50 protein-coding genes and 1 pseudogene (1 of these 51 cut by a window edge) are annotated in these 57,400 nt (G+C 71.4%); 21 read left to right on the forward strand and 30 right to left on the reverse strand.

Going from position 1 to position 57,400, the window contains the following annotated elements:
• The 7 genes from ABZZ74_RS25450 to ABZZ74_RS25480 all read right to left on the reverse strand — a co-directional run.
• Positions 1-1,106: adenosylhomocysteinase (locus tag ABZZ74_RS25450; protein ID WP_356768623.1), on the reverse strand; the 1,106-nt coding region annotated here is incomplete at its 3' end.
• 281 nt (positions 1,107-1,387) lie between these two features.
• Positions 1,388-2,368, reverse strand: a complete 981-nt coding sequence (locus tag ABZZ74_RS25455) for a cation diffusion facilitator family transporter (protein WP_356768625.1) — start codon at positions 2,366-2,368, stop codon at positions 1,388-1,390.
• 122 nt (positions 2,369-2,490) lie between these two features.
• Positions 2,491-3,642, reverse strand: coding sequence for a mannose-6-phosphate isomerase, class I (gene manA, locus ABZZ74_RS25460; RefSeq protein WP_356768627.1), 1,152 nt, complete (start codon positions 3,640-3,642; stop codon positions 2,491-2,493).
• A gap of 69 nt (positions 3,643-3,711) precedes the next feature.
• Positions 3,712-4,839 carry an SIS domain-containing protein gene (locus tag ABZZ74_RS25465; protein WP_356768629.1) on the reverse strand — a complete coding sequence of 376 codons (1,128 nt, stop codon included), beginning with the start codon at positions 4,837-4,839 and terminating at the stop codon, positions 3,712-3,714.
• Between the two features lie 453 nt (positions 4,840-5,292).
• Complete coding sequence (locus ABZZ74_RS25470; RefSeq protein WP_133046004.1) at positions 5,293-5,463, reverse strand: Trm112 family protein; 171 nt, start codon at positions 5,461-5,463, stop codon at positions 5,293-5,295.
• A 400-nt stretch (positions 5,464-5,863) separates the two neighbouring features.
• On the reverse strand, positions 5,864-7,228 hold the full coding sequence (locus ABZZ74_RS25475) for a phosphomannomutase/phosphoglucomutase (RefSeq protein ID WP_356768631.1): 1,365 nt from the start codon (positions 7,226-7,228) through the stop codon (positions 5,864-5,866).
• Between the two features lie 204 nt (positions 7,229-7,432).
• On the reverse strand, positions 7,433-7,912 hold the full coding sequence (locus ABZZ74_RS25480) for a DUF3499 domain-containing protein (RefSeq protein WP_356768633.1): 480 nt from the start codon (positions 7,910-7,912) through the stop codon (positions 7,433-7,435).
• A 240-nt stretch (positions 7,913-8,152) separates the two neighbouring features.
• On the opposite strand from ABZZ74_RS25480, the gene ABZZ74_RS25485 reads away from it, so the two are divergent.
• Entirely contained in the window at positions 8,153-8,602 is a 450-nt protein-coding gene (locus ABZZ74_RS25485; protein WP_356768831.1) for a metallopeptidase family protein, read from the forward strand.
• Positions 8,603-8,616: 14 nt separating this feature from the next.
• Here ABZZ74_RS25485 and ABZZ74_RS25490 read toward each other — a convergent pair whose 3' ends face one another.
• From ABZZ74_RS25490 to ABZZ74_RS25500, 3 genes are all read right to left on the reverse strand, one after another.
• On the reverse strand, positions 8,617-10,158 hold the full coding sequence (locus ABZZ74_RS25490) for a DUF5719 family protein (RefSeq protein ID WP_356768635.1): 1,542 nt from the start codon (positions 10,156-10,158) through the stop codon (positions 8,617-8,619).
• Complete coding sequence (locus ABZZ74_RS25495) at positions 10,155-13,805, reverse strand: glycosyltransferase family 2 protein (RefSeq protein WP_356768637.1); 3,651 nt, start codon at positions 13,803-13,805, stop codon at positions 10,155-10,157. The genes ABZZ74_RS25490 and ABZZ74_RS25495 overlap by 4 nt, the downstream gene beginning before the upstream one ends.
• Positions 13,806-13,979: 174 nt before the next feature.
• Positions 13,980-14,243, reverse strand: a complete 264-nt coding sequence (locus ABZZ74_RS25500) for a WhiB family transcriptional regulator (protein WP_003975777.1) — start codon at positions 14,241-14,243, stop codon at positions 13,980-13,982.
• A 668-nt stretch (positions 14,244-14,911) separates the two neighbouring features.
• On the opposite strand from ABZZ74_RS25500, the gene ABZZ74_RS25505 reads away from it, so the two are divergent.
• From ABZZ74_RS25505 to ABZZ74_RS25520, 4 genes are all read left to right on the forward strand, one after another.
• Entirely contained in the window at positions 14,912-15,406 is a 495-nt protein-coding gene (locus tag ABZZ74_RS25505; RefSeq protein WP_356768639.1) for a cysteine dioxygenase family protein, read from the forward strand.
• 34 nt (positions 15,407-15,440) lie between these two features.
• Positions 15,441-16,400: a 2-phospho-L-lactate transferase gene (gene cofD, locus ABZZ74_RS25510; RefSeq protein WP_356768641.1), complete on the forward strand. Its 960-nt coding sequence runs from the start codon at positions 15,441-15,443 to the stop codon at positions 16,398-16,400.
• The gene (locus tag ABZZ74_RS25515; protein ID WP_356768643.1) at positions 16,397-17,707 is read left to right on the forward strand and encodes a coenzyme F420-0:L-glutamate ligase; all 1,311 of its coding nucleotides are present in this window, start codon (positions 16,397-16,399) and stop codon (positions 17,705-17,707) included. Before cofD ends, ABZZ74_RS25515 begins: the two co-directional genes overlap by 4 nt.
• Positions 17,708-17,785: 78 nt before the next feature.
• Positions 17,786-18,790 (forward strand): DNA-3-methyladenine glycosylase 2 family protein, encoded by a 1,005-nt coding sequence (locus ABZZ74_RS25520; RefSeq protein ID WP_356768645.1) that lies wholly within the window; start codon positions 17,786-17,788, stop codon positions 18,788-18,790.
• A gap of 211 nt (positions 18,791-19,001) precedes the next feature.
• Here ABZZ74_RS25520 and ABZZ74_RS25525 read toward each other — a convergent pair whose 3' ends face one another.
• Positions 19,002-20,084: an NDP-sugar synthase gene (locus tag ABZZ74_RS25525; protein WP_356768647.1), complete on the reverse strand. Its 1,083-nt coding sequence runs from the start codon at positions 20,082-20,084 to the stop codon at positions 19,002-19,004.
• 153 nt (positions 20,085-20,237) lie between these two features.
• Positions 20,238-21,584, reverse strand: coding sequence for an N-acetylmuramoyl-L-alanine amidase (locus tag ABZZ74_RS25530; protein WP_356768649.1), 1,347 nt, complete (start codon positions 21,582-21,584; stop codon positions 20,238-20,240).
• 129 nt (positions 21,585-21,713) lie between these two features.
• Here ABZZ74_RS25530 and ABZZ74_RS25535 point away from each other — a divergent pair, with 129 nt between their 5' ends.
• The 6 genes from ABZZ74_RS25535 (at position 21,714) to ABZZ74_RS25560 (ending at position 30,766) form a co-directional block, all read left to right on the forward strand.
• Complete coding sequence (locus tag ABZZ74_RS25535) at positions 21,714-22,475, forward strand: TIGR03089 family protein (RefSeq protein WP_356768651.1); 762 nt, start codon at positions 21,714-21,716, stop codon at positions 22,473-22,475.
• Between the two features lie 77 nt (positions 22,476-22,552).
• Positions 22,553-23,806 (forward strand): LCP family protein, encoded by a 1,254-nt coding sequence (locus tag ABZZ74_RS25540; RefSeq protein ID WP_356768653.1) that lies wholly within the window; start codon positions 22,553-22,555, stop codon positions 23,804-23,806.
• 218 nt (positions 23,807-24,024) lie between these two features.
• Positions 24,025-25,758: an LCP family protein gene (locus tag ABZZ74_RS25545; RefSeq protein WP_356768655.1), complete on the forward strand. Its 1,734-nt coding sequence runs from the start codon at positions 24,025-24,027 to the stop codon at positions 25,756-25,758.
• A gap of 76 nt (positions 25,759-25,834) precedes the next feature.
• Positions 25,835-27,472, forward strand: coding sequence for an LCP family protein (locus ABZZ74_RS25550; RefSeq protein ID WP_356768657.1), 1,638 nt, complete (start codon positions 25,835-25,837; stop codon positions 27,470-27,472).
• Positions 27,473-27,526: 54 nt separating this feature from the next.
• The gene (locus tag ABZZ74_RS25555; protein WP_356768659.1) at positions 27,527-29,047 is read left to right on the forward strand and encodes an LCP family protein; all 1,521 of its coding nucleotides are present in this window, start codon (positions 27,527-27,529) and stop codon (positions 29,045-29,047) included.
• 180 nt (positions 29,048-29,227) lie between these two features.
• Positions 29,228-30,766, forward strand: coding sequence for an LCP family protein (locus ABZZ74_RS25560; protein ID WP_356768661.1), 1,539 nt, complete (start codon positions 29,228-29,230; stop codon positions 30,764-30,766).
• A gap of 28 nt (positions 30,767-30,794) precedes the next feature.
• Here ABZZ74_RS25560 and ABZZ74_RS25565 read toward each other — a convergent pair whose 3' ends face one another.
• Positions 30,795-31,838 carry a glycosyltransferase family 2 protein gene (locus tag ABZZ74_RS25565; protein WP_356768663.1) on the reverse strand — a complete coding sequence of 348 codons (1,044 nt, stop codon included), beginning with the start codon at positions 31,836-31,838 and terminating at the stop codon, positions 30,795-30,797.
• 254 nt (positions 31,839-32,092) lie between these two features.
• Here ABZZ74_RS25565 and ABZZ74_RS25570 point away from each other — a divergent pair, with 254 nt between their 5' ends.
• Complete coding sequence (locus ABZZ74_RS25570) at positions 32,093-33,439, forward strand: LCP family protein (protein ID WP_356768833.1); 1,347 nt, start codon at positions 32,093-32,095, stop codon at positions 33,437-33,439.
• Between the two features lie 189 nt (positions 33,440-33,628).
• A complete protein-coding gene (locus tag ABZZ74_RS25575) occupies positions 33,629-33,991 on the forward strand; it encodes a four-helix bundle copper-binding protein (RefSeq protein WP_356768665.1) in 363 nt (120 codons plus the stop codon).
• A gap of 211 nt (positions 33,992-34,202) precedes the next feature.
• On the opposite strand, the gene ABZZ74_RS25580 is transcribed toward ABZZ74_RS25575, so the two are convergent.
• Both ABZZ74_RS25580 and ABZZ74_RS25585 read right to left on the reverse strand, forming a co-directional pair.
• Complete coding sequence (locus ABZZ74_RS25580) at positions 34,203-34,835, reverse strand: HAD family phosphatase (RefSeq protein WP_356768667.1); 633 nt, start codon at positions 34,833-34,835, stop codon at positions 34,203-34,205.
• On the reverse strand, positions 34,828-36,129 hold the full coding sequence (locus ABZZ74_RS25585) for an LCP family protein (protein ID WP_356768669.1): 1,302 nt from the start codon (positions 36,127-36,129) through the stop codon (positions 34,828-34,830). The genes ABZZ74_RS25580 and ABZZ74_RS25585 overlap by 8 nt, the downstream gene beginning before the upstream one ends.
• A 119-nt stretch (positions 36,130-36,248) precedes the next feature.
• Between ABZZ74_RS25585 and ABZZ74_RS25590 the strand changes: the two genes are divergently transcribed.
• Positions 36,249-36,806, forward strand: coding sequence for an acyl-CoA thioesterase (locus ABZZ74_RS25590; RefSeq protein ID WP_244374551.1), 558 nt, complete (start codon positions 36,249-36,251; stop codon positions 36,804-36,806).
• 54 nt (positions 36,807-36,860) lie between these two features.
• Here ABZZ74_RS25590 and ABZZ74_RS25595 read toward each other — a convergent pair whose 3' ends face one another.
• Positions 36,861-38,018, reverse strand: coding sequence for an acyl-CoA dehydrogenase (locus ABZZ74_RS25595; RefSeq protein WP_133045983.1), 1,158 nt, complete (start codon positions 38,016-38,018; stop codon positions 36,861-36,863).
• A 190-nt stretch (positions 38,019-38,208) separates the two neighbouring features.
• On the opposite strand from ABZZ74_RS25595, the gene ABZZ74_RS25600 reads away from it, so the two are divergent.
• A complete protein-coding gene (locus ABZZ74_RS25600) occupies positions 38,209-39,552 on the forward strand; it encodes a UDP-glucose/GDP-mannose dehydrogenase family protein (RefSeq protein WP_356768671.1) in 1,344 nt (447 codons plus the stop codon).
• A gap of 150 nt (positions 39,553-39,702) precedes the next feature.
• Here ABZZ74_RS25600 and ABZZ74_RS25605 read toward each other — a convergent pair whose 3' ends face one another.
• Complete coding sequence (locus ABZZ74_RS25605; RefSeq protein WP_356768673.1) at positions 39,703-40,203, reverse strand: CGNR zinc finger domain-containing protein; 501 nt, start codon at positions 40,201-40,203, stop codon at positions 39,703-39,705.
• 80 nt (positions 40,204-40,283) lie between these two features.
• Here ABZZ74_RS25605 and ABZZ74_RS25610 point away from each other — a divergent pair, with 80 nt between their 5' ends.
• Together ABZZ74_RS25610 and ABZZ74_RS25615 are read left to right on the forward strand one after the other, a co-directional pair.
• Complete coding sequence (locus ABZZ74_RS25610; RefSeq protein WP_356768675.1) at positions 40,284-40,640, forward strand: VOC family protein; 357 nt, start codon at positions 40,284-40,286, stop codon at positions 40,638-40,640.
• Between the two features lie 48 nt (positions 40,641-40,688).
• Positions 40,689-41,072: a VOC family protein gene (locus ABZZ74_RS25615; RefSeq protein ID WP_356768835.1), complete on the forward strand. Its 384-nt coding sequence runs from the start codon at positions 40,689-40,691 to the stop codon at positions 41,070-41,072.
• Positions 41,073-41,086: 14 nt separating this feature from the next.
• Here ABZZ74_RS25615 and ABZZ74_RS25620 read toward each other — a convergent pair whose 3' ends face one another.
• The 5 genes and pseudogenes from ABZZ74_RS25620 to ABZZ74_RS25640 form a co-directional block, all read right to left on the reverse strand.
• A complete protein-coding gene (locus ABZZ74_RS25620) occupies positions 41,087-42,202 on the reverse strand; it encodes a dipeptidase (RefSeq protein ID WP_356768677.1) in 1,116 nt (371 codons plus the stop codon).
• A gap of 126 nt (positions 42,203-42,328) precedes the next feature.
• A pseudogene (locus tag ABZZ74_RS25625) lies at positions 42,329-42,487 on the reverse strand (Txe/YoeB family addiction module toxin); the annotation flags it as partial.
• Positions 42,488-42,672: 185 nt separating this feature from the next.
• Complete coding sequence (locus ABZZ74_RS25630; RefSeq protein WP_356768679.1) at positions 42,673-43,860, reverse strand: dipeptidase; 1,188 nt, start codon at positions 43,858-43,860, stop codon at positions 42,673-42,675.
• A complete protein-coding gene (gene purE / locus ABZZ74_RS25635) occupies positions 43,857-44,381 on the reverse strand; it encodes a 5-(carboxyamino)imidazole ribonucleotide mutase (RefSeq protein ID WP_356768681.1) in 525 nt (174 codons plus the stop codon). Before purE ends, ABZZ74_RS25630 begins: the two co-directional genes overlap by 4 nt.
• Complete coding sequence (locus tag ABZZ74_RS25640) at positions 44,378-45,517, reverse strand: 5-(carboxyamino)imidazole ribonucleotide synthase (protein WP_356768683.1); 1,140 nt, start codon at positions 45,515-45,517, stop codon at positions 44,378-44,380. The genes purE and ABZZ74_RS25640 overlap by 4 nt, the downstream gene beginning before the upstream one ends.
• A gap of 237 nt (positions 45,518-45,754) precedes the next feature.
• Here ABZZ74_RS25640 and ABZZ74_RS25645 point away from each other — a divergent pair, with 237 nt between their 5' ends.
• Entirely contained in the window at positions 45,755-46,258 is a 504-nt protein-coding gene (locus ABZZ74_RS25645; protein WP_356768685.1) for a GtrA family protein, read from the forward strand.
• A gap of 430 nt (positions 46,259-46,688) precedes the next feature.
• Here the strand turns inward: ABZZ74_RS25645 and ABZZ74_RS25650 are convergent, their stop codons facing one another.
• Together ABZZ74_RS25650 and ABZZ74_RS25655 are read right to left on the reverse strand one after the other, a co-directional pair.
• Positions 46,689-47,972, reverse strand: coding sequence for an ATP-binding protein (locus tag ABZZ74_RS25650; RefSeq protein ID WP_356768687.1), 1,284 nt, complete (start codon positions 47,970-47,972; stop codon positions 46,689-46,691).
• 109 nt (positions 47,973-48,081) lie between these two features.
• Positions 48,082-48,759 (reverse strand): response regulator transcription factor, encoded by a 678-nt coding sequence (locus ABZZ74_RS25655; RefSeq protein ID WP_240863652.1) that lies wholly within the window; start codon positions 48,757-48,759, stop codon positions 48,082-48,084.
• A 293-nt stretch (positions 48,760-49,052) separates the two neighbouring features.
• On the opposite strand from ABZZ74_RS25655, the gene ABZZ74_RS25660 reads away from it, so the two are divergent.
• A complete protein-coding gene (locus ABZZ74_RS25660) occupies positions 49,053-50,549 on the forward strand; it encodes an oligopeptide:H+ symporter (protein ID WP_356768689.1) in 1,497 nt (498 codons plus the stop codon).
• Between the two features lie 66 nt (positions 50,550-50,615).
• Here the strand turns inward: ABZZ74_RS25660 and ABZZ74_RS25665 are convergent, their stop codons facing one another.
• The 6 genes from ABZZ74_RS25665 to ABZZ74_RS25690 form a co-directional block, all read right to left on the reverse strand.
• On the reverse strand, positions 50,616-51,866 hold the full coding sequence (locus ABZZ74_RS25665) for a hypothetical protein (RefSeq protein ID WP_356768837.1): 1,251 nt from the start codon (positions 51,864-51,866) through the stop codon (positions 50,616-50,618).
• A 65-nt stretch (positions 51,867-51,931) separates the two neighbouring features.
• The gene (locus ABZZ74_RS25670; protein ID WP_356768691.1) at positions 51,932-53,017 is read right to left on the reverse strand and encodes a hypothetical protein; all 1,086 of its coding nucleotides are present in this window, start codon (positions 53,015-53,017) and stop codon (positions 51,932-51,934) included.
• On the reverse strand, positions 53,014-53,838 hold the full coding sequence (locus tag ABZZ74_RS25675) for a hypothetical protein (protein WP_356768693.1): 825 nt from the start codon (positions 53,836-53,838) through the stop codon (positions 53,014-53,016). The genes ABZZ74_RS25670 and ABZZ74_RS25675 overlap by 4 nt, the downstream gene beginning before the upstream one ends.
• Before the next feature lie 43 nt (positions 53,839-53,881).
• On the reverse strand, positions 53,882-54,568 hold the full coding sequence (locus tag ABZZ74_RS25680) for an LPXTG cell wall anchor domain-containing protein (protein ID WP_207929869.1): 687 nt from the start codon (positions 54,566-54,568) through the stop codon (positions 53,882-53,884).
• Positions 54,569-54,795: 227 nt separating this feature from the next.
• A complete protein-coding gene (locus ABZZ74_RS25685) occupies positions 54,796-55,350 on the reverse strand; it encodes an ATP-binding protein (RefSeq protein WP_356768695.1) in 555 nt (184 codons plus the stop codon).
• Between the two features lie 226 nt (positions 55,351-55,576).
• A complete protein-coding gene (locus tag ABZZ74_RS25690; RefSeq protein ID WP_208783826.1) occupies positions 55,577-55,954 on the reverse strand; it encodes an STAS domain-containing protein in 378 nt (125 codons plus the stop codon).
• Positions 55,955-56,193: 239 nt separating this feature from the next.
• On the opposite strand from ABZZ74_RS25690, the gene ABZZ74_RS25695 reads away from it, so the two are divergent.
• Both ABZZ74_RS25695 and ABZZ74_RS25700 read left to right on the forward strand, forming a co-directional pair.
• Entirely contained in the window at positions 56,194-57,120 is a 927-nt protein-coding gene (locus ABZZ74_RS25695; RefSeq protein WP_356768839.1) for an RNA polymerase sigma factor SigF, read from the forward strand.
• Between the two features lie 201 nt (positions 57,121-57,321).
• Positions 57,322-57,400, forward strand: partial view of an RICIN domain-containing protein gene (locus ABZZ74_RS25700; RefSeq protein WP_356768697.1) — the start only. 1,448 nt of this gene lie beyond the right edge of the window; 79 of the gene's 1,527 nt are visible here — the first part of the coding sequence; the start codon lies at positions 57,322-57,324; its stop codon lies beyond the right edge, outside the window.

The raw sequence follows: 57,400 nt of genomic DNA on the forward strand, positions 1-57,400 counted from the left end.
ATGCCGGGCACCTTCGCCAGGCCGGCCATGTCGATCTCGTTGTCGAAGTGGCCGATGTTCCCCACGATGGCCTGGTGCTTCATCCTGGCCATGTCCGAGGCCATGATGATGTCCTTGTTGCCGGTGGTGGTGATGAAGATGTCGGCCTGGTCGACGACCTCGTCCAGGGTGGTGACCTGGTAGCCGTCCATCGCCGCCTGCAGCGCGCAGATCGGGTCGATCTCGGTGACGATGACCCGGGCGCCCTGCCCGCGCAGCGACTCCGCGCAGCCCTTGCCCACGTCGCCGTAGCCGCACACGACGGCCGTCTTGCCGCCGATCAGGACGTCGGTGGCCCGGTTGATGCCGTCGATCAGGGAGTGGCGGCAGCCGTACTTGTTGTCGAACTTCGACTTCGTCACCGCGTCGTTGACGTTGATGGCCGGGAACAGCAGGACGCCGTCACGCTGCATCTCGTACAGACGGTGCACACCCGTCGTGGTCTCCTCCGTCACACCACGGATCTCGGAGGCCAGCTGGGTCCACTTCTGCGAGCCGTCGGTGATGGTGCGGTGCAGGAGTTCGAGGATGACGCGGTGCTCGTCGGACTCGGCCGTGTCGACGGAGGGGACCTTGCCGTCCTTCTCGTACTCGACGCCCTTGTGGACGAGGAGGGTCGCGTCACCGCCGTCGTCGAGGATCATGTTCGGGCCGCCGGTGGGGCTGTCCGGCCAGGTCAGCGCCTGCTCGGTGCACCACCAGTACTCCTCCAGCGTCTCGCCTTTCCAGGCGAAGACGGGGATGCCCTGGGGGTTGTCCGGCGTGCCGTTCGGGCCGACGGCGATGGCGGCGGCCGCGTGGTCCTGGGTGGAGAAGATGTTGCAGGAGGCCCAGCGGACCTGCGCGCCCAGGGCGGCGAGGGTCTCGATGAGGACGGCGGTCTGCACCGTCATGTGCAGGGAGCCGGTGATGCGGGCGCCGGCCAGGGGCTGCGCGTCGGCGTATTCCTTGCGGATGGACATCAGGCCGGGCATCTCGTGCTCGGCGAGGGTGATCTCCTTGCGGCCGAACTCGGCCAGGGAGAGGTCGGCGACCTTGAAGTCCTGTCGGTTTTCGACAGTCGTCATTGCGAGCTGCTCCTCGGGGTTGGGGCGAGGTTGGGTACGGCTGGTCTGCGCGGCGGCGGACACAGGGGTGCCCGAAAGAGGACACAGGCATGCCCGCGTACGCGCAGCGCAGTCCGTCGGAGGCCCTCTCTCCCTCGGTCGGTCCGCGGTGGGACCGCCCGACCGCCATCAGCAGCGACGTCTGGCTCGGTTCCAAGCTACACCGGTCGCCCCGGCGGTCCCCAGTCCACCATCGAACACATCAGGCCGATCACGGTGTGTCGCGGGTGGCGGACGGCCGTTCAGTGGCCGGCGGGGTGGGGGGCCGGGCCGCCCGGTGTCGCTTCGCGGTCCGGGCCCTTGGCGGCCTCGGCCTCGCTGTAGATGTCCGGTTCCAGGTAGATCACGCGTGCGATGGGGACCGCGGCGCGGATGCGGGCCTCGGCCGCGTTGATGGCGGAGGCGACCTCGGCGGCCGTGTCGTCGTGCTGGACGGCGATCTTGGCGGCGACCAGCAGTTCCTCCGGGCCGAGGTGGAGGGTGCGCATGTGGATGATGCCCGTGACGGTCTCGCCGTCGACGATGGCGGCCTCGATCTTCTTGACCTCCTCCAGGCCCGCGGCCTCGCCGAGCAGGAGGGACTTGGTCTCGGCGGCGAGGACGAGCGCGATGGAGACGAGCAGCAGACCGATGCAGACCGTGCCGATGCCGTCCCAGACGCCGTCGCCGGTGAGCAGGGCCAGGCCGACGCCGCCGAGGGCGAGCACCAGACCGATGAGCGCGCCGAAGTCCTCCAGGAGGACGACGGGCAGCTCGGGTGCCTTGGCGCGGCGGATGAACTGCGACCAGGAGAGCTTGCCCCGCAGTTCGTTCGACTCCTTGATCGCCGTCTTGAAGGAGAAGCCCTCGGCGAGTATCGCGAAGACGAGAACGCCCACCGGCCAGTACCAGTGCTCCACCTCGTGCGGGTGGCGGATCTTCTCGTAGCCCTCGTAGATGGCGAACATGCCGCCGACCGAGAAGAGCACGATCGAGACGAGGAAGGCGTAGATGTACCGCTCGCGGCCGTAGCCGAAGGGGTGTTGCGGGGTCGCCTCGCGCTCGGCCTTCTTGCCGCCGATCAGCAGCAGGAACTGGTTGCCGGAGTCGGCGAGCGAGTGGACACCCTCGGCGAGCATCGAGGAGGAGCCGCTGAAGGCGAACGCGACGAACTTCGATGCCGCGATCGCGAGGTTGGCGCCGAGTGCCGCCACGATCGCCCTGGTGCCGCCTGACGCGCTCATGTGTCCGCGTTGTCCCTTCGCCCTCGTCCGTCCGGCCGGTGTCGGCCTTTGCCCGTCCTTTGCCGGTGGGTCATTCTTGCAGTCCCGGCCGGCACTGACGTCTCAGGTATCCACAACCCCGGTCATACGATCACAGTGGCGCGGAAAATCGTGCCCGCGCCCGTCACCTGGGCCTGCTCGCCCGCCGGGACGAACACCGACTGGCCGGGGTTCAGTTCGTGCTCGCCGGCCCGTACCGAGCCGGCCGTGCACAGCAGGATCTGCGGGGTGGCGCGGGTGAGGTCGTGGGTGGTGCCGCCCTCGGGGAGGACGTACCGCGACAGCCGGAACTCGTCGATGGGGGTCTCGTAGACCTCCTCGCCGTCCGGGGAGGCCTCGGGCCGCAGCACGCCCGGGTCGCTCGCCTCGAAGCGGACGATCCGCAGGAGTTCGGGGACGTCGACGTGCTTGGGGGTCAGTCCGCAGCGCAGCACGTTGTCGGAGTTGGCCATGATCTCGACGCCGAGGCCGTTGAGGTAGGCGTGCGGAATGCCGGCGCCCAGGAAGAGGGCCTCGCCCGGCTGCAGACGGACGTGGTTGAGCAGCATCGCCGCGATGACGCCGGGGTCGCCCGGGTAGTGGTGGGCGATCTCGGCGTAGGGGGCGTGCTGGCCGCCCAGGCGGGCGCAGGCGGCCGCGGCCTCGGTGACCGTGTGGCGCATCTCCTCCGGGTCGGCGCTGAGGATCGCCGTGAGGACCTCGCGCAGGGCGGCGTCCTCGGGGTGGGCGTGCAGCAGGTCGACGTACGGCTTGAGGGAGTCGACGCCGAGGCCGTCCAGCAGGTCGGCGGCCCGGAGCGGGTCGCGGAAGCCGCACAGGCCGTCGAACTCGGTGAGCGCGCAGATCAGTTCGGGCTTGTGGTTGGCGTCCTTGTAGTTGCGGTACGGGGCGTCGACCGGGATCTGGCGGCGCTCCTCGTCCTCGTAGCCCTCCTTCGCCTGCGCGAGGTCGGGATGCACCTGGAGGGAGAGGGGGGCGCCGGCGGCGAGGATCTTGAGCAGGAACGGCAGGCGGGGGCCGAACTTGGCGACGGCTCCCGGGCCCAGCTCCTTCTCCGGGGCCGCGTCGATCACCTCCACCAGGGTGCCGCGTGCGGTGCGCGAGGGGGCACCGGGGTGGGCGCCCATCCACATCTCCGCCTGGGGTTCACCGCTCGGTTCGACGCCGAGGAGGGCGGGGATGGCGGTGGTGGAACCCCAGGCGTAGGGGCGGATGGTGTTGTCCAGGCGGTCCATGCGGTTCTCTCTGCCGGTCGATCGGTACGCGCGTGCGTGTACGGCTGTTTCAGGGCGCAGGCGTCAAGATCAGGCCCCCGAGGCGAGCGCCAGGTAAACGGCGGCGAAATCGGTGATGGCGATCAGTTCGGCGAGCGTCTCCAGTTCGCCGCCCTCCTGCGGCTCCAGCTCGCTGATCGGCGTGTCGTGGCTGAGGGCCAGGTCACGGGCGGCCGGGGCGGCGGTGAGGCCGCCGATGGGACGGTCGCGCAGGAGAACCACGCGCGCGTGCAGCGCGGGCGGCTCCTCCACACGGTCGCGGAAGAAGTCGTCCGGGTCGGCGCTGGCGGCGAGCGGGCCGGCCAGGAGGGCGCTGTGCGCTGCGAGCGCCTCGGGGAGCTCGGCGACGACGGCGGGGGTACCGGAGAGCTCCGCGAGCGCGGCGGCGAACCGACGCCCGGCCGGGCCCGCGGAGGTGCCCTCGGTCCACACGACCGGCAGTGCGTCGGCGAGTTCGGCGGCGAGGGTCTTCGCGGGGTTGCTGTAGGTCGCGATGGCGGGGCCGCAGCGCTCGGCGACCTGGTCGAGGCGGTCGGCGACCTTCTCGATCGCGTCCGCCGGGGCGCTGAGCAGACCCGTGCGGTCCAGAAGCGCGAGCAGGGGTGTCAGCAGCGCCCACAGGACGCCGGGGGCCGAGGCCGCGAGGGGCTCGTCCTGGTCGTACGGGGCCGTCGCCATCGGGACGAAGAAGCCGTGGGCGCCCTCCACCGCCTCCGTGAGGGGCGTGCGGGCGGGGGCGACGGCGACGACCGTGCAGCCCCGGCGGTAGGCCGCGTCGGCGAGGAGGGACAGGCCCGGTTCCGTGCCGTCCGGGGTGGCGATCAGGAGCAGGTCGACCGAGCCGGCCCAGCCAGGGAGTTCCCAGCGCAGGGCGCCGGCCGCGGGGGCGACGCCGGTCGGGGCGAGGCGGATGACGGGGCTGCCGGGGCCGGCGAGGGTGCCGAGGAGGTCGGCGGCGTGGGTGGCGGCGGCGCCGGGGCCCGCGATGAGGACGGCGCGGGGGCGGCCGTCGGGCTTGAGGTCGTTGACACCGGCCTCGGCGGCGTGCCGGGCGGCGGTACGGACGCGGGCGCCGGCCTCGGCGGCGCCGCGCAGCAGGCCGCGGCGGTCGGCTTCCGACAGGGCCTCGGGGGTGTCGAGCAGCGATTCGTCGAGCATGGGGCGGCGGCCTCCGATCGCCGGCGACGGTTGCCGGCGGCGGCTTGGCGGGCGGGCGTGTGGGCGGGCGGCGTCCTTGGGGTTGTCGGCCGGGGGACGCCTTGATGTGGCTCGTCTGGGGCTTGTCTGTGGGTTTCTGTGGCTTTTTGCGGCTGTCTGTGGCTTGTTACGGCTGTCTGTGGCTTGTTGCGGTTTGTCAGTTGTGCGGGCAGCGAGGCTGTCGAGTATGTCGGCGGCCCGTCGGGTACGTCGGCTGCGGGCTGTCGGGTAACTCGGGTGCGGGCTGTCGGGATACGTCGGTCGCGGGCTGTGTCGCTCGCGGCGGCGGGGGCTCATCCCCGCGGTGGTTGCGGTCTTGTCCGCTTGCGTCGGGGCGGAGATCGTCGCTCGCGTCTGTGACAGGGGTCGGGGCTCGCGGCGGCGGCGGGCTGCGGCGCTTGGAAGCGGCGCGCTTTACGCGGGGCGGCGGGCCTCGTCGACGAGGAGGACAGGGATGTCGTCGCGGACCGGGTAGGCGAGGCCGCAGTCCTGGCCGGTGCAGATCAGCTCGGTGTCCTGCTCCTTGAGGGGGGCGTGGCAGGCCGGGCAGGCGAGGATCTCCAGGAGGCCGGCTTCGAGCGGCATGGGGTGTCCCTTCGGGGCGGGTACGCGTGCGCGTGCGAGTGGGTGTGCGGGGTGCGCGGATGTGCCTGGTCAGGGTACCGCCGGTGGGGGCGGGGTGGCGGGGGTTGGGTGGTTGCGGGTGGGTGGGGGTGCGGGACTGGTTTCTCGCCCCCGCCGCCCCTACCCGTCCCATCCCCAGGGGCTGCCGCCCCTTCGACCCCGCTCCCGGGGGCTCCGCCCCCTGGTTCCCCGCCGGGGCTCCGCCCCTGACCCCGATAGGCACTTCGGGCCTCGTCCTCAAACGCCGGACGGGCTGGATGATGGGGACCGGCGTCAAGCGCTCGACGCGCTGGCTGAATGATGCGACCTACGACAAGCACTGGACAAGCCGGGTCACTCAGGTCAGCCGGAGAAGTCCGGCTCAGGCCCTGATGATCGCCAGTACCTCGTCCCGCACCTTGGTCATCGTCGCCTCGTCCCTCGCTTCCGTGTTCAGCCGCAGCAGCGGTTCCGTGTTGGAGGGGCGGACGTTGAACCACCAGTCGGTGGAGGTGACGGTGAGGCCGTCGAGTTCGTCGAGGGTGACGTCCTCGCGGGCGCCGTACGTCGATCGGATCGCCGCCAGGCGGGACTTCTGGTCGGCCACCGTGGAGTTGATCTCGCCGGAGCCCACGTAGCGGTCGTATGCGGCCACGAGCGAGGACAGGGGGCCGGACTGGCCGCCCAGGGCCGCGAGGACGTGCAGGGCCGCCAGCATGCCCGTGTCGGCGTTCCAGAAGTCCTTGAAGTAGTAGTGCGCGGAGTGTTCGCCGCCGAAGATCGCGCCCGACGATGCCATCTCGGCCTTGATGAAGGAGTGGCCGACCCGGGTGCGGACCGGGGTGCCGCCGTGCTCCCTGACGACCTCGGGGACCGACCACGACGTGATCAGGTTGTGGATGATCACGCCCTTGCCGCCGTTCCTCGCCAGTTCGCGCGCGGCCACCAGCGCCGTGATCGCGGACGGGGGGACCGGGTCGCCGTGCTCGTCGACCACGAAGCAGCGGTCCGCGTCGCCGTCGAAGGCGATGCCGAGGTCGGCGGACTCCTCGCGCACTCGCTGCTGCAGGTCGACGAGGTTGGCCGGGTCGAGCGGGTTGGCCTCGTGGTTGGGGAAGGTGCCGTCGAGTTCGAAGTACATCGGGACGACGGTCAGGGGCAGGCCCTCGAACACCGTGGGCACGGTGTGGCCGCCCATGCCGTTGCCCGCGTCGACCACGACCTTCAGGGGGCGGATGGAGGTCAGGTCCACGAGGGAGCGGAGGTGGGCCGCGTAGTCCGTCAACGTGTCACGCTGTGTGATGGTTCCCGGTGACGCGGCCGGTTCCGGCGCGCCCGACTCGGTCCACTCCTCCGCCAGTTCGCGGATCTCGGACAGGCCCGTGTCCTGGCCCACCGGCGCCGCGCCCGCCCGGCACATCTTGATGCCGTTGTACTGGGCCGGGTTGTGCGAGGCCGTGAACATGGCGCCCGGCAGGCCGAGCGCGCCCGAGGCGTAGTACAGCTGGTCTGTCGAGCAGAGGCCGATCTCGGTGACGTCGGCGCCCTGGGCCGCCGCGCCGCGCGCGAAGGCGCGGGACAGGCCCGGCGAGGACGGGCGCATGTCATGGCCGGTCACGATCGCGTCCGCTCCGGTTACGCGGACGAAGGCGGCGCCGAAGAGCTCGGCCAGTGTCTCGTCCCACTGGTCCGGGACCACTCCGCGTACGTCGTACGCCTTCACGATCTGCGACAGATCAGCAGCCACGGCCAACCCTCCTGAAGTCCTATCGGTCGCCGACAAACTACCCGTACCGGGTGACCGGGCGCCGACCGGACGTCGAGTAGCGCGCTCTCGGACGTCACCTCAGGTCAGGGCAGAGTACGGGCGAGTACCCGCGCAGCGAACACTCGGAGGGGAAAACGGAGGAGGACCTGGGGAGCCCGAACGAGAACTGTCCCCGCGAGTCGGTCAGTTGTCCGGGGAGCGCAGTACCCGCAGGTGGCCGCGGCGCGCGACCTCCATGGGGTCCGCCGAGCGGGCCCCGCCGCCGCCCGCCTGGGCCGCCCGCTCCTGCGGACGGGCCGCCTCGCGCACCGCGTTGGCAAGCGCTTCCAGGTCGTCGCCGCTGGGGCGGGCCGGGGCGGAGCCGTCGAGGAGGCGGACGACCTCCCAGCCGCGCGGGGCGGTGAGGCGCTCGGAGTGCTCGGCGCACAGGTCGTAGCAGTGGGGTTCGGCGTAGGTGGCGAGCGGGCCGAGGACCGCGGTCGAGTCGGCGTAGACGTACGTCAGCGTCGCGACGGCGGGTCGGCCGCAGGCGGTTCGCGAACAGCGACGTACAGGGCTCACGACGTTGGACGGTACCGCACTCTTGAGCGGGCCGCGACGACTCTCCCCCAGGTCACCCCACCGTGTCGTGCTGTGAATCGCCCCACACACCCCTTCCGGCATCCCTCGCTGACCTGCGGGGACGTCCGTTCACAGGGCATCGACCGACCCCTCGTACGATCAACACTCCGTACAAACACCGTCATTTGCCTCGACATCGACGGTCTCGGAGAGATACGGAATCGAGCCCAACCTTGGCTGGAATGGTCATCCTGAGACAGGGCTTACCGGGCCCCCGGGACCGTCCGCTATGCCGCGTGGGGTCGGGCGGCCGGTCCGCGCGGGGACTACGCTTCACCGGTGATGGACAACCCCGTACCGCCCCGGGCCGCTGCCCCCGGGCCCCGTCGTCGTGACCGCCACGGCCGCGGCATGCGCGGGCCGATCGCACCGCCCCAGGTGCCGCTCGCCGCGAGCCGTGCCGACGCGTTCGCGGATCTGGTGCAGGACTCGGTGGAGCGCCTGGAGCGGCGCTGGCCCCAGCTCGCCGACATCGACTTCCTCGTCCTCGAGGTGCCGCGTCTGGACGGCCCCGGGCAGAGCTGGAACGACGAGGCGGTGCCCCTGGGCGGCACGATCGCCGCGCGCGAGGGCCGTCCCGCGCGCGTGGTGGTCTACCGGCGGCCGGTGGAGATCCGCACGAAGGGGCGTGACGAGCGGGCCGCCCTGGTGCACGAGGTCGTCGTCGAGCAGGTCGCCGAGATCCTGGGGCTGACCCCCGAGACGGTCGACCCGCGCTACGGCGAGGACTGACCCCCGCCGCCCGCCTACTTCTGCAGCACCGACAGGTCCTGGTCCGTCTCCGGTACGGCGACCATCCCCCGGTTGTCGGGCAGCGTCTGCACCGTGAAGCCCGGCACGCCCCCTTCCGTCGCCGCCAGGGTGCGCGCGGCGTACACCGGCCCGCCGGACACGGGCTCGACCGTCAGCGCGTACGTGCCCTTCAGACCGCTCGGGACCGGGGCGTCGACGTCCTGGGTGGTGCCGGCCTTGATCGTGTACGTCTTCGAGACCGCCGTGCCGCCGTCGCTGCCCGCCGACGCGGTGACCTTCACCTGCGCGGTGCGGGTGGGCGCGGTGATGGACAGGGTGGTGCCCTTGCCGCTGTTGTCGGCGGACGTCGCGCGCGTGCCGACCGGCGCGGTGGCCGGGATGAACGCCGTCTCCTGCTTGGCGCCCTTGCCCCGTACGACCTTCAGCGCGGCGACGACCGGCACGGACTGGCCGGTCGGCGTCAGGATCAGGGAGCCCGCCTCGCCGCGGGTGACGTCACCGAGGTCGGCGGCGGTCGTCATGCCCGCCTTCACGTGCAGCGTCTCGTTGCCCGCCGGGGTGATCGAGCCGCTCGGGGAGGCGAGACGCACCTTCAGGTCGGCGTCCGCGTCGCCGGGCGTGAAGGCGATCAGGCGCACGGATGTGGCGTCCTTGGGGATGCCCGGCAGGACGAGGCTGCCCGCGGGGTCGGTGGCGGCGGCCAGCCAGTCGCCACCGGCCTTGTCGTCCAGCGCCTGCACGGCGGCACCCAGCCGGCCGCTGCGGACGTTCACGTGGACGGTGAGGTCGGTCTGCTTCTCGTCGGTGAGCGTGGAGAGCAGGATCGGCTCGCTGGAGTGCGGCGGGACCGTGATGCCCTCCCCCACCGTGGACTTGAGGTCGCCGTCCTTGCCGTAGAGCTCGATGTCGGCGACGGCCGCGGAGTCGTCGGGGTTGGTCAGGTGCACGTAGTCGGTGCGGCCGGCGGCGGTGCTGGCGCCCGGGAACCAGAACTCGGTGTCGGGAGCGGTGCAGTTGACGCCCTGCAGGCCGCGCCCGTTGCCCGCGGCGACCTCGGTGGTCTCCTGGACCGTCCAGCCGGGCGCGAACTTCCCCTCGGCCGTGCCGACCAGACCGGGAGTGTCCGAACCGGAGGCGTCGGCCGTGACCGGAGTGCCGGGCTCCTTGGGGGTGAGGGTCGGCGCGCCGGTCTTCTTCTTGCCGCCCTTCTTGCCGCCGTTCTTGCCGCCGTTCTTGCCGTCCGTCTTGCCGGTGTCGCCCGTCCCGTCGGCCGATTGCGCGGCGGCGGCCTGGAACGCGGCCTTGCCGTCGCTTCCCGTGCCCTTGGTGACGGGCGTGAAGGACGTGTACGAGGTCTCGGCGAGGTCGGAGGTGCTGGGTGCCGGGCACAGCAGTGAGGTGCGCTCCACGGGCAGCTCGGCGGCCGCCCTGGCGGTGTCCGTGCCGGAGGCGCCCGGCGCGGACAGCGACGCGAAGCCCGTGACGGCGGCGAGCGCGGCGGTCCCGGCGATCAGGGACAGGGTGGTGCGGTTCACTGCTGACTCCCGTCGGGGCGCTCAGGGGCGTGCGGGTGCTGCTGCGCCGGGTCGTACGCGGGGTCGTAACCCTGCTGGTACGTCGGGTCGTAGGCGGTCTCGTCGTACGTCCCCTGGGTCTGGCCGCCGTAGCCGTACGGGTCGTACTGGCCGCTCTGGTACGGGTCCGCCTGGTAGGTCTGGTCGTAGCCCGCCGGGTACTGCTGAGCGCCCTGGTACTGCTGCTGCTCGGCGTAGTCGCCGTACTGGGCGCCCGCGTAGGTCGCGGGGTCCCATTCGTCGTAGGCCTGCTGCTGCGGGACCGCGACCGGGGTCTCCTCCTGCGGAGGAGACGGGAACTCCTCGCTCTGGTCGGCTTCCTCGGCCTCGGCCTCCGTCTCGGCCTGGGCGCGCAGGCGGCGGGCGCGGCGGCCCTCGCCGGTGACGGCCTGGGCGGGGATCGACGGCTCCTCGGGGAGGTCGTCGTCGACGTCGCGGCGCCTGCCGGGCAGGGCGAGGACGACGAGGACGACGGCGAGGGCGCCCTGGGCCCACAGCCAGGCGGTGTGGGTGATCGGGGCGTCGTAGGTGACGTCGAGGCGGCCGCCGGAGGCGGGGAGCTGGAAGCCCTGGGCCCAGCCGTCGACCGTGGTGCGGGTGAGCGGCTTGCCGTCGAGGGTGGCCGTCCAGCCCTCGGCGGCGGTGTCGGCCAGGCGCAGGACGCGGCCGTCGGGACCGGCCGGGACCGTGGTGTGGATGTCGACGGGTCCGGCGGCGACGGGCTGCGGGGCGCCGGTGCCGGAGACGATGGTGGCTCGCGCGACCTCCTGGTCGACCCGCCACAGGGCGCTGCCGCCCTGCTGGCTCAGCCGGGACAGACCCGGCGTGGCGTCCAGGACGCGGGTGATCTCGCGGGGCGCGCCCTTGTGGACGAGGACGTAGCGCACGGCGAACTTGCCGAGCTGGTCGGCCTGGTCGGCGCCGGAGCCGGCGACCAGGTTGGCGGCGACCTTGTCCAGCTGGGCGTTCTCACCGTCGGCCGCGGCCGTCTCGGCGTCGCCCATGCGGGCGCCGGAGCCGCGGACCAGGGTGTAGCCGACGCGCGCGGTGGAGTCGCTGTCGAGGACGAGCGTGCGTGCCTGGTCGCGGGTGCCGCTCTCCTCGGCGACGAACGCGGGCACCTGGGTGGGGTCGCGCCGTTCGAGCGGGCCGTCGGCGCCGCGGAGCATCCAGCCGCCGGCGATCAGCAACGGGCCGGCGAGCGAGGCGAAGGCGATCAGCGCGGCCACCGGCTGGCGCCAGCCGAAGCTCTGCTCGGCCACCCGCGCGCGGGCCCCGTCGGCGCCGAGGGCTGCGGCGGCGATCAGGGCGATGCCATAGACGAGGGTCGCGGGTCCCGCCCAGGTCGAGTCGTTGGACAGGACGGCGAAGACCAGGCCCACCAGGGCGACCACCCAGGCCGCCCAGATGCCGGACTGGCGCTCCGAGCGCAGCAGGGCGGCCAGTGCGGCCAGCACGATGCCGATCAGCATCAGTCCGCTGACCGTGCCCGGGCCGCCGGGGCTCGCGCCGAGCAGGTCGAGGGCGGAGGCGGCCGAGGGGCCGTAGTCCAGGCCGGCCTGCTTGAAGAAGCCGGACGGCAGCAGGGTCAGCGACCAGGGGGCGAGGACCAGCAGGGGCGTGCCCAGCTGGGCCAGGAAGCGCAGGCCGTGGGCGGTGATGTCGTTGCGGCGCGCGGCCAGGACCGCGACGCCCAGGATCAGGGCGATGGGCCACACGATCGGCGTGAAGGCGGTGGTGATCGTCAGCAGCAGCGCGTACGCCCAGGTGGCGCGCCAACTGCCGCGCGCTCCCGAGGTGTTCGCCAGGCCGCTCGCCGCCACGCCCGCGCGGGCGATGAGCGGCAGCAGGACGGCGAGTACGGCGGTGCCGATGCGGCCGCCCGCGAGGGCGCCGGTGGCGGCGGGCAGGAAGGCGTAGACGACGGCCGCCCACGCGCGCAGCAACCGCGACTCGATGAGCGGACGGGAGGCGAAGTAGGCGGTGAAGCCGGCCAGCGGCACCGAGCAGACCAGCAGGACCGTGACGGCGAGCCCGGTCGAGCCGAACAGCACGGAGGACAGCGTCGCCACGATCGCCAGGTACGGCGGCGCGGACGGGGTGCCCCCGGCGCCCACCGCGTGCCAGGCGTCGAGGTAGCGCGACCACAGCTCACCGGAGTCGCCCGGCGCGGGCAGCAGGGCGCCGCCGGAGAGCGCGCCGCTTGCGAGCAGGTCGCGGCAGGCGATCAGGGAGACGAGCAGCAGGACCAGGAAGAGCATCGGGCCGGGCGCGCGGGCGATGCGCTTGAGGCGTGCGAACTGCTCGATCTCCAGGAAGTCGGCGTCGTCGCCGCCGGGCCCGGACTCGATCCCGCCGCCATGCCGTCCCGCGCCGGAGGTGGCGTCGGGGTCGGAGCTGCCGAAGAGGTCGCCCGCGACCTGCTCGACGGTGGCCCGCACGGTCGCGCCGGGCGGCGGGAACAGCGCGCGCAGCTCGCCCTTGTCGATCTGCGGCTGCCCGCGCCTGCGCCGGCCGGCGATGATCCGCTCGGGCCGCAGCAGTGTGCCCAGCAGGCCGCGGATCTCGTCGAGGGCCTGTCCGGGGACCTTGCCGACGAGATAGGCGACGGTACGCACGAGCGTGCCGAGCACCAGGCGCAGCAGCACCCAGGGCAGCGCGGCCGTACGCGCGTTGACGAGGAGGGTGTAGGCGGCGCCCGCCTTGTCGACCATGTGCGGGGAGGCGGCGCTGCGGCCCACGCAGTCGACGGTGCGGCGCTCGCGGGAGGCGGCCTCGGCGTGCCGTACGACCGCCTCCGGGGCGACGAGGACGCGGTGGCCGGCGGCGGTGGCGCGCCAGCACAGGTCGACGTCGTCGCGCATCAGCGGCAGCCGTTTGTCGAAGCCGCCGAGCTGCTCGAAGACGTCGCGCCGGATCAGCATGCCGGCGGTGGACACCGACAGCACGGACCGGACGTGGTCGTGCTGGCCCTGGTCCTGCTCGCGGCGGTCCAGGCCGGTCCAGCGGCGGCCGGAGTTGGCGATGGAGACGCCGACCTCGAGCAGCTGGCGCTTGTCGTACCAGCCGCGCAGCTTGGGGCCGACGACGGCCACGTCGTCGCGGCCGAGCTCCAGTTCGTTCTCCACGACGCGCAGCAGCTGGGCCAGGGCGTCGGGGTCGGGGGCGCTGTCGTCGTGCAGCAGCCACAGCCACTGGACCGGCTCGCCGTGCGGCAGCTCCGGCATGTCGTAGGCGTCGTCGCGCCAGGTGCGGGTGACGGGGTCCCAGCCGCTGGGCCGCTTCAGGTAGGGCAGTTCGTCCGGGGTGAGCACGGGGGCGGTCCGGGCCGCCTCCTCGACGGCCTGGCCGAAGCCGGTGCGGCGGGCGAGGTGCAGCACCCGGTCGGCGCCGAGGGCCTGGGTGACCAGCTGGGCGGAGTCGTCGGCGCTGCCGGTGTCGGCGGCCATGGCGAACTGGACGGGCCGCTCCTGGCCGAGCAGCCCGGCGAGCGCGTCGGGCAGCCAGCGGGCGCCGTCGTGGGAGACGAGCACCGCGGTCACCACGTGACGCGGGAACTCAGGCGTGGCAGCGTCGTGTTGGGCTGCCGTGTGGCTGTGCACGGACATCGAGGTACGGGCCCCGGTTCGCTGGACTGCGGTGGACGTCTGTGCCCGGTGGGGGCAGCGAGGCGTCTCGGACGAGCGACCACACTATCGGCTGGGCACAGGGGCGGCCCGTCGCCTGTGGATAACCCACTTGCGACGGGCCGTTCGGTTGCGTGGGGAGTGGGGGCCGTCCGATCAGACGGCCGCCTTCTTCAGGCGGCGTCGCTCCCGCTCGGACAGGCCGCCCCAGATGCCGAAGCGCTCGTCGTTGGCGAGGGCGTACTCGAGGCACTCGGAGCGGACCTCACAGGCGAGGCAGACCTTCTTGGCCTCCCGGGTCGAGCCGCCCTTCTCGGGGAAGAAGGACTCGGGGTCGGTCTGGGCGCACAGCGCGCGCTCCTGCCAGCCGAGTTCCTCGTCCGCGTCGTCGACCAGCAGTTGCTGCACCAGCTCGGTCATGTGCGCCCCTCGTCTGTCTTTCGCGTCCCCGTGATGTAGCCGTTACCGATTCCGGCTGAACGACACGAGTGAAATTACAAGTGTGCTGCTCCGGGCGAGTCAAGCCGAGATCTGCTATTGGGCCCCTTATTCACTCTGCGGAACCAAGGCCATGCGGAAAGTGTTCAAATCGGCATAAACCTTGACATGCAGACGAGACCCCGAGGGCCTCCGGCCCGTACAGAGCCTTGTACGAGGAAGGACGCCCGGATGTTCGATCTCGTTCCACGCGCATCCCGAAGCAAGCCGGATCACAGTCGGATCACGGGATCACAACGAGGCTTGCGCGCCCGGTTGTGCGCCATGTGTCCCCGAGGACCCCAGCACAAACCTTTCACCTCTCAGATGAACCGGATGAGGTGAAACCGGTCCCACATACCGGGCGTCGAGTTGACAGTCGAGGTGTGAACCGATTGCCTTGTGGGCATGCTCGCGAACTTGGCACTCACCTCGACCGGCTCCGCCCGGTCCCACGGTGCTGCCCGCGCGCGCTGTAGCTGTTGTTGCTGTTCCAGCTGTTGAGCCACGTCTAGCTCCGGCTGTGACCGAGTCCCCTGCGACCCGGTCGGCGTTTTCTCATCACCCCGTTCCCTCTGACCTTCTTTCACTGAGGAACCACAGCACCCCTTATGAACAGCGACAACGACCTCCAGATCGCCGGCGACATCCTCGAAGTCACCCACCTGCTGCAGCCGCCGCGCGAGCACCCGGCCACCGTGGCCGAGTTCGTGGGCCTGGCCCGCGCCATCGCCGCCGACCGCGCCCAGTGGGAGCACCTCGTCGAGTACGACGCCACGACGCGCTGGTACCACCGGCTGCGCACCGGGCCCGGCTACGAGGTGTGGCTGCTGTCCTGGGTTCCGGGCCAGGGCAGCGGGCCGCACGACCACGGGCGCTCCTTCGGGGTGCTCACGGTCCTGGAGGGCACGCTGACCGAGCGCACCGGACGTGGCACGCGCGCGCTGGCGGCCGGGGCGCAGCGGGTGTTCGCGCCGGGGTACGTGCACGAGGTCGTCAACGACGCCCTGGAGCCCGCGATCAGTCTGCATGTCTACTACCCGGGCCTGACCGAGATGCCGATGCACACGAGTGCCGCCTGCGAAGCGCGTCCGGTGACTGCCTGACGCTTTGTCGTACCCGCCTGCAAGACTTGGCCCCATGCGCATTGTGGTTCTGGCAGGCGGCATCGGTGGTGCCCGGTTCCTGCGCGGTCTGAAGCGGGCCGTGCCGGACGCGGACGTCACGGTCATCGGCAACACCGGGGACGACATCCACCTCTTCGGGCTGAAGGTCTGCCCGGACCTCGACACGGTGATGTACACGCTCGGCGGCGGCATCAACGAGGAGCAGGGCTGGGGGCGGGCCGACGAGACCTTCCACCTCAAGGAGGAGCTCGCGGCCTACGGTGTGGGCCCGGAGTGGTTCGGGCTCGGCGACCGGGACTTCGCCACGCACATCGTGCGGACCCAGATGCTGGGCGCCGGCTATCCGCTGAGCGCGGTGACGGAGGCGCTGTGCGACCGGTGGCAGCCGGGCGTACGGCTGATCCCCATGACCGACGACCGCGTCGAGACGCATGTCGCCGTCGAAGTCGACGGCGAACGCAAGGCCGTGCACTTCCAGGAGTACTGGGTGCGGTTGCGGGCCTCCGTGCCGGCCGAGGCGGTCGTACCGGTCGGGGCCGAGCAGGCGAAACCGGCGCCGGGGGTGCTGGAGGCGATCGCGGAGGCGGACGTCATCCTCTTCCCGCCGTCGAACCCGGTCGTGTCGGTGGGGACGATCCTCGCGGTGCCGGGGATCCGGGAGGCGATCGCGGAGGCCGGGGTACCGGTGGTGGGCCTGTCCCCCATCGTCGGGGACGCGCCCGTGCGCGGCATGGCCGACAAGGTGCTCGCGGCGGTGGGCGTGGAGTCGACGGCCGCGGCGGTCGCCGAGCACTACGGCTCGGGGCTGCTGGACGGCTGGCTCGTCGACACCGTGGACGCGGGCGCCGTGGAACGCGTCGAGGCCGCCGGGATCCGGTGCCGGGCCGTGCCGCTGATGATGACCGACCTCGAGGCGACCGCGCGGATGGCCCGGGAGGCGCTGGAGCTGGCGGAGGAGGTGCGGGCCTCGTGAGCGGGACGCCGTCCGACGGCTACACGGTCTGGGCGGTGCCCGGGCTCCCCGAGGTGCAGCCCGGGGACGACGTCGCCAAGCTGATCGCCGCCGCCGAGCCGGGGCTGGCCGACGGGGACGTCCTGCTCGTCACCTCGAAGATCGTGTCCAAGGCGGAGGGGCGGATCGTCGCCGCCGCGGACCGGGAGGCCGCGATCGACGCCGAGACCGTGCGGGTCGTGGCCCGGCGCGGGGCGCTGCGGATCGTCGAGAACCGGCAGGGCCTGGTCATGGCGGCGGCCGGCGTCGACGCCTCCAACACCCCAGCGGGCACCGTCCTGTTGCTGCCCGAGGACCCGGACGCGTCCGCGCGCGCGATCCGCGACGGACTGCGCGCGGCCCTCGGCGTCGACGTGGGGGTCGTGGTGACCGACACCTTCGGCCGGCCCTGGCGCGCGGGGCTCACGGACGTCGCGATCGGCGCCGCCGGGGTGCGCGTGCTGGACGATCTGCGCGGGGGCACGGACGCGTACGGCAATCCGCTGAGCGCGACCGTCGTGGCCACCGCGGACGAGCTCGCCGCCGCCGGTGACCTGGTCAAGGGCAAGGCCGCCGGACGTCCCGTCGCCGTGGTGCGCGGGCTGGCGCACGTGGTCGCCCAGGACCACGGGGAAGGGGCGCGGGCCATGGTGCGCGGGGCGCGCGACGACATGTTCCGGCTGGGGACCTCCGAGGCGGTACGGGAGGCGGTGACCCAGCGCCGTACCGTACGGGCCTTCACGGACGAGCCCGTCGACCCCGGGGCGGTGCGGCGGGCCGTGGCCCTGGCGGTCACCGCGCCCGCGCCGCATCACACCACGCCGTGGCGGTTCGTGCTGCTGGAGTCGCAGGAGTCGCGGACCCGGCTGCTGGACGCGATGCGGGACGCGTGGATCGCGGACCTGCGGCGCGACGGCAAGAGCGAGGAGTCGATCGCCAAACGGGTGCGGCGGGGGGACGTGCTGCGCAACGCGCCCTACCTGGTGGTGCCGTGTCTGGTGATGGACGGATCGCACACATACGGGGACCCGCGGCGCGACGGGGCCGAGCGGGAGATGTTCGTCGTCGCGACGGGCGCCGGCGTGCAGAACTTCCTGGTCGGGCTGGCCGGCGAGCGGCTGGGCTCGGCGTGGGTGTCGTCGACCATGTTCTGCCGGGACGTGGTGCGGGAGGTCCTGGGGCTGCCCCGGGAGTGGGATCCGATGGGGGCGGTGGCCGTGGGGCATCCGGCCGAGGAGCCGCGGGCGCGCGGCGAGCGGGATGTGGAGGGGTTCGTCGAGGTGCGGTGATCTAGAGCCCGTACCCCCTAGGCTCTTGCACGCCCCCGACAGTCCCTCGGGACGTCCCCGACATCCAGGAACCCAGCCTTGGCAGGACGCTTCTCTCCTCGGCCCACTCGTACGACCGTGCGGGGCGGGCATGTCGGTGTGTCCGCGGGGATACCTCGGCAGGCCGCGGCGCCCGGGCGGGTGCGGACCGTGGTGCCCGCCGGACCGCTGGAACTGGGGCTGGTGCTGGGTGTGTTGCGGCGCGGGCCCGGGGATCCGACCTTCCGGGCCATGCCCGACGGGTCCGTGTGGCGGGCGAGTCTGACGCCCGGCGGGCCCGGGACGCTGCGGGTGTCCGTGAGCGGGGGCGCGGTCCGGGGCGAGGCCTGGGGGCCGGGGGCCGAGTGGCTGCTGGAGCAGTTGCCGGAGCTGCTGGGCGGAGCCGACGAGCCGGAGGCGTTCGTGCCGCGGCACCGGGTGGTGGCGTCGGCGTGGCACCGGCGGCCGGGGTTGCGTCTGACGCGGACCGGGCTGGTGCTGGAGTCGTTGATCCCGTCCGTGCTGGAGCAGAAGGTCACGACCGACGAGGCGTACCGGGCGTGGCGGCTGCTGGTGCGGAAGTTCGGGGAGCCGGCGCCCGGACCTGCGGCAGGGGGACGGTTGTGGGTGATGCCGGGGCCCCGGACCTGGGCGCTGATCCCGTCGTGGGAGTGGCATCGGGCCGGGGTCGACAACAAGCGGGCGTCGACGATCCTGCGGGCCGTCCGGGTGGCCGGACGGCTGGAGGAGGCCGTGGGGATGTCGCCGGAGAAGGCGCAGGCCCGGCTGGAGGTCGTGCCGGGGATCGGGCCGTGGACGTCGGCGGAGGTCGTGCAGCGCAGCCATGGGGCGGCGGACGCGGTGACGGTGGGCGATCTGCATCTGCCGGGGATCGTGGGGTGGGCGCTGGCCGGGGACCGGGACGCGGACGACTCCGTGATGCTGAAGCTGCTGGAGCCGTATGCGGGGCAGCGGCATCGGGCGGCCCGGTTGATCCTGCTGAGCGGACGTACGCCGGCTCGGCGGGCGCCGAAGATGCCGCGCGTGGACATCGGACGGTTGTGAGGCGCAGTGGGCGCTCCGGCTTGTTCTCGCCCCCGCCGCCCCTACCCGTCCCGTCCCAGGGGCTGCCGCCCCTTCAACCTCGCCCGGGGGGGCTCGGCCCCCTGGACCCCCGTCGGCCCTCCGGGCCTCGTCCTCAAACGCCGGACGGGCTGAAAAAACCGATCGGCTAACGCCGGACTGCGGGCGGGCTGGATGATCCGGCCCGCATCCCCTACTGGTCCGAGGAGAACCTCACCGCCCCCGCCGGGATTCTCGCGTCGCACCACACCCGCATGCCGTCCCGCAGTTCGTTGTCGGCGCCGATCACCGCGCCGTCGCCGATGACCGTGCCGGTGAGGACCGAGCGTTCGCCGACGCGGGCGCGGGTGCCGATGAGGGAGTCGGTGATGACGGCGCCGGGTTCGATGACGGCACCCGGCAGGATGGTCGAACCGAAGACCCGGGCGCCCTCGGCGACGAACGCGCCCTCGCCGACCACCGTGCCGCCGGTCAGCTTCGCGTCCGGGGCGACCATGGCCGTCGGGAGGATCAAACGGTCGCCGCAGCGGCCCGGCACGGCGGGTGACGGGGCGCGGCCCAGGACCAGGTCCGCCGAGCCGCGGACGAAGGCCGCCGGGGTGCCGAGGTCCAGCCAGTAGCTGGAGTCGACCATGCCCTGCAGATGGGCCCCCGCCGACAGCAGTTCGGGGAACGTCTCGCGCTCCACCGAGACCGGGCGGCCCTGCGGGATCGTGTCGATGACCGAGCGGCGGAAGACGTACGCCCCCGCGTTGATCTGGTCGGTGACGATCTCCTCGGGGGTCTGCGGCTTCTCCAGGAAGGCCAGGACCCGGCCCGTGTCGTCGGTGGGGACCAGACCGTAGGCGCGGGGGTCGGTCACCTTGGTGAGGTGCAGGGAGACGTCGGCGCCGGTCGTCTCGTGGGTGTCGACGAGCGCCCCGATGTTCAGGCCGGTGAGGATGTCGCCGTTGAAGACCAGGACCGGGTCGTCGGGGCCCGAGTGGAGGCGGGAGGCCACGTTACGGATGGCGCCGCCCGTGCCGAGGGGCTCCTCCTCCGTCACGTACTCGAGGTGCAGCCCCAGCGACGAGCCGTCGCCGAAGTACGGTTCGAACACCTCGGCGAGGTAGGAGGTGGCGAGGACGATGTGTTCGACGCCCGCCGCTCTCGCTCTCGCCAACTGATGTGTGAGGAAGGGGACCCCGGCCGCCCGGACCATGGGCTTCGGTGTGTGCACCGTGAGCGGACGCAGCCGCGTGCCCTTGCCGCCGACCAGGAGGATCGCTTCTGTCACCTGTCGTCTCTGCTTCCTGCCGGGACCGGCCGAAATGTCCTGTGGCCGGCCAGTGTATGCAGATCGTCGCGCGACGCCTTCGACGGCCCGGTGGCGTGTGTCGGTTCCGCCCCATGTCCCCCGACGGCGGTGAACGCGGGTCCCCTCCCGGCGTCAACGGCCCTGGTAGCGGGCCGCGGTCGAGCGGGCCGTGCCGAGCTTGCTGTAGAGCCGGCGGCCCGGGCACTCCGTGGCGAAACCGTCACGGTGGCCGGAGATCACGTTCAGTCGTACGTTCTTCCCTTTTCGGTAGAGATTGCCACCCCCGGAGGTGAGATATGTCTTCCCCCGCGGATTGGCCCCGTAGAGACCGAGTTTCCAGGCCGTCAGGCGGGCGATGGCGTCGAGGACCGCCGTCGGCGGCTTCGCCGAGCCGAAGCTGCCGAGGACGGCGATCCCCATGCTGTTGGTGTTGAAACCGAGGGTGTGCGCGCCCAGCACGGGCTTCGCCACGCCGCCGGCCCTGCCCTCGTAGATGGTTCCGCACTTGTCGACGAGGAAGTTGTAGCCGATGTCGCGCCAGCCCATGCTCCGGACGTGGTAGCGGTAGATACCGCGGATGACGGAGGCCGCCTGGGAGCACTTGTATCCGTTGCCGGACGCGGTGTGGTGCACGAAGGCCGCCTTGACCTTCTTCGTGTAGACGAACCCCCTCTCGCGCAGCTTCTCGTCGGCGCCCCAGCCGCTCCGGGTGATGATGCGCGGACGCGGGCCGATGTAGGGGTTGGCGCGTTGACGGGGCGTCAACGCGACGCCGGAGAGTGTCCGCAGTTCGTCCTCGGTGGCGGCCTTGGTCAGGGCCGGGATCTCGGTGGCGCCGGGGCCCTGGGCGCGCTCCGGGGGCGGGTCGCCGGGATCGACGAGTTCCAGGCGCAGCCCCGAGGGCAGCGGGCCCTCGGCCGCGCCGGCCCGGGGGCCGCGGGCCGTCCCGCCCTTACGGTGCCCGCTCTCGGCGCGGACGCGGACGTCCACACCGTCGGAGTCGCCGACCCACAAAGGCGCGGTGGAGCCGCGGACGCGGCCGGAGGCGCGCTCGGCGGCGCCGGGGTCGGCAGCGTCGTCGTTGTGGGTCTCCAGGTCCCGCCAGCCGCTCCAGGCGCCGTCGCGAGTGGAGCGGGTGCGGACCTGGACCCGGCCGTGGAGCGGGGTGTCGGGGTCGTCCCAGACCACTCCGACGAGGGCGAAGTGCCGTACGTCGTCGCGGGTCAGGCCCTGTTCGGCGGCCGCCGGGCCCCGGGCGCGGTCGCGGCCGACGGGGACGAGGGCGAGTGACTGGGTGCTGCCGGGGACGGCGGCGCCGGGGGCGCTCGGCAGGGCCGCCGGCCGCGCGGATCTCGCGCCGGGCGGCGACGCCGGGCTCGTCGGGGCGGCGGTCGCGGGCAGGGCGAGCGGGAGGACGAGGGCGGCCGCGCAGCTGACGCCGATCGAGCAGGCGATCGTAGAAGCAAGGAATCCACGCATGCCCCTGATCCTGAACATAGTCAGACATTCATGTCTATTTGGGAACTGACGGTTCGTCGGCTCCCGTTCGCCCGAACCGGTGGCGCCTGCGCTGGGTGCGCGGGCGGGTGCGCGCGTACCCTTGCGCGGGTGAACGCCAGTGATCGCACCCCTGCCGACCTGCTGTCTTCCGCGCTCGCCGCGGATCCCTCACGCCCCTTGGTGACCTTCTACGACGACGCCACGGGCGAGCGGGTCGAACTGTCCGTGGCCACCTTCGCCAATTGGGTGGCCAAGACCGCGAACCTCCTTCAGGGCGACCTCGGCGCCGGACCCGGCGACCGGGTGGCGCTGCTATTGCCGGCGCACTGGCAGACCGCCGTGTGGCTGCTGGCGTGTGCGTCGGTCGGGGTGCTGGCGGACGTGGACGGGAACGCGGCGGCGGCCGACGTGGTGGTGAGCGGGCCGGACTCCCTCCAGGCGGCGCGGGCGTGCAAGGGGGAACGGGTCGCACTCGCGCTGCGGCCGCTGGGCGGGCGGTTCCCGCAGGTGCCGGACGGCTTCGTCGACTACGCCGTCGAGGCGCCGAGCCAGGGGGACCGGTTCATGGCGTTCGCGCCGGTGGATCCCGAGGAGCCCGCGCTGATCGTGGCCGGGCGTGAGTTCAGCGGGGCCGAGGTCGTGGAGCGGGCGCGGGAGGAGGCGACGGGGCTGGGGCTGACCGGGCCGGGGTCGCGGATCCTGTCCGGGCTGCCCTACGACACCTGGGAGGGCCTCAACGCCGGGCTGTACGGGCCGCTCGCCGTCGGCGGGTCCGTGGTGCTGTGCCGGAACCTGGCGGAGCTGGACGCCGAGGGACTGGCCCGGCGGATCGAGAGCGAGCGGGTCTCCGTCACCCGAACGGGGCACTAACGCCCGCCCCCGTCTCCCCCCGCGGGTCATGGTCGTAGGAGCCACACGTCCGTACGCCATGAGGGGTGGGCCCGCGCGTGAACGACAGCGTCAGCTCCCGTGGTCCCGGTGCCGGGTCGTCGGCCACCGGCAAGGGGCTGGTGCGGCGGCGCCGGCGCAGGTGGGTCCGGGCCGGCGGGCTCGGTGTCGCGGTGGTCGTTCTCGCCGCGGTCGGGGTGGGGTGGGGCGTCTATCTGAAGCTGGACGGGAACATCACGGCCGACGAGGCCGCCGCCGCCGAGCTCGCCCGGTTCGAGAAGGAGCGGCCCACGTCGCTCGTCAAGGACGCGCAGAACATCCTGGTGATCGGTTCGGACTCGCGCTCCGGGGACGGCAACGCCCGCTACGGGCGCGACTCGGGGACCGAGCGGTCGGACACGACGATCCTGCTGCACCTGTCGGCGGGGCGCCACACGGTCACCGCCGTGTCGCTGCCCCGGGATCTGATGGTGGGCGTCCCGGCCTGTCTGCGGCCCGACGGGACCCGCTCCGAACCGGCGTTCACGATGTTCAACTCCGCGTTCGAGACGGGGGGTTCGGCGTGCACGATCCGGACCGTGGAGCAGCTGACAGACGTACGGATCGACCATCATGTCGTCGTCGACTTCCACGGGTTCAAGGAGATGGTCGACGCCGTCGACGGGGTGCGGGTCTGCCTGAAGGAGCCCATCGACGACCGCGACGCCAAGCTGAGGCTGCCCGCGGGGCGGGTGACGCTCGACGGGGAGCAGGCCCTGGGCTATGTGCGGGCGCGCAAGTCGCTGGGGGACGGGAGCGACACGGACCGGATGGACCGTCAGCAGCGGTTCCTGGGCGCGCTCGTCAACAAGGTGCGCGGCAACGACGTACTGCTGAATCCGGTGAAGCTGTATCCCGTGCTGGACGCGGCCACCTCGTCGCTGACCACCGACCCGGGTCTGGCGAGCCTGCGGGGCCTGTACGACCTCGTGCGGGGGCTGCGTGACATCCCCACGAAACGGGTGCAATTCCTCACGGTTCCGCGGGAGTCGTATGTGTACGACGCCAACCGGGACCAGCTGGTGGAGCCGGAGGCGCGGAAGCTGTTCGACCGGCTGCGCGCGGACCAGCCGGTGACGGTGGCCCGGGCGACCCCGGGGAATTCCGGCGCAAAGAGCGGCAATTCGGATTCGATCGAAGGGTCGTACGGCTACGGCGCGTACGGAATCGGCGACGGAAAGTCCGGAGTAATGGGGGCGGATGAGCCGTCGAACGGGGTTTCGCCCACACCGACGTTCCGGGGGAACACGGCGGCAGAAGACATCTGTAAGTAAAGGGATTGCCAAATCATCGCACTTATGTCCGAGAAAAAGGACGAATTGGCCCCCGTCTGGGCGTGGAATTTCTCACCGCCGTCATTGGGTGCCGAGCAGGGCGGATAGTGTGAGCGATCCGGTGCCCTCGGCCGTATGGGCTTGTGCACTGTGAGACCGAGACCCGAGCGCCTTGAGGGGGGAAAGGCGCCGCGCCCCGACGGAGGAATCGGACAACCGTGGACGCGACAGGCCGTGGGCGGGCGGACGACATCGATCCCGCAGACCAGTGGGTGCTCAATCCGACCACCGGCGAATACGAACTGCGACTGAGCCCTTCCGCACCGCAGTCGGTGGTACCCGGTCCGCGCAGATCCGCTCCGCGCGACGCGGGGGCCACCGTGCGCAGCCGTACGGTCGCGCCCGACCGGCTGCCCGGCCGTGAGGTCCCGGGCCCGCGCCGGCGCCGAGGCGCGCCCGAGGAGCCGTTGCCCGGGCGGCGCGGACGCCGGCCGGTGAAGAAGAAGGGCAGGGGCAAGAAGATCCTGCTGTGGACCGGCGGGACGATGGCCTTCGTGCTGGTCGGCACGGCCGGCGCCGCCTATCTCTACATCGAGCACCTGAACGGCAACATCACGTCCGTCTCCGACGACGGCGCGAGCACCGGTGGCTTCAGCAAGGGCAAGGCGATCAACATCCTGCTGATCGGCACCGACAAGCGCACCGGCAAGGGCAACAACAAGTACGGCGACGCGGGCAGCGTCGGGCACGCGGACACGACGATCCTGCTGCACGTCTCCAAGGACCGCTCGAACGCGACCGCGCTCAGCATCCCCCGTGACCTGATCACCAACGTCCCGGACTGCCCGACCACCCTGGCCGACGGCACCCAGAAGGTCATCGGCGGCACCAGCGACGTCCGTTTCAACACCAGCCTCGGCCAGGACGACCGTACGCCGAGCTGTGTCGCGCGCACCGTCACGGAGCTGACGGGCATCACGCCCGACAACTTCATGGTCGCCGACTTCAACGCGGTCAAGACGCTCACCACGGCGGTCGGCGGCGTCGACGTGTGCCTGGGCAAGGACATCGACGACCCCAAGTCGCACCTGAACCTGAAGAAGGGCGTGCGGCACATCGAGGGCGAGACCGCGCTCGCGTTCGTGCGCACCCGGCACGCGGTCGGCTTCGGCGGCGACCTGAGCCGGATCACGCTGCAGCAGCAGTTCCTCAGCGCCCTGATGCGCAAGCTGAAGTCGAACGACACGCTCACCAACCCGGCGAAGATGATCAAGGTCGCCGAGGCGGGCACCAAGGCGCTGACCGTCGACGACAACCTCAAGAGCATCGGCAAGCTGAAGGACCTCGGTCTGGAGCTCGGCAAGCTCAACCCGAAGAACCTGACGTTCACCACCGTGCCGGTCGTCGACAACCCGGCGGAGAAGGTGAAGGCGACCGTCGTCCTCAACCAGGCGCCGGCCCAGCAGGTCTTCCAGATGATCAAGAACGACGTGTCGTTCACCGCGGTCAAGGCGCAGCAGAAGAAGGAGGCCGCCGCGGTGGCCGCCCGCCTGAAGGGTCCCAAGTCGGCCGCCTCCGCGGTCCGGGTACGGATCCTCAACGGCGGTGCCGACGCCGGCAGCGCCCAGGCGGAGCTGAACTACCTGCAGAACGAGGCCGGTGTGCTGAAGTCGTCGAACGACGGCAACGCGGACGCCGTGCTGGCGAAGACGACACTGGAGTACGGTCCGGACCAGGCCGACCAGGCGCGCCGCCTGGCCGACATCATGGGCCTGTCGGGCGCGGCGATGAAGCCGGGCAAGAGCGTGCTCAACGACCAGGGACTGCCGACGATCACACTGACCCTGGGCAAGGACTTCAAAGGGGCCGGGGTGAAGCTGAACGCCTCCTCGGGGACGGCACCGGCGGGGGTCCAGAAGTCCACGGCCGACAAGGTCGAGTGCGCCAAGTGACCTGAGGGGCCTGTCGTGCGTCTAACAGGACGCACGACAGGCCCGTTTCATGGCGCAAGGGTGGGGAGGACGGGGAATGACGCAGAGCAGTGTGCGCGCGGAGGGGACGCGAGGGGGCGTCCGGCGCGGTGCGCAGGATCACGCGGTCGCGCGGGAGGACGGCTCCGGCAGATCGGGGGACGGGCCAGGATCGGGGCACCGGCGGCGGGAGCCGCGGCGGCGCGGGCGCCGGGTGCTGAGATGGTCGGCGACCACGCTGGCGGTCCTGATACTCGGGACGGCCGGCGCCGGATACCTGTACTACGAGCACCTCAACGGCAACATCCACAAGGGCGAGCGCAGCAGCGGTGACGCCAAGGCGCAGAAGAGCAGGGCCAACGCGGCCGGCCAGACGCCGCTGAACATCCTGCTGATCGGCTCCGACAGCCGTAACTCCGACGAGAACGTGAAACTCGGCGGGGCCAAGTACGACCGGGGCAGCCCGCCCCTCGGCGACGTACAGATGCTGATCCACCTGTCCGCGGACCGCAAGAGCGCCGCGATGGTGAGCATCCCGCGCGACACCCGGGTCGACATCCCCAAGTGCACCGACCCCAAGACCGGCAAGGTCTACCCGGCGACCAACACCATCATCAACGAGTCGCTGGCCCGCGGCGGCGCCGGCTGCACGCTGGCCACCTGGGAGAACCTCACCGGGGTCTACATCGACCACTGGATCACGATCGACTTCTCTGGCGTGGTGCAGATGGCGGACGCCATCGGCGGCGTCGACGTCTGTGTGCGGCAGAGCGTGTGGGACCGGCCGACGGCGGCGGTGCCCGGCGGCTCCGGGCTGAAGCTGACGGCCGGCACGCACAAGGTCAAGGGCAAGCAGGCGCTGCAGTGGCTGCGCACCCGGCACGCCTGGGGCAGCGACCCGCTGCGGGCCAAGGCCCAGCACATGTACCTGAACTCGATGATCCGCACGCTGAAGGGCCAGAACGTCTTCACCGACACAGGGCGCCTGATGGACCTGGCCGAGGCGGCCACGAAGTCCCTGACGGTCTCCGAGGAGATCGGCACCGCCAAGAAGCTCTACGACCTGGGCATGCAGCTGAAGTCGGTGCCGACGGACCGCATCACGAGCCTGACGATGCCGAACGTCCAGGACCCGCAGAACAAGGACCACCTCGTGCCCGACGGCGCCAACGCCGACAAGATGTGGCAGATGCTCCGCGACGACGTGCCCTTCGACAAGCACGGCAAGGCGTCGGCCGCGAAGAAGACCACTGCCGAGGCCACCAAGGCCCCCTCGGCGCCGGACGACCAGATCGGCGTCACCGTCCAGAACGCCACCGCCACGTCCACGCTCGGCCCGGTGTCCGGACGCGCCGGCACGATCGCGCAGGCGCTGGTGCAGAAAGGCTTCACCAAGGCGTCGAAGGACGTGACGGGCGGCCTGACCGCGCAGCGGACCGTGGTGCGCTACCCGAGCGCCGAACTCCAGGGAGACGCCCAGCGGATCGCCAAGTCCCTCGGGATTCCGCTGAGTTCGGTGAAGCAGTCCACCGACGTCTCCGGGGTCACGCTCGTCGTGGGCGCCGACTGGCGCGACGGTACGACGTATCCGAAGGCCTCCGCTCCCAAGGCGGGCGACCTGCCGGCGGGCTCGGACGCCATCAACGGCTCGGACAAGGGCCAGTGCATGGACGTGTACGCGCCCTATCGCTGGTAGCAGGGCAACCCAACGGGTCCGTCGTAGGTCTCCTGGACGTACGGCGGGCCCGCCATGGGCGCCCAAACGCGTGGGGAGTACGGGAAATTGGGGCAGAACAGCGTGCGGCGACGCGTGCTTACGTGGTCCGCGGCCACCCTCGCCGCCCTGCTGCTGGGCACGGCCTGCGCCGGCTGGCTCTACTACCGGCACCTCAACGCCAACATCCAGCAGGCCGACCTCAACCTCGGTGACGACAAGGCGCCCGCGCCGACGCCGAACACCGCCGGCCAGACCCCGCTGAACCTGTTGCTCATCGGCTCCGACGCCCGTGACACCAAGGAGAACCAGAAGCTCGGCGGGGCACGCGAGACCTTCGGCGGCACCCCGCTGGCCGATGTCCAGATGCTGGTGCACCTCTCCGCCGACCGGACCAACCTGTCGGTCGTCAGCATGCCCCGCGACACCCTCGTACGGATTCCGAAGTGCACCGATCCCGGCAGCGGGAAGGTCCATCCGGCGAGCGAGGGGCGGGTGATGACCAACCAGAGCCTCGGGCACGGGGGTCCGGGATGCACGGTCGCCACCTGGGAGAAGCTCACCGGCATCCACATCGACCACTTCATGATGGTCGACTTCTCCGGCGTGGTGTCCATGGCGGACGCGATCGGCGGGGTGCCCGTGTGCGTGGACGACAACATCTACTCGCACACCTCCTCCGGCCACGGCTCGGGCCTGAAGCTGAAGAAGGGCACCACCTCCGTCAAGGGCAAGCAGGCCCTGCAGTGGCTGCGCACGCGCTACGGCTTCGAGGACGGCAGCGATCTCGCCCGGGCCAAGGCGCAGCACATGTACCTCAACTCGATGATCCGCGAGCTGCGCGCCAAGGCCACCCTGGGCAACCCGGGCAAGCTCCGCACGCTCGCCGAGCGGGCCACCGAGTCGCTCACCGTCGACCCGGGCCTGGACACCGTGAAGAAGCTCTACGACCTCGCCGACGAGCTGCGGCGGGTCAAGCCCGAGCGCATCACCATGACCACCATGCCCAACCGGTACGTCGGTGCCCGCGTGGAGCCCACCGAGGAGGCCCGGCGGCTGTTCCGGCTCGTGCGCGAGGACATCGCGCTGGACGGCAGGGGCGGGAAGAAGCAGCAGCCGGCCGGGGAGACCGTGCCCGCCTCGTCGGCCGACGGCGAGATCGGCGTCCAGGTGCGCAACGGCAGCGGTACCGGCACGCTCGCCGCGGCCCGCGGTCGGGCGGAAGCGGTGGCCGCGCTGCTGGTGGGCCGGGGCTTCACCCAGGCCGTGGCCGACCCGAGCGCGCCGACGGCCCAGCCGACGACCGTGGTGCGCTATCCGAGTGCCGACCTGGAGGGAGACGCCCAGCGCGTCGCGAAGGCGCTGGGGATCCCGCCGAGTTCCGTGCAGCGGTCGACGGACGTCTCCGGCGTCACCCTCGTCGTGGGCGCCGACTGGCGTCAGGACACGGCCTACCGGGCGCCCCGGGCGGACGACCGGACACCGAAGTCCGCCGAGGCCCTCAACGGGGCCGACGACGCGGCCTGTATGCAGGTGAATCCCGCTTTCACATGGTGACCACAGCTGGGTCCCAACCGTCTGCTGAATGATGAGGCGCGCTCACGTCCCGGAGCCCGGAGCGCACAGGGTGAAAGGACAGGGAGTTGGCGCGAAGCGGTGTGCCCGCGGTCGAGGACACGATGTCCCTCACCCCCCAGGGCACTGAAGCGGGTCCCGGCGGACGTCGGTCGAACGAGGGTGACCGGGACGGGTCCCGGCGAACGTCGGTCGAACGAGGGTGACCGCGGACGCCGCAGCCGCCGGGTACTGCGCTGGTCGGCGGCGGTGCTGGCGGTCGTCGTGGTGGGCACGGCGGGGGCCGGCTGGCTCTACTACCGGCACCTCAACGCCAACATCAAGAAGGACAGCCTCAACAACGCCGACGCCAAGGGCCGCGCGGCCGAGTCCCAGGCGAACGCGGCCGGGCAGACCCCGCTGAACATCCTGCTGATCGGCTCGGACGCCCGCGACTCCGCCGAGAACCAGAAGCTGGGCGGCGCGAGGAGCACGTACAACACCGCCCCGCGCGCGGACGTCCAGATGCTCGTGCACGTCTCCGCCGACCGCACCGACATGTCGGTGGTCAGCATGCCGCGCGACACCCTGGTCTCCATCCCCAAGTGCACCGACCCGGACACCGGCACGGTGTACGCGGCGAGCACCTCCACCATGGCCAACGCCTCGCTGGAGCGCGGCGGCCCCGGCTGCACGGTCGCCATGTGGGAGAAGCTGACCGGCATCCACATCGACCACTTCATGATGGTCGACTTCTCCGGCGTGGTGTCCATGGCCGACGCGATCGGCGGGGTGCCCGTGTGCGTGGACGACAACATCTACTCGCACACCTCCTCCGGCCACGGCTCGGGCCTGAAGCTGAAGAAGGGCACCACCTCCGTCAAGGGCAAGCAGGCCCTGCAGTGGCTGCGTACGCGCTACGGCTTCGAGGACGGCAGCGACATAGCGCGCACCAAGGCCCAGCACATGTACATGAACTCGATGGTCCGCCAGTTGCGGGCCAACGCCACGCTCAGCAACCCCGACAAGCTCCTGAAGCTGGCCGAGACGGCGACCAGGGCGCTGACGGTGGACGACGGACTCGGCACGGTGACCAAGCTCTACGACCTCAGCAAGGAGCTCAGTAAGGTCCCCACCCGGCGCATCACCATGACGACCATGCCCTGGGTGTACACCTCGGACGGCAACCGGGTGCTGCCCCGGCCGTCCGACGCGGCGAAGCTGTTCCGGCTGGTCCGCGAGGACATCGCGCTGGACGGCAAGGACAAGAAGAAGACCACGAAGCCGGCTGCCACCGCCCGGCCGGCCCACGCGGACGACAAGATCGCCGTACAGGTGCGCAACGGCACCCGCGGCGCCACCGAGGCCGCCGCCGTCACCGGCCGGGCGCGGACGGTCGCCGAACTGCTCGCCGGCAAGGGCTTCGACGAGGCCGTGGCGGACTCCTCGGCGCCGCTGAGCGAGGACACCACCGTCGTCCGCTACCCGAGCGCCGACCTGAAGGGCGACGCCCAGCGGGTCGCGGCGGCCCTCGGTGTCCCCACCGCCCAGGTGAAGAAGTCCACGGACGTCGACGGGGTCACCGTGGTCGTCGGCGCGGACTGGCGGTCGGGTACCACGTACACGGCCGCGGACGACGACAGCACGCCGAGTTCGGCGAGCGCCCTCAACGGCGCGGACACCACGGCCTGCATGCACGTCGACCCGGACTACACCTGGTAGTCCGGGTCGAATTCGGGCCCTGCCGAGCTCAGTTGGAGGTGAGCACCGCGGGGCGCCGGGACGCGATGACCTTCCTCGCGAGGGACTTGGGGCTGGTCAGAAAGCCCCAGCCCCAGGACATGTGCATGGTCGCGAGGGCGACGGGAATCTGCAGCCGGGCCCTCAGCGGCAGGCCCCGGCCGGCCGGGACGGAGCCGAGGACGATCGCCGCGAGGTAGCCGCCGGGAATCAGCAGAGCCCAGGGGGTGACCAGCGCGCCCACCACGAGGCCCGCCGCGATGGCGAGCAGCGCCGTCGGCGGGGCGAGGTAGCGCAGGTTGATGGAGCCCTCGTGGTAGCGGGCCACGACATGGCGCCAACGGCCGTAGTCCTTGTACTGCTTGGCCAGCGCGCGCACGCTCGGCCGCGGCCGGTACGACACCCTCAGCTCCGGCGAGAACCAGATCAGCCCGCCCGCCTCGCGGATCCGGAAGTTCAGCTCCCAGTCCTGCGCGCGGATGAACTCCTCGTTGTAGCCGCCCTGCCGCTCCAGCGCCTCGCGCCGGAACACACCGAGGTAGACCGTCTCGGCCGGCGCCGCCTCGCCGCCGGTGTGGAAGGCGGCGTTGCCGACGCCGATCTTCGAGGTCATCGCGGCGGCCACCGCCTGCTCCCAGGCGTTCTCGCCCTCGGCGTGCATGATGCCGCCGACGTTCTGCGCGCCGGTCTCCTCCAGGAGCCGTACGGCGGTGGCGATGTAGTTCGGGGAGAGCATGCCGTGGCCGTCGACGCGGACGACGATCGGGTGCCGGGAGGCCTTGATCGCGGCGTTCAGGGCGGCGGGTGTACGGCCCGTCGGGTTCGGCACGGTGTGGACGCGCTTGTTCGCGTCGGCCGCGGTCTCGGCGACGAGCTGGGCCGCGATCTCGTCCGTGCGGTCCGTGGACGGACCGAGGGCGATCACGACCTCCATCTCGCCGGCGTACTCCTGCGCGAGGATCGCTTCGACGGCCCCGCGCAGATGCCGCTCCTCGTTCAGGACGGGCATGATCACAGAAACGGCGGGGAGCCGCACGTCGGAATTGGCGTTCATCGGTGCTCACGTTACCGCGAACGGGGGACAGCTCCGCGCCCCGTCGGGGCGGCGGACCGGGCCACAGATCGTATCGGCCTACGGTGCTCACGATCCCACGTACGGCCGTCGCCCGGAGGTGTTCCCCCTTGCCCACGCAGCCCCGGTCCGCCGCCCCCGCCCGCCCGCAGCGCCCCACCCGGCCACCCCGCACCCCGCAGCAGCGCGGCGGCGGGCCCCGGCCCCCCGTGCCACGCAGGAAGCCGCGCTGGGCCATGCGCGCGGTGACGACGCTCTCCGTCGTCGTCCTCGCCTCGGCCGGGATCGGGCACGCGGTGGTCACCAGCCTCGACGCGGACATCGCCCGGGTCGACCCCTTCAAGGACATGAAGAACCGCCCGCGCGCCGGCAACGGCATGAACGTCCTGCTGGTCGGCACGGACGGCCGGGACCGGATCACCGAGCGCGAGCGGCACCGGTACCACCTGGGCGGGGCGCCCTGCCACTGCACCGACACGATCATGATCGTGCACATCTCGGAGGACCGGGAGCGGGCCAGCGTGGTGAGCCTGCCCCGCGACTCCTACGCCGAGGTGCCGGACTCCGGCGGACACGGCACGCATCCCGTCAAGCTCAACGCGGCCTACGCCGAGGGCGGTCCGAACATGACCGTGCGGACCGTCGAGAACATGACCCATGTGAAGATCGACCACTATCTGGAGGTCGACTTCATCAGCTTCATGAGGACCGTCGACGTGCTCGGCGGAGTGCGGATCTGCACCCCCGCGCCCCTGAAGGACTCCTACACCGGTCTGAACCTGCCCGCCGGCACCCACACCCTCCTGGGCGGCCAGGCGCTGCAGTACGTCCGGGCCCGCCATGTCGACGGCGCCTCCGACCTCGGCCGGATGAAGCGCCAACAGCGCTTCCTGGCCGCGCTGATCGAACGCGCCACGTCCTCCGGGACCCTGCTGAACCCGATGCGGTTCCGCGACGTCACGACCGCGGTGCTGGGCTCGGTCCGCGCCGACAAGGGCTTCGGCACGGACGAACTCCTCGACCTGGGCCGGGCGATGCGCAACTTCTCCCCGTCCTCCTCGGAGTTCACGACCGTCCCCGTCGGCCAGATGGGATATGTCGTCAAGGGCGTCGGCTCGACCGTGAAGTGGGACACCGCGCGGGCCGCGACCCTCTTCCGCGATCTCCGCGACGACAAGCCCCTCACCGTGCACCGGCCGGCCGCCGCCAAGGTGGTCGAGGTGGAGGTGGCCCCGCAGCGGATCCGTGTCCAGGTCGAGAACGGCACCGCCACGGCCGGGCTCGGCAAACGGGTGGACGCCGCGCTGGCGGGCGCCGGCTTCACCACGACCCGTACGCCCGTGAACGCGGCCGACCGCACGCAGAAGCGGACGGTCGTCGCGTACGACCCCCGCTGGGACCGCTCCGCCCGGTCCCTGGCGGCCGCGCTGCCGGGCAGCGAGCTGCGCGCGGTCAAGGGGCTCGGGCCGACCCTGAAGGTGATCGCGGGGGCGGACTTCACGACGGTGCGGAAGGTGCGGGCGCAGGATGCGGCGCAGGGGCGGCTCGAGGCGGTGACCGGGGATCAGGTGGTGTGCCCCTAGGGCCGTGGGGTGAGGTCGTAACTGTGGTCGTAACTCCAATGGAGGCGTGACGGAATGTGTTCGACCGTTCCGTCTGCGGCGAAGAATGCGGATTGGGCGCGTCCGCCCGATGGCGCACGGGTCGGGGAGGGCGTAGGACGGGAGGCACACGGGGCCCGCCCCGGGCCCCTCTCCCTCCCAGGAGGAGCCATGACCCAGACCCGACCCATGAGCGCCATGAGCAAGGAGATGCAGGACTGCGTCGAGGCGTGCATGGCCTGCCACAGCATGTGCGAGGAGACCATGAGCTCCTGCATGCAGATGGGCGGCCAGGCGCAGATGCAGGTCATGCGTGCGCTGATCGACTGCTCCGAGATGACCCGTATGTGCGCGGACATGATGATGCGCCGCTCCCCCATGGCGGCCGAGATGTGCGCGATGTGCGCCAGGGCCTGTGACATGTGCGCCGAGGCGTGTATGGCCATGCCCGACGATCCGCAGATGATGCGATGTGCCGAGGCGTGTCGCCGCTGCGCCGAGATGTGCCGCGCGATGGCCGGCGCCAGCATGTGACCGACGTCGTTGCGTCGGGCATCCCGCGCCAGGGGTGCCCGACGCGGCCCATCGGTGGGTGGGTCGGGGGCGTGGCGGTACGGCGAGCCCGCCGCCGACGGGGCGCCTGCCGGTCGTCAGGTGCGACGTGTACAGGACGCGTAAGCGGCGAGCTGCGCCGCACCGCCACGCCCCACTCCCGTGCGTCGGCGGCTGCGGGGGCGGATGTGGATCAGGTGAACAGGGGCTGCAGGGCCCGTTCCAGGTCTGCCGGCTCGTGGAAGTGGACCGTGTGCATGCCCAGGGCCTCGGCCGCTGCCACGTTCTCCTCGCTGTCGTCGATGAAGAGACAGCGGTCGGGGCTGGTGCCGGCGAGGTCGGCGGCCAAGTGGTAGATGCGCGGGTCCGGCTTGGCGAGGCCTACGCGGGCGCTGTTGACGACGTGGTCGGCGAGATCGGCCAGGCCGAGGGAGGCGAGGTCGGACTCCAGTTCCAGGGCCGCGTTGGAGACGAGGACCAGAGGGACGCGGATGCGGGCCCGGCGCAGCAGGGCGACGACCTCGTCGTCCGCGTGGAAGGGGGACTCCAGGAGCGCCCGGGCCAGCTCGTACGCCGTCTGCGGCTCGGGGACCAGGCCGGCGAGGCCGTCCGCCACCGCCTCCGCCCACTCCTGGGAGGTGATCTCGCCCAGCAGCATCGGCAGGTCCATGCCGGGGGCGAACGCGATCTTCTTCGTCGTGCCCTCGGCTATGCCCGCGGCTCGCTCCAGCGTCTCCAGACGCCCTGAGTCGAAGGTGCGGACCACGTTGTCCACGTCGCACAGAACCGCCCCGAAGGGCGGTCTGGCGTTGTTGTTGTCAGTCACTCGAGACCGTGACCTTCTGGTCGTTGTTGAGCTCGTCCACCAGGGTCTTCACCTTCGCCTTGTCCCAGACGAGGTTGCCGCCGGCCGAGCCGGAGATCGGCATGTTCATCGACGTGCCGTCGCCGCCGCTGACGCCCTTCATCGCCCAGAACATGGACGCCAGGTCCCACAGGCTCATGCCCTTGTCGACGGTGAGGGAGTCCAGGCCCGCACCCATCGTCGGGTACAGCTTGAAGGGGTTCAGGACCGTCGAAGGGGTGGCCACCTGGTGGGCCAGCGCGGAGAGGAACTTCTGCTGGTTCTTCGTGCGCTGCAGGTCGCTCGCGGCGAAGGCGTGCCGGGTGCGGACGAAGGCCAGCGCCTGCTCGCCGTTCAGCGTCTGCTTGCCCGCCTTGAAGTCGGCGCCCGAGTACTTGTCCTTGAAGCCCTTGTCGATGTCGATGGTCACGCCGCCGACCGCGTCCACGATGTTCGCGAAGCCGGCGAAGCCGATCTCCACGTAGTGGTCGATGTGCAGGCCCATGTTGGCCTCGACCGTGCGGACGAGCAGCGTCGGGCCGTCCTCCGCGTAGGCGGCGTTCAGCTTGGTCTGCCGGCCGGTGGCCGGGTAGAGCTTGCCGGACGTCGACCCCTTGTACGAGGGGATCGTCACGTTCGAGTCGCGGGGCAGGGAGATCAGCGTGTCGCCGCTGTCGCCGACGTGCAGGATCATCATCGAGTCCGTGCGCTTGCCCTCGGCCGACCCCGTGTGCAGCTTCTTCTTCTGTTCGGAGGAGAGCCCGGCGCGGCTGTCGGAGCCGACGATCAGGTAGTTGGTGCCGCTGCCCGACGCGGGCCGGTCGATGACCTTGGACAGGTCGACGTCCCGGTGCAGCTTGGAGTCGGCCCAGAAGTAGGTGGCGACGGACGTGACGACCAGCACGGTGACCAGGGTGATCGCCGTCCACTTGATACGGCGCCGCCAGTTCGGCCGCGGCCGGACCGCGCCGGGGCCTCCGGGACCGCCCGGTCCGCCGCCGCCCGGCGACCCGTAGACGTGGCCGGTGTTGTAGCCGCTGTCGTACCCGTCATAACCGGCGTCGTCGCCGTATCCCTGGCCGCCCTGGTACGAGGGCTGCTGGGGCACGCCGCCGCCGTACGGAGGCGCGGACGGGCCGGAGCCCCCGTACGCGTCCGAGGCGGGCCGGCGGACCTGCCGCATCACGCGGGCAGGGTCGGGCTGTGCGCTCGCGCTGCCGCGTCCGTAGCGGTTGCCGCGGTTGTCGTCGGACCATGCCTCGGGCCAATCATTCATGGGGCTTAGTGTGCCGGTGCTGGCCAGGTCCTTTACAAGGGTCGTAGGAAAATCAGGGCACGCCTGTTGCGAACCCAACACAAAGTCCGCAGATGTCACGTCGGCATAAGGTGGAGGCCATGACAGACCAGGCCGGCGTTGTGGAAACGGACAGCGCGGATATCCCGGGCAAGCCCACCTCGGCGTCGCGGACCACGCTCAGCCACATCATGACGCACAACGACACCAACCTGCTGGGCACCGTGCACGGTGGGGTGATCATGAAGTTGGTGGACGACGCCGCCGGGGCCGTGGCCGGCCGGCACAGCGGGGGGCCCGCCGTCACCGCGTCCATGGACGAGATGGCGTTCCTGGAGCCGGTCCGGGTGGGTGACCTGGTGCATGTGAAGGCGCAGGTCAACTGGACCGGGCGGACCTCCATGGAGGTCGGGGTCCGGGTCCTCGCCGAGCGCTGGAACGAGTCGACGCCGCCCACCCAGGTCGGCTCCGCCTACCTCGTCTTCGCCGCGGTCGACGCCGACGGCAGGCCCCGCCGGGTGCCGCCGGTGCTCCCGGAGACCGAGAAGGACAGGCGCCGCTACCAGGAGGCCCAGATCCGCCGCACCCACCGCCTGGCCAGACGCCGGGAGATCATGGAGCTGCGGGAGAAGCGGGCCGCGGAGGGCCTGGACGACTGAGCCCGGACGCACGACGGCCCCCGGCTGGACGCCGGGGGCCGTCGGGTGTGGGTGTTACGGCAGGTTGCGGGCCATGACGATCCGCTGGACCTGGTTCGTGCCCTCGTAGATCTGCGTGATCTTCGCGTCGCGCATCATGCGCTCGACCGGGTAGTCGCGGGTGTAGCCGTACCCGCCGAGCAGCTGCACCGCGTCCGTGGTGACCTCCATCGCCACGTCCGAGGCGAAGCACTTCGCGGCGGCGCCCTGGAAGGTCAGGTCGCGGTCGACGCGCTGCGAGGCGGCCGCGGCCTGGTAGGTGAGGGCGCGGGCCGCCGAGATCTTCATGGCCATGTCGGCGAGCATGAACTGGATGCCCTGGAAGTCGGCGATCGGCTTGCCGAACTGCTTGCGCTCCTGGACGTAGCCCTTGGCGTAGTCGAGGGCGCCCTGGGCGATGCCGAGGGCCTGGGCGGCGATGGTGATACGGGTGTGGTCCAGCGTCTTCATCGCCGTGGCGAAGCCGGTGCCCTCGTCGCCGATCATGCGGTCCGCCGGGATGCGGACGTTGTCCAGGTAGACCTCGCGGGTCGGGGAGCCCTTGATGCCGAGCTTCTTCTCCGGGGCGCCGAAGGAGACGCCCTCGTCGGACTTCTCGACGACGAAGGCCGAGATGCCCTTGGAGCGCTTCTCGGGGTCCGTCACGGCCATCACCGTGTAGTACTCGGACTCGCCGGCGTTGGTGATCCAGCGCTTGACGCCGTTGAGCACATAGTGGTCGCCGTCGCGCACGGCCTTCGTCTTCATGCCGGCCGCGTCGGAGCCCGCGTCCGGCTCGGAGAGGCAGTAGGAGAACATGCCGTCGCCCTTGGCAAGGGGGGTCATGTACTTCTTCTTCAGCTCCTCGGAGCCGGAGAGGATGACGGGCAGGGAGCCCAGCTTGTTCACGGCCGGGATCAGGGAGGAGGAGGCGCAGACGCGGGCCACCTCCTCGATCACGATGACCGTGGCCAGCGCGTCCGCGCCCGCGCCGCCGTACTCCTCGGGTACGTGCACGGCGTGCAGGTCGTTCGCGACCAGGGCCTCGAGGGCCTCGCGCGGGAAGCGGGCCTCCTCGTCCACCGCGGCGGCGTACGGCGCGATCTTCGCCTCGGCCAGGGAGCGGACGGCGTCGCGGAGCATGTCGTGCTCCTCGGACGGGCGGTACAGGTCGAAGTCAGCCGATCCGGCCAAGGTGTCTCACGCTCCAAAGAAACTGCGCTTGCCGACGCTAATTACCGTTAAGTAACTCAAATTTTAGGGGGCGGCCCACGGGAGTGATACGTGAGCTTGGCGACAGCGGGGAAGTTGCCCGCTGAAGGCCTGTGGCATGCCCCGGATATGCTCGGGCAGCGCAGCGAACCACGTCCTCCCTGGAGCCCCCATGAGCCTCAAGATCACCGTGATCGGCACCGGCTACCTCGGCGCCACCCACGCCGCGGCCATGGCCGAGCTGGGGTTCGAGGTGCTGGGGCTGGACGTCGTGCCCGAGAAGATCGAGAAGCTGGAGCGCGGCGAGGCCCCGATGTACGAGCCGGGGCTGGAGGAGCTGCTGCGCCGCCATGTCGCCGGAATCGAGGGATCGACGGGGCGGCTGCGCTTCACGATGGACTGGGCCGAGGTGGGGGCCTTCGGCGACGTGCACTTCCTGTGCATCAACACCCCGCAGCGGCACGGCGAGTACGCGGCGGACATGTCGTACGTCGAGTCCGCCTTCGCCTCCCTCGCCCCGCATCTGACCCGGCCCGCCCTGGTCGTCGGCAAGTCGACCGTGCCCGTCGGGTCGGCCGAACGGCTCGCCCGCTTCCTCGCCGAGAACGCCCCCGCCGGCGAGAACGCCGAGCTCGCCTGGAACCCGGAGTTCCTCCGCGAGGGCTTCGCGGTGGACGACACCCTGCACCCCGACCGGATCGTGGTCGGCGTGCGCAGCGAGCGGGCCGAGAAACTGCTGCGGGAGGTGTACGCGACCCCGCTCGCCGAGGGCACGCCGTTCGTGGTGACGGACTATCCGACGGCGGAGCTGGTGAAGACCTCCGCGAACTCCTTCCTGGCCACCAAGATCTCCTTCATCAACGCGATGGCCGAGATGTGCGAGGCCTCCGGCGGCGACGTCGCCAAGCTCGCCGAGGCGATCGGGTACGACGACCGGATCGGCCGGAAGTTCCTGCGGGCCGGCATCGGCTTCGGCGGCGGCTGTCTGCCCAAGGACATCCGGGCGTTCATGGCGCGGGCGGGTGAGCTGGGCGCCGACCAGGCGCTGACCTTCCTGCGCGAGATCGACTCGATCAACATGCGGCAGCGTGGGCAGATGGTGGAGCTGGCCCGGCAGGTGCTGGGCGGCGGCCCGTTCCTGGGCAAGCGGGTCGCGGTGCTCGGCGCGACCTTCAAGCCCGACTCGGACGACGTGCGCGACTCCCCCGCGCTGAACGTGGCCGGCCAGATCCATCTGCAGGGCGGCCAGGTCACGGTGTACGACCCGAAGGGCATGGACAACGCCCGTCGGGTCTTCCCGACCCTCGGCTATGCGGACACGGCGCTGGACGCGGTGCGCGGCGCCGACGTCGTGCTGCATCTGACGGAGTGGCGGGAGTTCCGCGAACTGGACCCGGCGGCGCTCGGCGAGGTCGTGGCGGCGCGGGTCGTGCTGGACGGCCGCAACGCCCTGGACCCGGCACTGTGGCGGAAGGCCGGCTGGACGTATCGGGCGATGGGACGCCCCACGGCGTGAGAGTCGCGCAGGGGCACGGCTGAAAGCGCCCGGGGGCGAACGAACGATCAGAAGGCGACGCCGGTTCGGCCGAGGCTCAGTCAGCCGAACCGGCGTCTTGTTGCATTCTGCACCACCGGCCTGTGCGGCGGCCGGGGAATGGGCGCGGGACTACTTGGCGCGGTACCTCCGCATCTTCGCCCGCGCCCCGCACACCTGCATCGAGCACCAGCGGCCGCGCCCGGCCGGGCTGCGGTCGTAGTACGCCCAGTGGCAGGTCTCGCTCTCGCAGGCCTTCAGGCGGGTCCAGGTGCCGTCGACGAGGGACTGGGCGACGGCGGCGGCGACCCGGGAGCGGAGCGGGCCGGCGTCGGCGGGGGCGAGGGCGGCCGAGCCGTCCGCCGGGTCGATCCTCACCCGCAGCGGCGCGGACGCGAGCAGGTCGTCCAGGGGTGTGACCGGCGCGTGCGGCGGGTGACCGGCGTGGGCGAGCAGCGTGGCGCGCAGGGACTCGCGCAGTTCGCGCGCGGCGGGGACCTCGTCCGGGGTCAGGCCGAACGGCGCGCGGCCGTCCACCGTGTCGAGCGCGTCCGCCCCCGACTCGATGTCCAGCGTGTTCACCAGGGCCTCCACCAGGGCCAGGGCTCCCGGTGCGGCCGATCTGCCACTCACCCTTGCGACGTTACCGCCAATGCGGCAGCATGCAGTAACCGTTACTGGATGAATCCTTCTACAGGTAACAGGAGGAAGTCATGGCTCTCGCCAAGCTGGGCGCCGTCGTCCTGGACTGTCCCGATCCTGGCGCGCTCGCCGGGTTCTACGCCGAGATCCTGGGCGGCACGGTCGAGGGAGAAGGAGAGTGGGTGGACCTGAAGGTGCCCGGCGGTCAGTCGCTGGCCTTCCAGGCCGCCGAGGGATTCGTACCGCCCCAGTGGCCCTCGCCCGAAAAGTCGCAGCAGTTCCATCTGGACCTGGTCGTCGACGACCTCGACACCGCCGAGCAGGGGGTGCTGGCGCTGGGTGCGAAGCCCTTGGCCCAGGAGGGCGGCAGCAGCTTCCGGGTTTACGCCGACCCGGCCGGGCACCCGTTCTGCCTCTGTGCCTGCTGAACCCCGGCTGCTGAACTCTGTGCCGAACCAGGAGGAACCGTCGTGACCGTGGCCCGCTTGCGTTCCGTAGTGCTCGACTGCCCCGACCCGCGCGCGCTCGCCGACTTCTATGCCCAGGTCGTCGGCGGCACCCCCCAGGCGGAGGACGACGAGTGGGTCGTGCTCCAGGTCCCGGACGGGCCGCGGCTCGCCTTCCAGCGGGCGGAGGGGTTCACCCCGCCCGAGTGGCCGCGCGCGGACCGCAACTCTCAGCAGTTCCACCTCGACTTCGACGCCGGGTCGACGTGGGAGGAGATCGACGCGGCGCACGAGAAGGTGCTGGCGCTGGGGGCGCGGCCGCTGGACCTGGAGGACCGGGAGAAGAAGGACTTCCAGGTGTACGCCGACCCGGCGGGGCATCCCTTCTGCCTCTGCCGGATCGAGCACCCGTAGGTCCGCGGGGACGGCTATCCGTCCAGGTCGGCGATCTTCGCCGTCGACGGCTCGCGGCGCTGCTGGGCGGCGCGGGCCGTGAAGTCGGCGGTACGCAGGACACGCTGGGCGTTGCCCCAGGTCAGCAGGGCCAGATCGGGCTCGGACCAGCCGCGGTGCAGGAGCTCGGCGACAAGGTGCGGGTAGCAGGAGGCGTCTCCGAGGTCCTGCGGGTGCGCGGTGCCGGCGTCGTAGGTGCCGGACAGGGCGACGCACTCCGGGCCCGCGACCTCGCGGACGTGGTCGAGATGGTCGGCGACGTCACGGACGAACGGGCCGGTCTGCTCGGCCGTCAGCGGCACCATGCACAGGCCCTTGACGGCGCCCAGCTCGGCGAGCAGGTCGTCGGGGAGGTTCGCGGGGTGGGGGCGCAGGGCGCGGGCGGCGGAGCGGGTGAAGACGACCGGCGCCTTGGAGACCGCGAAGACACGGCGGATGGTGTCGGCGGAGGCGCCGGAGAGGTCGGCGAGGACGCCGAGCCGGTTCATCTCCCGCACGACCTCCTCGCCGAACCGGGTCAGTCCGGCCCCGCTCGCCCAGCTGGCGCCGGACAGGGTGAGCGCGCGCAGGCCGAGGGCGTGCAGGGAGCGCAGGATGCCGAGGGAGTCGCCCAGGGCCGCCGCCCCGGCGGGGCCCAGCAGGACCGCGACGCGGCCGCAGTTGCGGGCGTCGGCGACCTGCCCGGCGGCGTACGCCAGGCGCAGGCCCTCGGGGTGGGCGCGCGCCACGGTCTTCACCAGGTCCAGCTGCTCCAGGGTCGCCCCCACGGCCCGGTCCCCGGCGAGGCCCTCCGGCAGGTGCAGCGACCAGAACAGGGCGCCGACGTGTCCCTCCCGCATCCGGGGCACGTCCGTGTCGACGGAGCTCTCACCGAGCTCCAGGTCGTACCAGGGCAGGTGCCTGAGGGCCCAGGGCAGCCCGCTGTAGCCGTCGGCGACGGGATGGGCGGCGAGGATGGCGTGGGCGCGCTCCAGCGGCGCGTCGTCGGGGTCGGAGACGGGCGTGTAGGGCTCGGCCGCGAAGGGGTCCGGCAGCCCGTCGAGCGTGCCGACCTCGGCGGCGGCGTGCAGTTCGTCCTGGAGGTCTGCCATGGCGGGCTCCGTACGTCGTGATCGGCGGCGAGATCAGCAGTACGGTCACCGTCGCACGGCATCCGGGGGCGTTCCTGGTGGGCGGAGCGTTCGGAGTACACCGGCCGCTCGAAGACGAGCCCGCGCTCAGTCGTAGTGGTAGCGGGCCTTGAGGAGCTTCACTTCCTTCTCGTCCGCCCGGTACGCCAGCCGGTGCTCGTCGTCGATCCGACGGGACCAGTAGCCGGACAGGTCGTCCTTGAGAGGCTCGGGTTTTCCGATACCGGCGAAGGGCTCCCGCTGGATCTGAGGCAAGTCCTCCCAGCCGTCGGGGTCGCTATGCACCCTCCTCACCCGGCACCCGCCCGATTCTGCTGCGAGCTGATGCGCACGGGGTCGTGATCGTCGTTGACCCGTTTGATCAGGGGGACAGATCCCGACGTGCCTCACTGGCGCTGATGGTCATGACGACCACCCTTTGGTACCGAATGTCAGCCGTCCAGTTCCTCGATCGTGGCGTTCGACGGCCCCCGGGTCGCCTGCAGACCGCGGGCCACGTCCTCCGCGGCGCCCAGCACCCGTACCGCGTTCTGCCAGGTCAGCTTGGCGAGATCCGAGGACGACCATCCTCGCTCGAGCAGTTCCGCGATGAGGTTGGGGTAGCCGGAGACGTCGTTCAGGCCGTCGGGGGTGAAGGCCGTGCCGTCGTAGTCGCCGCCGATGCCGAGGTGGTCGATGCCGGCGACCTCGCGCATGTGGTCGAGATGGTCGGCGACGGTCGCCACGGTGGCGACCGGGCGCGGGTTGCGCTCCTCGAAGGCGCGGTGCAGCTTCATCGCCTCCTCGCCGGTGTCCAGGTGGTGGAAGCCGTGGGAGCGCAGGTTCTCGTCGGCCGCGGCCGTCCAGTCCACGGCCGCCTGCAGCACGAACTTCGGCACGAACGTCACCATCGCGACGCCGCCGTTGCCCGGGAGGCGTTCGAGGACGTCGTCCGGGATGTTGCGGGGGTGGTCGCAGACGGCCCGGGAGGAGGAGTGCGAGAAGATCACCGGCGCGCTGGTGGCGTCCAGCGCGTCCCGCATGGTCGTCGCCGCCACGTGCGAGAGGTCGACGAGCATGCCGAGCCGGTTCATCTCCCGCACGACCGCACGGCCGAAGGCGGTCAGGCCGCCGGCCCTGGGCTCGTCCGTCGCCGAGTCCGCCCAGTCGTTGTTGTCGTTGTGGGTGAGCGTCATGTAGCGGACGCCCAGCGCGTACAGCCCCCGCAGGGTGCCGAGCGAGTTGGCGATCGAGTGCCCGCCCTCCGCGCCCATCAGGGAGGCGATACGGCCCTCGGCCCGCGCCGCCTCCATGTCCGCGGCCGTCAGCGCGGGTGCCAGATCCGCCGGATACCGCGCCAGCAGTTGCCGTACGCAGTCGATCTGCTCCAGCGTCGCGGGCACCGCGTCCGGCAGGTCCGAGCGCACGTACACCGACCAGTACTGCGCCCCGACCCCGCCCTCGCGCAGCCGCGGGAGGTCCGTGTGCAGGTACGCGTTCTGGGGTACGGCGATGTCGCGGGCGGCGAGGTCGTAGCGGACCTGCTCGCGCAGCGCGTAGGGCAGGTCGTTGTGGCCGTCGACGACCGGGAACTCGCGCAGGAGTTCCCGGGCCTCGTCCAGGAAGCTCACGGACGTCACTTCCCGAACCCGAAGCCGCCGCCGTTGCCCTCGACCTTGGCGCGCAGCCGCTTGCCCTTCTCGGTGGCCTGGTCGTTGAGATCCTGCTGGAAGTCCCGCATCCGCTGCAGCAGGTCCTCGTCGTGCGCGGCGAGGATCCGGGCCGCCAGCAGACCGGCGTTGCGGGCCCCGGCGACGGACACCGTGGCCACCGGGACACCGGCCGGCATCTGCACGATGGAGAGCAGGGAGTCCACGCCGTCCAGGTACTTCAGCGGCACGGGGACGCCGATCACCGGGAGCGGGGTGACGGAGGCGAGCATGCCCGGCAGATGGGCGGCGCCGCCGGCACCCGCGATGATCACCTTCAGCCCCCGCTCGGCCGCCTGCTCGCCGTAGGTGACCATCTCGCGCGGCATCCGGTGCGCGGAGACGACGTCGACCTCGTACTCGATCTCGAACTCGTCGAGTGCCTTGGCGGCGGCCTCCATGACGGGCCAGTCGCTGTCCGACCCCATGACAATGCCTACAACGGGGCTCATTCGGTGATCGTGCCTCTCAGGTAACCGGCTGCGTGACGTGCGCGTTCGAGGACGTCGTCCAGGTCGTCGCCGTAGGTGTTGACGTGGCCCACCTTGCGGCCGGGCTTCACGTCCTTGCCGTACATGTGGATCTTCAGCTGGGGGTCGCGGGCCATGCAGTGCAGGTACGCGGAGTACATGTCCGGGTAGTCGCCGCCGAGGACGTTGACCATGACCGTCCACTTCGCTCGGGGGCGCGGGTCGCCGAGGGGGAGGTCGAGGACGGCGCGGACGTGGTTGGCGAACTGGGAGGTGATCGCGCCGTCCTGGGACCAGTGGCCCGAGTTGTGGGGGCGCATGGCCAGTTCGTTGACGAGGATGCGGCCGTCGCGGGTCTGGAACAGCTCGACGGCGAGGTGGCCGACGACGCCCAGCTCCTTGGCGATGGTCAGCGCCATCTCCTCGGCCCGCAGGGCCAGGGTCTCGTCGAGGTCGGGGGCCGGGGCGATGACCGTGTCGCACACGCCGTTGACCTGCTGGGACTCCACGACGGGGTAGGCGACTGCCTGGCCGTGCGGGGAGCGGACGACGTTCGCGGCGAGTTCGCGGACGTAGTCGACCTTCTCCTCGGCGAGGACCGGGACGCCGGCGCGGAAGGGGTCCTCGGCCTCCTCCGCGCTGTCCACGACCCACACGCCTTTGCCGTCGTAGCCGCCGCGGACGGTCTTGAGCACGACCGGGAATCCGTCGCCCTCCGCCGCGAACGCGGCCACGTCGGCCGGATCGCTCACGATCCGGTGCCGGGGGCAGGGGATGCCGAGCGCGTCCAGCCGTGCGCGCATCACGCCCTTGTCCTGGGCGTGCACCAGCGCGTCGGGGCCGGGGCGCACGGGGATGCCGTCCGCCTCAAGGGCCCGGAGGTGCTCGGTGGGTACGTGTTCGTGATCGAAGGTGATCACGTCGCAGCCCTGCGCGAAGGCGCGGAGCGTGTCGAGGTCGCGATAGTCGCCCACGACGACATCGCCGACGACCTGCGCCGCGGAATCCTGAGGGGTGTCACTGAGGAGCTTGAACCTGATGCCCAGCGGGATGCCTGCCTCGTGCGTCATACGCGCGAGCTGGCCCCCGCCGACCATGCCGACTACCGGGAACGTCACGCCCCTAGGGTATCGGCCGTGCGGCCGCGACCGATTTCCGGTCGAAATCTTGCCCTCTTACCGGGCTCTTCCCGGCCTTTTCATCCTCTTCCCGCCCTCTTCCCAAGCTGTTTCCGACCCGTGAACTCATCCACGGGAGATTGAGAGGCTGGGTGGTTAGCATGGCGGAAGTTGGCGAGAACAGCCGAGAACGCCGACAACGATGACGCAACGACCCGGATGGGGGCCTTCAGGACCATGGGACAAGGTTCCTCAGGGCTGCGAAGGCTCGTACAGGAGATCGCCAAGTTCGGTGCGGTGGGTGCCCTCGGCACCGTCGTGAACTTCGGCGTCTCCAACCTGCTGTGGCATCTGACCACGCTGCAGGCGGTGCGCGCGAACGTGATCGCCACGGTGGTCGCCATCGGCGTCAACTATCTGGGCTTCCGGTACTTCACCTACCGTGACCGCGACAAGGGCGCCCGGACCAAGGAACTCACGCTGTTCCTGGCTTTCAGCCTGGTCGGCCTGGTGATCGAGAACGGCGTGCTGTACGCCGCGATCTACGGCTTCGGCTGGGACAGCTCGCTGCAGCGCAACATCTTCAAGGTGGTCGGCATCGGCCTGGGCACGCTGTTCCGGTTCTGGTCCTACCGCACCTGGGTCTTCAAGGCCCTGCCGGTCGCGGACGCGGAGGCGCTGCTGGAGGTCGAGGCGATGAAGCGCTCACTGAGCCCAACGGCGGAACAGCACGCCGGCTGACGCGCTACCGGGCCGACACCCTGCCACTCCGGCCCCCGGCACCCCGCCCGCCTGATGCCCAGCCACTCCCAACCTCGCCCCCTCGGCGCCCGACCTGGCCCGTTCGGTTGAACCGGCACGGCCGGGTACATGCTTGCAGCGGAGAACCGGAACCCGCGCGCCGAGCGCGGGCTCCGGTCTCATGTCTGGCACGACCACGCCGCACCGGGCAGCCCGCCCGCCTGTGCCCCCATCCGAAACCGCACCCGTCTGGCCCGACCCGCCGCGCCCGACACCCGGCTCATCTGACGCCCGGACCGCCCAGCACCTTCGGCACCCGACCCATCCAGCCCCGGCCCACACAGCCCCGGCCCACCCGGCCCCAATCCGCCCGGCCCCCGACCCGCCCGAGTCCCGGCCCACCCGACACCCGGTCCGGCCGGGTCCCCGCTCACCTGACCGTCGGCTCCTCGTCCTCTGGCTGGGGGCGCTTCAGTAGGGGGGTGCGGGAGAGGAACAGGCCGAAGACCGGGGGCTTCGTCTGGAGCATCTCCAGGCGGCCGCCGTCCGCCTCCGCCAGGTCGCGGGCCACCGCGAGCCCGATGCCCGTGGAGTTGCGGCCGCTGATGGTCCGCTCGAAGATCCGAGCCCCGAGGTCGGCCGGCACGCCGGGTCCCTCGTCGGTGACCTCCACGACGGCCTGGTTGCCGGTGACGCGGGTGCGCAGCGCCACCGTGCCGCCGCCGTGCATGAGCGAGTTCTCGATCAGCGCCGCCAGCACCTGGGCGACAGCGCCCGGGGTGCCCACGGCCTGCAGATGCCGCTTGCCGGAGCTGACGATGGCCCGCCCGGCGCTGCGGTAGGCGGGCCGCCACTCGGCGAGCTGCTGCTGGATGACCTCGTCCAGGTCGAAGGAGACGGCGTTGCCGGCGCGCGGGTCACGGGAGTTGGTGAGGAGACGTTCCACCACGTCCGTCAGCCGCTCCACCTGGGTGAGCGCCACATTGGCCTCCTCCTTCACGGTGTCCGGGTCATCCGTGAGGGTGATCTCCTCCAGCCGCATCGACAGCGCGGTCAGCGGCGTACGGAGCTGGTGGGAGGCGTCGGCGGCCAGCCGCCGCTCGGCGGTGAGCATCCGGGCGATGCGCTCGGCGGAGGAGTCCAGCACATCGGCGACCCGGTCCAGCTCGGGGACGCCGTACCGCTTGTGGCGGGGCCGAGGGTCGCCGGATCCGAGGCGTTCCGCGGTCTCGGCGAGGTCGGTGAGCGGGGAGGCGAGCCGGTTGGCCTGCCGGATGGCGAGCAGGACGGCGGCCACGACCGCGAGCAGCGCGACCAGGCCGATGACCAGCAGGGTCCGGCCGACCTCGCGGCTGACGGTCGAGCGGGGCTCCTCGATGACGACCGTCTCGCCCTCCTCGCCGTCGGCGTGCCCGCGGATGACCTCGCCCTCGGGCTTGGTGCCGAGGGTGAAGGGGGGCTGCCCGGGGATGTGCACGATGGCGTACCGCTCGCCGGTGACCTGGCTCTTGAGCACGCCCGGGCCGACGGTCCCGGTCCCGGCCCCGCTCAGCCGGCTGTCCACGATGCTGGCCAGCCGCTGCGCCTCGGAACTCACCCGTTCCTGGGCGCTGCTGCTGATGGTCCGCGTCTCGACAATCACCAGGGAGACCCCGAAGACGGCGATGACCACCAGCACGACAGCGAGGGTGGACTGAATCAGACGACGACGCACGGGGCCCTCCGGGCAGCGGTTTTATGCGGACCAGTGTGCCTCGGGGCGCCTGCGACGCGCGTAGTCCCTCCAGCTCTTCCCGGCTCTTCCCAGTTCTTCCGGGCTCTTGCTAGCTCTTCTCGAAGCGGAAGCCGACGCCCCGCACCGTGGCGATGTACCGCGGGTTCGCCGCGTCGTCGCCGAGCTTCTTGCGCAGCCAGGAGATGTGCATGTCGAGCGTCTTCGTCGACGACCACCAGGTGGTGTCCCAGACCTCGCGCATCAGCTGGTCGCGGGTGACGACCCGGCCCGCGTCCCGCACGAGCACCCGCAGCAGGTCGAACTCCTTGGCGGTGAGCTGGAGTTCCTCGTCGCCCATCCAGGCCCGGTGCGACTCGACGTCGATCCGCACCCCGTGCGTGGCGGGCGGCTGCGCCGGCTCGGCCGCGCCGCGCCGCAGCAGGGCCCGCACCCGGGCGAGCAGTTCGGCGAGGCGGAACGGCTTGGTGACGTAGTCGTCGGCGCCCGCGTCGAGGCCGACGACGGTGTCCACCTCGTCGGCCCGCGCGGTCAGGATGAGGATCGGCACGGTGTGGCCTTCGGCGCGCAGCCGGCGGGCGACCTCGAGGCCGTCCATGCCGGGCAGCCCGAGGTCCAGCACGACGAGATCGCAGCCGCCCTGCATTCCGGCGTCCAGTGCCGTGGGGCCGTCCTCGCGGACCTCGACCTCGTAACCTTCCCGGCGCAGGGCGCGGGCCAGCGGCTCCGAGATGGACGCGTCGTCCTCGGCGAGCAGTACACGGGTCATGAGCTGATGGTAGTCCGCTCCTGACCTGTGCTGGGGTGTGATCGGCACGCGGGCTTCTTACCTTTGACCGCTTTGAGGCGAACCTGTGACTACACGGTGGTAGCCCCGTAGGACCTTGGAAAGAGGGTGTACGGTTCCTCGATCGCCTGTGATCCGCGTCTCAAGTCCTTCCATATCCGGCAGTGTCCTGCCGTATGGTGAAAGAACGCCTGTAGCACTGCGGGGACCTTTGGCGCACTTGACGCCGAAGGTCTTCTTTGTGTGCGGTAAACCCCCACCAGCAAGGATCAACCATGGCGTCCAGCCTGACGAAGGACTCGGTCCGCCCGGGCACCCCCGGCTCCGGGAAGACCTTCTTCGGCCACCCCCGCGGTCTGGCCACCCTCTTCATGACGGAGATGTGGGAGCGATTCTCCTACTACGGCATGAAGGCCCTGCTCCCGCTGTACCTGGTCGCCCCGGGCGGCCTGCACCTGAGCGCGGCCACCGCGACCGCGATCTACTCGGTGTACCTCTCGCTCGTGTACCTGCTCGCCCTGCCGGGCGGCTGGTTCGCGGACCGGGTCCTGGGTCCCCGCAAGACGGTCGCCGTGGCGGGCGCGGTCATCATGCTCGGCCATCTCACCCTGGCCCTGCCGAACGCCGGCACCTTCTACGCGGGCCTCGGTCTCGTCGCGATCGGCTCCGGTCTGTTGAAGGCCAACATCTCCACGATGGTCGGCCACCTCTACGACGGCCCGGACGACCCGCGCCGCGACGGTGGCTTCACGGTCTTCTACATCGGCATCAACCTGGGCGCGTTCGCCGCGCCGCTGGTCATCGGCACCGTCGGCGAGAACGTCAACTGGCACCTGGGCTTCGCGCTGGCCGCGCTCGGCATGGCGCTGGGTCTGGCCCAGTTCCTGCTCGGCAGCCGGCACCTGGACGCCCGCTCGGACGTCGTGCCCACCCCGATGTCCGCCGCCGAGAAGGCGGCCACGCTGCGCAAGTCGGCGCTGTGGGCGGCCGTGGCGGTCGTCTTCTACGCGGTCGTCGGCTTCTCCGGCCACTACACGCTGAACTGGCTGCTGGTGCCGATCACGCTCGCCGGTCTGATCATCCCGGTGATGGTCATCGCCCGGATCAAGCGGGACAAGGAGCTGGCGCGGGCCGAGCAGTCGAAGATGACCGCGTACATCTGGTTCTTCGTCGCCGCCGCCGTCTTCTGGATGATCTACGACCAGGGTGGCTCGACGGTCTCGCTGTTCGCCGAGGCGTCCGCGAAGAACACGGTCTTCGGCTGGGAGTTCCCGGTCTCCTGGTACCAGTCGGTCAACCCGGTCATGATCATGGCGCTCGCGCCGGTCTTCGCCTGGGCGTGGCTGGCTCTCGCCCGGCGCGGCAAGGAGCCGAGCACCGCGGTGAAGTTCGCGATGGGCCTTGTGCTGATCGGGGCGTCGTTCTTCCTGTTCCTGGCGCCGCTGGCGATCGCCGACGGCGGTCACAAGGCGGCCGCGCTGTGGCTGGTCGGCATCTACTTCGTGCAGACCGTCGGTGAGCTGACGCTGTCGCCGGTGGGCCTGTCGGTGACGACGAAGATGGCGCCGGCGAAGTACGCCTCGCAGATGATGGGTGTGTGGTTCCTGGCGGTCACCGCCGGTGACGCGACGACAGGTCTGCTGTCCATCGCCGGGGTGGACCTCAACAAGACGGGGATCGTGGCGCTGGAGGCCGTGCTCGCGGTCATCGCCGGTGCGGCGGTGTGGATGTACCGCCGGAAGGTCCGCGAACTCATGGGCGACGTGCACTGACCCACGTTCCGGCCAAGGGCCCTCCGCACCTCGACGAGATGCGGAGGGCCCTTCCGTGCTACGGGGTCACCTGGTCCGCCGTCCCGGCATGAAGGTGAAGACGCCGGCTCCCAGCAGGACCGCCGTGCCGGCCACCAGGCCGAGCGCCTTCAGGGCGCCGTGGTCACCGGAGCCCGTCGCCGCGAGGCCGCCGCTCGACGAACCGCCGGTCGAGGTGCCTCCGGAGGTGGAGGAACCGCCCGAGGCGCCGCTGGCCTGCTGGGTGGTGTCCAGGGTCAGGGAGACGGCCGTCCTGTCGGGCTTGCAGGTCGTCGTCGTGCCCAGGGCGCTGATCGTCAGCACGCCCGGGGAGAGGGTCGAGGAGCCACTCGCCCCCGGCTTGTAGGTGCCGGTGAGGTCGGGGATCTCGATGGGGTCGCCGGTCTTGATGTCCGAGGCGTTGGTCGGGCCCTCCACATGCACGGTGCCCTTGTCCGCGCCGCCCAGGACGACCTCCATCGACGGCTTGACCGAGCCCTTGGGGATGTCGGCCGGGCTGTCCATCACCGACTTCTTGAACTGCACGGTGAGGTCGAAACTGCCGCCGGCCTTCTTGGCGTTGATCTGGATGGGCGAGGTCGCCTTCTTCGTGCCGAGGGGCGACTGGCAGGTGTAGGGGATGTCGACCTCCTTGCCGGTGAAGTCGGTCTGGCCGCTGCCGGTGCCGTCACTGGGGGAGGCCGAGGCGCTCGCCGTGTCGGAGGGGGACGTCGACGCCGACGGGGACGAGGACTGCGAGGCCGTGTCCGTCGGGGAAGGCGTCGTGCTCGACGTGCCGCCGGCGCCCGGTGACACCTCGATGGTCGCCGCCTTCGGCACGGTCACGGTCGGCGTGCACTTGGTGTCCGTCGACATCGCGTTGACCGTGTACGCGTCCGGCGTCAGCGTCACCTCCCCCGCCGTGGTCAGTTTCAGCGAGCCCGTCATGTCGGACAGCACCATGTCGCCGCCCTTGGGGATCGCCGGGTTCTTCCGCGGCCCCTGCATGGCGATGTCGGCGGTCTGCGCGCCGGCCGCCTTCAGCACGCCCGACGGCTGCACGGAGTCGGCGGGCAGGTCGATGATGTTCGGGTTCTTCGAGGCCGCCTGGACGAACTTCCACACCACGTTCACCGTGTCACCCACCTTGGCCGTGGCCGGCGCGGTGATCTCGACCTTCGAGGTGCCGTCGACGGGGGTGATGCCGGCCGGCGGGACACAGTGCGTCGCGTACGACACCTCCGCCGCCTGCGCGGTTCCCGCGGCCAGCCCCAGCAGGGCACCCGCGCCGCCGAGCACCAGGGCGGCCCCCGCCGCCGCGCCGAGCCTCCCTCTGCCGGCCGCTGTGACTCTCCTTCGCTGTCTCACGTGGGTCCCTTCCTGGTGGGAGTCGTTGGACTCGTCGGACTGTCGTCGTGCGGTGCGGAGAGCCGACCGGTCGCCGTGCCCGGATCGGAGTCCGGGGTGAACCACGGCAGGGTCGAAGTCGGGGCGGGCTCCGGCCTGGCCCGGTGGGCGGTGAACCTCGGTACGCGCAGGGCCAGTTCGGGCACCCGCAGGCCTCGGTGGCGCAGGCCGCCGGCCCGGCGCGGCCGTACCCGGTCCACGATCGCCATGCCGGCGCGGAAGACCGCGGCCGGCACGACCAGGCAGACCAGGATCCAGAACAGGGTCACGCCCCAGGGCCGGCCGACGCCCCAGGGCTGCTCGGCGAGGACCTTGCCCTCGTACTTCAGCGAGACGGTGTAGTCGCCGTGCGCGCCGGCGGTGAGCTCCACGGGCAGTTCGATCCGCGCCTTCTTGCCGGAGGCGATCGTGCCGCGCCATTCCTGGTCGTCCCACTGCGGGGCGAAGACGCCGTGCGAGGTGCCGACCTGGAAGACGGGGTTCTTGATCGGTGACGTGCCCGCGTTGCCGACGGTGAAGACCAGCGTGCGGGTGGCCGGCGCGCCGAACCAGGTGAGCAGACCGCTGGAGCCGTCCAGCCGGGTGTCGGTCAGCATCGACAGACGGCCGCCGGTCTGCTCCGCGGGCAGTGGCTCCACCGCGTGCCCGGCCACCTGGAAGACCGCGTCGGCCTGCTCCTTGGCGCCCTCCACGGTCGCCACGTGCACCACGCACGGGCACGGCACCGGCGGTTCGGACACCGGCATCTTCTTGCTGAAGCCGCCCTTGCCGTCGGTGGTGACGGCCCTGCCGTCGGCGTTGGCGCAGGAGTTGGTGCCGCCGACGACGCCCCGTGCGGGCGTGGCCTGTCCGCAGACCAGCATCATCAGCAGCGCGTGCGGCCGCCAGCCGCTGCCGCTGACGGTGATCGAACCGCCGGCGCCCGCCTGGGACATGGAGACCTTCACGGTGGGGCCGTCGGCCGTCGCCGTGCCCGCCGTCAGCGGCAGCAGGAGCAGCGCGAGCACCGCCACCAGCGCCGTGGTCCGCAGCTTGCCGTTCACGTCACCGCTCCCGTCAACTCGGCTTCCGTCCGCGGGGGTTCCGGCTCGAGGTCCGTCGTACGCCGCCTGCGACGCCGTACGAGAAGCAGCGCGCCGCCCGCCGCCAGCGCCGCCGTCGTCCCCGTCACCGCGCCCCAGGGCACGAACCGCGCCGACCCGCTCGCCGTGTCGTGCGCGCCGCCCGCCGCGGTCACCGTCAGTCGCACGTCCACCGCGTCCAGGGCGGGCCGGTCGCGCCAGGGCTCGGTGAGCCGCAGGCGGCGGCCCGGCGCGAGGTGTACCGGCAGAGTGCGCGGGGCCCGGTCCAGGACCGTGCCGAAGACTCCGTCGGCGTGCACGGCGAGGTGCGGGACGAGGGTGGTCGTACCGCGGTTGACCAGGTCGTACGTGATGCGGTCGGGGTGCACCGAGACGTGCTCGACGGTCAGCGCGAACAGCGGCGGTCCGCCCGCGCGGAGGTGCAGCGGCACGGAGCGGGAGCGGCCGGTGGTGTCGCGGGCGACGATCTCGCCGGTGCGGTCGCCGCGGGCGCTCACCGTGAAGGGCACGTCGGCGCGGGTGCGGGCCGGCACCCTGACCCGGCTCGCCGCGAAGGTGACCGTCGCGCCGGTCCCGCTCAGCCGTACGGTGACCGCCCGCCCGCCCCGGTTCACCACGGACACGGTGTCCTGCAGTACGGCCCCGGGGGCGCCCTCGGCGTAGAAGGCGGGCCGCCCGCCCCCGGCGGGCACGAGCGACCAGCCGTCGGCGGCGAGGGCCTGGGGCGCGGCGACCATCACCAGTAACAGGGACACAAACAGGGCACGTGCGGCGGACGACATCCGGCGGCTCCAGCAGTCGTACTCGGTGCGGTCGTACGGCGGTTCAGCGACGGGCCGTCTGATTCCTCCGGGTGATCCACAGCGCGCCCGCCGCTCCGGCGAGGAGCACGGTGCCGCCGAGGGTGCCCAGGGCGATCGCGGAGTCGTCGGGACCGGTCTGCGGGAGCGAACCGCCGGAGTCCGTGCCCGTCGTGCCGGTCCCGCCCGAGGAGCCGCCGCTCGCGGCCGTGACGTCGAGGGTCAGCGCGGGCTGGGGGTTGTTGGACGGCTTGCAGGTCGTCTTCGTGCCCAGGGCCGTGATCGTGAGCACGCCCGGGGTGAAAGTGACCTTGCCGGTCTTCTTCGGCGTGTAGGTCCCCGTCAGGTCATTGATCTTGATGGGGGTGTTGGCCGGTATGGCGGCCGCGTTGGCGGGCCCGGTGACGGTCACGGTGCCGCTGTCGGCGCCGCCCACCGTGATGAGGGCGCTCGGGTTGACCGCTCCCTTGCCCAGCTCCACCGGGCTGGAGGAGACGCCCTTCTGCCAGGACATGGTCAGCTTGTAGCCGCTGCCGCTCTTGACGCTCTTGATGTCGATGGGCGAGACGGCGCTCTTGGGCCCGATCGGCGTCTGGCACTGGTAGTTGACGTCCACGACCTCGGCTCGGGCCAGGGGGGCGGCGAGCAGCACCGCCGAGCCGGCCAGGGCCGCGACGGACGCGAACGCGGCGGTTCGATTCCGGTACGACACGGTTTCCGCTCCCTCTTCGAGTTCCTGACGGCACATCAGATGGGCCGTCAAGGTACGCCCGGGCTCGTGAGGAGGGAAGAGAAGGTACGCGCCGGAGTTGTGGGGATCCGGCGCGCGGGAAAAGGGGTTCGAGTGGAGACCCACGCCGGGGGGATAACCCTCGGTAACCCCAGGGCGGGGCACCTGTGGGGCGGCGGCTCTCTCGGCTCGCGGGGGCGGGCCGCTGATTACGCGGGTGCGCCCAGCTCCGCCCAGACCGTCTTGCCGGCCACTCCCGGGGTTCGTACGACCCCCCAGTCCAGGCACAGCCGCTGCACGATGAACATGCCGTGGCCGCCGGGGCGGCCCGCGCGGTGCGGGGTGCGGGGGGACGGCTGGCCGGTGCCCTTGTCCGCGACCTCCAGACGGATCACCTTGTTGTCGCAGGCCAGGCGCAGCTCGTCCGGGCCCTCGGCGTGCAGACAGGCGTTGGTGACCAGCTCGGAGACGACGAGCAGCACATCCTCGGCGGCGGCCCGACGGTCGGCGGTGTCGGCGGGCAGCCAGCCCCAGGCGTACAGCGCCTGGCGGGTGAAGTCACGGGCGAGCGGGACGACCCCGCTCTCGCCGTCGAAGTTCAGCCTGCGGACCTGGCGCCCCCCGGGCGGCGCGGCCGGCGCCGACGAGGCGGCGGCGTCCCCTCCGGACACCCCGGTCGCCGGCCCGTGCCCGCCGGACGTCCCGGAAGCGCCGCTGGGCTCCGGGCCGCGGTCGCCCGGCGAGTAGGGCCGGGTGGTGCTCATCAGCGCTTCACCTCACCGATTCACCAGTTCACAATTCAAAAGTCTGTACGTTGCTCACCGGCGGTCGCGCCGAAGTGCGCGCCGACCGGTCCAGGATGTCTCCTGCCCGACCGAACCGGCAGAACACCCCCTGATTCGGCACGGAAGGCGTGACGCCCGGAAAGTGCCGGTCACCGAGGGGTGAGCGGGGCACACCGCCGGCCGGACGGCCGGTTCCGGGCCCCACTCAGCCGGTTTCGCCGGCCAGGGCGGCCTCGAGCGTGTCATGGACGCTGAAGACCGCGTCCGCCCCGGTGATCTCGAAGACCCGGGCCACCACCGGCAGCATCGCGGCCAGGTGCACCCCACCCCCGGCGGCCTCCGCCTTCAGGCGGGCCCCGAGCAGCACGTTGAGCCCGGTGGAATCACAGAACTCCAGCCGTGAACAGTCCACGACCAGCCGGCTGAATCCCTTGTCGAGGCAGTCCTCGAGCGGCTCACGCAACAAATCGGCCGTATGGTGATCCAACTCACCGGCCGGGGTCACGACGGCACTGGAGCCCTCTTCCCTGACCTCCACCAGTAGCCGGCCAGACTGTGCGCTGCCGACCGTCCCGCGGTCCATGCCGTCTCTCTCTCCCGCCGTCGAGGCTGCTGACTGACGCCCTCGAACACTACGCCTTCTCCACACTCTCCGACACCCGAACAACCACCCGCAAACGGACATAACCGCACGTAGCGCACTTGCGGCGGGCGTCGTAAAGCGGGTAGGGCTAGTAGAGATACGTAACCGACACGGCCGGCTTTGGAGGCGCCGCACACCGCAGTGCACGGACTGGCTTCGGCAGCCAAATGCCGAGAACGATGGAGGACATCATGTCACCCCGGCTCGACGCATCGCATACCCAGCAGGCGACGTCGACACTCCCTCCGGAACATCTGGATCCCATCGAGACCATCGATCACGATGACAGCGGCGAGGACCTGCTCGCCGGTCTTCCGGAGATTCCCCCCTACGACGAGGTGGGGCCCGTCGACGCACGAGCCCTGTCCAAGACCCTCTTCGAGCGGCTGGAGTCCCTCGAAGAAGGGACGTACGAATACTCGTACGTCCGCAACACCCTGGTCGAGCTCAACCTCGCGCTCGTCAAGTTCGCCGCCTCCCGCTTCCGCTCCCGCAGCGAGCCGATGGAGGACATCATCCAGGTCGGCACCATCGGCCTGATCAAAGCCATCGACCGCTTCGAACTCTCACGCGGCGTGGAGTTCCCGACTTTCGCGATGCCAACCATCGTCGGCGAGATCAAGCGTTTCTTCCGCGACACCTCGTGGTCCGTGCGCGTCCCGCGCCGGCTGCAGGAGCTGCGGCTCGACCTGGCGAAGGCCGGTGACGAGCTGGCCCAGAAGCTGGACCGGGCGCCCACCGTGGCGGAGCTGGCCGAGCGGCTGGGTCTGACCCGGGAAGAGGTCGTGGAGGGCATGGCCGCCTCCAACGCGTACACCGCCTCCTCGCTGGACGCCCAGCCGGAGGAGGACGACGCCGAGGGCGCGCTCGCCGACCGGATCGGCTACGAGGACCACGGGATCGAGGGCATCGAGTACGTGGAGTCGCTCAAGCCGCTGATCGCCGAACTGCCCGCCCGGGACCGGCAGATCCTCTCGCTGCGCTTCGTGGCCGGCCTGACCCAGTCGGAGATAGGGGACGAACTCGGCATCTCGCAGATGCATGTGTCCCGGCTGCTGTCGCGGACGCTGGTGCGGTTGCGCAAGGGGCTGACGATCGAGGAGTGAGGGTCCCGCAGGACGGGTGAGTCCGGGACCTGAAGCCGCCTTCGTGAGTGCGGTGCGCCAACGGGTGCACCGCACCAGGCGTTTCTCCGGTTACCCCCAGGAACCCCTTTCCCGAGGTTCCCTTCCACCACTATGGTCACCCCCCAAACTGGCCGGTTAGTCAGGACCGGCACGCGGGGCGAGGGGCCGAGGAGGCGGTGGATGGCTCGGGCCGGCGGGACCGACAAGGATGTCGAGACCGAACGCGCTCATACGGGGGCGTCCGACGCACGGCTGACCG

The organism is Streptomyces sp. NPDC006476, from assembly GCF_040612015.1.
GTDB classification, from domain to species: domain Bacteria; phylum Actinomycetota; class Actinomycetes; order Streptomycetales; family Streptomycetaceae; genus Streptomyces; species Streptomyces griseorubiginosus_B.

Bases quoted from the DNA above. Each gene is read 5' to 3' on its own strand.
- purE (WP_356768681.1), bottom strand. From the start codon at position 44,381: ATGAGCCCCGTTGTAGGCATTGTCATGGGGTCGGACAGCGACTGGCCC.
- ABZZ74_RS25645 (WP_356768685.1), top strand. From the start codon at position 45,755: ATGGGACAAGGTTCCTCAGGGCTGCGAAGGCTCGTACAGGAGATCGCC.
- ABZZ74_RS25500 (WP_003975777.1), bottom strand. From the start codon at position 14,243: ATGACCGAGCTGGTGCAGCAACTGCTGGTCGACGACGCGGACGAGGAA.
- ABZZ74_RS25465 (WP_356768629.1), bottom strand. From the start codon at position 4,839: ATGCTCGACGAATCGCTGCTCGACACCCCCGAGGCCCTGTCGGAAGCC.
- ABZZ74_RS25505 (WP_356768639.1), top strand. From the start codon at position 14,912: ATGAACAGCGACAACGACCTCCAGATCGCCGGCGACATCCTCGAAGTC.
- ABZZ74_RS25590 (WP_244374551.1), top strand. From the start codon at position 36,249: ATGACAGACCAGGCCGGCGTTGTGGAAACGGACAGCGCGGATATCCCG.
- ABZZ74_RS25685 (WP_356768695.1), bottom strand. From the start codon at position 55,350: ATGAGCACCACCCGGCCCTACTCGCCGGGCGACCGCGGCCCGGAGCCC.
- ABZZ74_RS25570 (WP_356768833.1), top strand. From the start codon at position 32,093: ATGCGCGCGGTGACGACGCTCTCCGTCGTCGTCCTCGCCTCGGCCGGG.
- ABZZ74_RS25655 (WP_240863652.1), bottom strand. From the start codon at position 48,759: ATGACCCGTGTACTGCTCGCCGAGGACGACGCGTCCATCTCGGAGCCG.
- ABZZ74_RS25575 (WP_356768665.1), top strand. From the start codon at position 33,629: ATGACCCAGACCCGACCCATGAGCGCCATGAGCAAGGAGATGCAGGAC.
- ABZZ74_RS25610 (WP_356768675.1), top strand. From the start codon at position 40,284: ATGGCTCTCGCCAAGCTGGGCGCCGTCGTCCTGGACTGTCCCGATCCT.
- ABZZ74_RS25690 (WP_208783826.1), bottom strand. From the start codon at position 55,954: ATGGACCGCGGGACGGTCGGCAGCGCACAGTCTGGCCGGCTACTGGTG.
- ABZZ74_RS25600 (WP_356768671.1), top strand. From the start codon at position 38,209: ATGAGCCTCAAGATCACCGTGATCGGCACCGGCTACCTCGGCGCCACC.
- ABZZ74_RS25565 (WP_356768663.1), bottom strand. From the start codon at position 31,838: ATGAACGCCAATTCCGACGTGCGGCTCCCCGCCGTTTCTGTGATCATG.
- ABZZ74_RS25585 (WP_356768669.1), bottom strand. From the start codon at position 36,129: ATGAATGATTGGCCCGAGGCATGGTCCGACGACAACCGCGGCAACCGC.
- ABZZ74_RS25675 (WP_356768693.1), bottom strand. From the start codon at position 53,838: ATGTCGTCCGCCGCACGTGCCCTGTTTGTGTCCCTGTTACTGGTGATG.
- ABZZ74_RS25455 (WP_356768625.1), bottom strand. From the start codon at position 2,368: ATGAGCGCGTCAGGCGGCACCAGGGCGATCGTGGCGGCACTCGGCGCC.
- ABZZ74_RS25530 (WP_356768649.1), bottom strand. From the start codon at position 21,584: ATGCGTGGATTCCTTGCTTCTACGATCGCCTGCTCGATCGGCGTCAGC.
- manA (WP_356768627.1), bottom strand. From the start codon at position 3,642: ATGGACCGCCTGGACAACACCATCCGCCCCTACGCCTGGGGTTCCACC.
- cofD (WP_356768641.1), top strand. From the start codon at position 15,441: ATGCGCATTGTGGTTCTGGCAGGCGGCATCGGTGGTGCCCGGTTCCTG.
- ABZZ74_RS25555 (WP_356768659.1), top strand. From the start codon at position 27,527: ATGGGCGCCCAAACGCGTGGGGAGTACGGGAAATTGGGGCAGAACAGC.
- ABZZ74_RS25660 (WP_356768689.1), top strand. From the start codon at position 49,053: ATGGCGTCCAGCCTGACGAAGGACTCGGTCCGCCCGGGCACCCCCGGC.
- ABZZ74_RS25495 (WP_356768637.1), bottom strand. From the start codon at position 13,805: ATGTCCGTGCACAGCCACACGGCAGCCCAACACGACGCTGCCACGCCT.
- ABZZ74_RS25470 (WP_133046004.1), bottom strand. From the start codon at position 5,463: ATGCCGCTCGAAGCCGGCCTCCTGGAGATCCTCGCCTGCCCGGCCTGC.
- ABZZ74_RS25480 (WP_356768633.1), bottom strand. From the start codon at position 7,912: ATGCCGGAAGGGGTGTGTGGGGCGATTCACAGCACGACACGGTGGGGT.
- ABZZ74_RS25620 (WP_356768677.1), bottom strand. From the start codon at position 42,202: ATGGCAGACCTCCAGGACGAACTGCACGCCGCCGCCGAGGTCGGCACG.
- ABZZ74_RS25550 (WP_356768657.1), top strand. From the start codon at position 25,835: ATGACGCAGAGCAGTGTGCGCGCGGAGGGGACGCGAGGGGGCGTCCGG.
- ABZZ74_RS25695 (WP_356768839.1), top strand. From the start codon at position 56,194: ATGGAGGACATCATGTCACCCCGGCTCGACGCATCGCATACCCAGCAG.
- ABZZ74_RS25485 (WP_356768831.1), top strand. From the start codon at position 8,153: ATGGACAACCCCGTACCGCCCCGGGCCGCTGCCCCCGGGCCCCGTCGT.